At 68.3% G+C, this 55,881-nt stretch carries 53 protein-coding genes and 1 CRISPR repeat array (1 of these 54 only partly in view); of the genes, 24 read left to right on the forward strand and 29 right to left on the reverse strand.

Translation table 11 applies throughout. The features are described 5' to 3' along the window. Window positions 1–19: 19 nt before the first annotated feature. Window positions 20–685: a CRISPR direct-repeat array (repeat unit 36 nt; unit sequence GTCTTAATCCCTTCTACATCAGGTCTCGATTCAAAC). Window positions 686–831: 146 nt separating this feature from the next. Genes ACYQ1H_RS00570 through ACYQ1H_RS00610 form a run of 9 tightly spaced genes read right to left on the reverse strand, consistent with a single transcriptional unit; the run spans window position 832 to window position 11,325 of the window. Beyond that, a complete protein-coding gene (locus tag ACYQ1H_RS00570; RefSeq protein ID WP_460026177.1) occupies window positions 832–2,133 on the reverse strand; it encodes a TIGR02710 family CRISPR-associated CARF protein in 1,302 nt (433 codons plus the stop codon). A gap of 51 nt (window positions 2,134–2,184) precedes the next feature. Next, a complete protein-coding gene (locus ACYQ1H_RS00575) occupies window positions 2,185–3,870 on the reverse strand; it encodes an RAMP superfamily CRISPR-associated protein (RefSeq protein WP_460026178.1) in 1,686 nt (561 codons plus the stop codon). Then, window positions 3,867–4,847 carry a type III-A CRISPR-associated RAMP protein Csm4 gene (gene csm4, locus ACYQ1H_RS00580; RefSeq protein WP_460026179.1) on the reverse strand — a complete coding sequence of 327 codons (981 nt, stop codon included), beginning with the start codon at window positions 4,845–4,847 and terminating at the stop codon, window positions 3,867–3,869. Before csm4 ends, ACYQ1H_RS00575 begins: the two co-directional genes overlap by 4 nt. Before the next feature lie 57 nt (window positions 4,848–4,904). Next, window positions 4,905–5,630: a type III-A CRISPR-associated RAMP protein Csm3 gene (gene csm3, locus ACYQ1H_RS00585; RefSeq protein WP_460026180.1), complete on the reverse strand. Its 726-nt coding sequence runs from the start codon at window positions 5,628–5,630 to the stop codon at window positions 4,905–4,907. A 15-nt stretch (window positions 5,631–5,645) separates the two neighbouring features. Continuing rightward, a complete protein-coding gene (csm2, locus tag ACYQ1H_RS00590) occupies window positions 5,646–6,101 on the reverse strand; it encodes a type III-A CRISPR-associated protein Csm2 (RefSeq protein ID WP_460026181.1) in 456 nt (151 codons plus the stop codon). 10 nt (window positions 6,102–6,111) lie between these two features. After that, a complete protein-coding gene (gene cas10, locus ACYQ1H_RS00595; RefSeq protein WP_460026182.1) occupies window positions 6,112–8,874 on the reverse strand; it encodes a type III-A CRISPR-associated protein Cas10/Csm1 in 2,763 nt (920 codons plus the stop codon). A 10-nt stretch (window positions 8,875–8,884) separates the two neighbouring features. Beyond that, window positions 8,885–10,003, reverse strand: coding sequence for a CRISPR-associated ring nuclease Csm6 (csm6, locus tag ACYQ1H_RS00600; protein ID WP_460026183.1), 1,119 nt, complete (start codon window positions 10,001–10,003; stop codon window positions 8,885–8,887). A 59-nt stretch (window positions 10,004–10,062) separates the two neighbouring features. After that, window positions 10,063–11,010: a CRISPR system precrRNA processing endoribonuclease RAMP protein Cas6 gene (cas6, locus tag ACYQ1H_RS00605; RefSeq protein ID WP_460026184.1), complete on the reverse strand. Its 948-nt coding sequence runs from the start codon at window positions 11,008–11,010 to the stop codon at window positions 10,063–10,065. 24 nt (window positions 11,011–11,034) lie between these two features. Then, a complete protein-coding gene (locus ACYQ1H_RS00610; RefSeq protein ID WP_460026185.1) occupies window positions 11,035–11,325 on the reverse strand; it encodes a cupin domain-containing protein in 291 nt (96 codons plus the stop codon). A 319-nt stretch (window positions 11,326–11,644) separates the two neighbouring features. Between ACYQ1H_RS00610 and ACYQ1H_RS00615 the strand changes: the two genes are divergently transcribed. Further along, window positions 11,645–13,243 (forward strand): B12-binding domain-containing radical SAM protein, encoded by a 1,599-nt coding sequence (locus ACYQ1H_RS00615; protein ID WP_460026186.1) that lies wholly within the window; start codon window positions 11,645–11,647, stop codon window positions 13,241–13,243. 27 nt (window positions 13,244–13,270) lie between these two features. Here ACYQ1H_RS00615 and ACYQ1H_RS00620 read toward each other — a convergent pair whose 3' ends face one another. The 6 genes from ACYQ1H_RS00620 to ACYQ1H_RS00645 all read right to left on the reverse strand — a co-directional run bounded on the left by ACYQ1H_RS00620 (window position 13,271) and on the right by ACYQ1H_RS00645 (window position 16,769). Beyond that, window positions 13,271–14,080 (reverse strand): bestrophin-like domain, encoded by an 810-nt coding sequence (locus ACYQ1H_RS00620; RefSeq protein ID WP_460026187.1) that lies wholly within the window; start codon window positions 14,078–14,080, stop codon window positions 13,271–13,273. A 24-nt stretch (window positions 14,081–14,104) separates the two neighbouring features. Further along, entirely contained in the window at window positions 14,105–14,413 is a 309-nt protein-coding gene (locus ACYQ1H_RS00625; protein ID WP_460026188.1) for a hypothetical protein, read from the reverse strand. 168 nt (window positions 14,414–14,581) lie between these two features. Beyond that, the gene (locus ACYQ1H_RS00630; RefSeq protein ID WP_460026189.1) at window positions 14,582–14,734 is read right to left on the reverse strand and encodes a hypothetical protein; all 153 of its coding nucleotides are present in this window, start codon (window positions 14,732–14,734) and stop codon (window positions 14,582–14,584) included. 100 nt (window positions 14,735–14,834) lie between these two features. Next, window positions 14,835–15,185, reverse strand: a complete 351-nt coding sequence (locus ACYQ1H_RS00635; RefSeq protein WP_460026190.1) for a hypothetical protein — start codon at window positions 15,183–15,185, stop codon at window positions 14,835–14,837. Between the two features lie 37 nt (window positions 15,186–15,222). Next, a complete protein-coding gene (locus tag ACYQ1H_RS00640; RefSeq protein WP_460026191.1) occupies window positions 15,223–16,038 on the reverse strand; it encodes an ABC transporter permease in 816 nt (271 codons plus the stop codon). Then, complete coding sequence (locus ACYQ1H_RS00645; RefSeq protein WP_460026192.1) at window positions 16,035–16,769, reverse strand: ABC transporter ATP-binding protein; 735 nt, start codon at window positions 16,767–16,769, stop codon at window positions 16,035–16,037. Before ACYQ1H_RS00645 ends, ACYQ1H_RS00640 begins: the two co-directional genes overlap by 4 nt. Before the next feature lie 135 nt (window positions 16,770–16,904). Between ACYQ1H_RS00645 and smbP the strand changes: the two genes are divergently transcribed. From smbP to ACYQ1H_RS00675, 6 genes are all read left to right on the forward strand, one after another. Next, on the forward strand, window positions 16,905–17,285 hold the full coding sequence (smbP, locus tag ACYQ1H_RS00650; RefSeq protein ID WP_460026193.1) for a small metal-binding protein SmbP: 381 nt from the start codon (window positions 16,905–16,907) through the stop codon (window positions 17,283–17,285). Window positions 17,286–17,419: 134 nt separating this feature from the next. Next, entirely contained in the window at window positions 17,420–18,280 is an 861-nt protein-coding gene (locus ACYQ1H_RS00655; RefSeq protein WP_460026194.1) for an NADP-dependent methylenetetrahydromethanopterin/methylenetetrahydrofolate dehydrogenase, read from the forward strand. A 128-nt stretch (window positions 18,281–18,408) separates the two neighbouring features. Next, entirely contained in the window at window positions 18,409–19,653 is a 1,245-nt protein-coding gene (ispG, locus tag ACYQ1H_RS00660) for a flavodoxin-dependent (E)-4-hydroxy-3-methylbut-2-enyl-diphosphate synthase (protein ID WP_460026195.1), read from the forward strand. 198 nt (window positions 19,654–19,851) lie between these two features. Then, the gene (locus ACYQ1H_RS00665) at window positions 19,852–20,712 is read left to right on the forward strand and encodes a L,D-transpeptidase family protein (RefSeq protein ID WP_460026196.1); all 861 of its coding nucleotides are present in this window, start codon (window positions 19,852–19,854) and stop codon (window positions 20,710–20,712) included. Between the two features lie 110 nt (window positions 20,713–20,822). Further along, the gene (locus ACYQ1H_RS00670) at window positions 20,823–22,295 is read left to right on the forward strand and encodes a TldD/PmbA family protein (RefSeq protein WP_460026197.1); all 1,473 of its coding nucleotides are present in this window, start codon (window positions 20,823–20,825) and stop codon (window positions 22,293–22,295) included. After that, complete coding sequence (locus tag ACYQ1H_RS00675) at window positions 22,292–23,644, forward strand: metallopeptidase TldD-related protein (RefSeq protein ID WP_460026198.1); 1,353 nt, start codon at window positions 22,292–22,294, stop codon at window positions 23,642–23,644. Before ACYQ1H_RS00670 ends, ACYQ1H_RS00675 begins: the two co-directional genes overlap by 4 nt. A 63-nt stretch (window positions 23,645–23,707) precedes the next feature. Here ACYQ1H_RS00675 and ffh read toward each other — a convergent pair whose 3' ends face one another. Then, window positions 23,708–25,078 carry a signal recognition particle protein gene (gene ffh / locus ACYQ1H_RS00680; protein ID WP_460026199.1) on the reverse strand — a complete coding sequence of 457 codons (1,371 nt, stop codon included), beginning with the start codon at window positions 25,076–25,078 and terminating at the stop codon, window positions 23,708–23,710. Between the two features lie 80 nt (window positions 25,079–25,158). On the opposite strand from ffh, the gene ACYQ1H_RS00685 reads away from it, so the two are divergent. Continuing rightward, the gene (locus ACYQ1H_RS00685; RefSeq protein WP_460026200.1) at window positions 25,159–25,995 is read left to right on the forward strand and encodes a cytochrome C assembly family protein; all 837 of its coding nucleotides are present in this window, start codon (window positions 25,159–25,161) and stop codon (window positions 25,993–25,995) included. Window positions 25,996–26,007: 12 nt separating this feature from the next. On the opposite strand, the gene ACYQ1H_RS00690 is transcribed toward ACYQ1H_RS00685, so the two are convergent. Further along, a complete protein-coding gene (locus ACYQ1H_RS00690; RefSeq protein ID WP_460026201.1) occupies window positions 26,008–26,688 on the reverse strand; it encodes a TMEM165/GDT1 family protein in 681 nt (226 codons plus the stop codon). 4 nt (window positions 26,689–26,692) lie between these two features. Further along, window positions 26,693–27,619: a ZIP family metal transporter gene (locus ACYQ1H_RS00695; RefSeq protein ID WP_460026202.1), complete on the reverse strand. Its 927-nt coding sequence runs from the start codon at window positions 27,617–27,619 to the stop codon at window positions 26,693–26,695. Between the two features lie 184 nt (window positions 27,620–27,803). Between ACYQ1H_RS00695 and ACYQ1H_RS00700 the strand changes: the two genes are divergently transcribed. Genes ACYQ1H_RS00700 through tilS form a run of 3 tightly spaced genes read left to right on the forward strand, consistent with a single transcriptional unit; the run spans window position 27,804 to window position 30,948 of the window. Continuing rightward, window positions 27,804–28,523: a dienelactone hydrolase family protein gene (locus ACYQ1H_RS00700; protein WP_460026203.1), complete on the forward strand. Its 720-nt coding sequence runs from the start codon at window positions 27,804–27,806 to the stop codon at window positions 28,521–28,523. A gap of 30 nt (window positions 28,524–28,553) precedes the next feature. Beyond that, a complete protein-coding gene (gene accA, locus ACYQ1H_RS00705; protein WP_460026204.1) occupies window positions 28,554–29,519 on the forward strand; it encodes an acetyl-CoA carboxylase carboxyl transferase subunit alpha in 966 nt (321 codons plus the stop codon). Further along, complete coding sequence (tilS, locus tag ACYQ1H_RS00710) at window positions 29,512–30,948, forward strand: tRNA lysidine(34) synthetase TilS (protein WP_460026205.1); 1,437 nt, start codon at window positions 29,512–29,514, stop codon at window positions 30,946–30,948. The genes accA and tilS overlap by 8 nt, the downstream gene beginning before the upstream one ends. Here tilS and ACYQ1H_RS00715 read toward each other — a convergent pair. Then, window positions 30,923–31,249, reverse strand: a complete 327-nt coding sequence (locus tag ACYQ1H_RS00715) for a DUF4156 domain-containing protein (protein WP_460026206.1) — start codon at window positions 31,247–31,249, stop codon at window positions 30,923–30,925. The two genes, tilS and ACYQ1H_RS00715, sit on opposite strands and share 26 nt — an antisense overlap. Before the next feature lie 183 nt (window positions 31,250–31,432). Here ACYQ1H_RS00715 and pyrG point away from each other — a divergent pair, with 183 nt between their 5' ends. The 12 genes from pyrG to ACYQ1H_RS00775 all read left to right on the forward strand — a co-directional run bounded on the left by pyrG (window position 31,433) and on the right by ACYQ1H_RS00775 (window position 41,091). Continuing rightward, entirely contained in the window at window positions 31,433–33,073 is a 1,641-nt protein-coding gene (pyrG, locus tag ACYQ1H_RS00720) for a CTP synthase (RefSeq protein ID WP_460026207.1), read from the forward strand. Then, window positions 33,070–33,891, forward strand: a complete 822-nt coding sequence (gene kdsA / locus ACYQ1H_RS00725) for a 3-deoxy-8-phosphooctulonate synthase (RefSeq protein WP_460026208.1) — start codon at window positions 33,070–33,072, stop codon at window positions 33,889–33,891. The genes pyrG and kdsA overlap by 4 nt, the downstream gene beginning before the upstream one ends. Before the next feature lie 52 nt (window positions 33,892–33,943). Then, window positions 33,944–35,227 (forward strand): phosphopyruvate hydratase, encoded by a 1,284-nt coding sequence (gene eno / locus ACYQ1H_RS00730; RefSeq protein ID WP_460026209.1) that lies wholly within the window; start codon window positions 33,944–33,946, stop codon window positions 35,225–35,227. Between the two features lie 25 nt (window positions 35,228–35,252). Continuing rightward, window positions 35,253–35,645, forward strand: coding sequence for a cell division protein FtsB (gene ftsB / locus ACYQ1H_RS00735; RefSeq protein WP_460026210.1), 393 nt, complete (start codon window positions 35,253–35,255; stop codon window positions 35,643–35,645). Window positions 35,646–35,721: 76 nt separating this feature from the next. Next, a complete protein-coding gene (ispD, locus tag ACYQ1H_RS00740; RefSeq protein ID WP_460026211.1) occupies window positions 35,722–36,423 on the forward strand; it encodes a 2-C-methyl-D-erythritol 4-phosphate cytidylyltransferase in 702 nt (233 codons plus the stop codon). After that, a complete protein-coding gene (ispF, locus tag ACYQ1H_RS00745; protein WP_460026212.1) occupies window positions 36,411–36,890 on the forward strand; it encodes a 2-C-methyl-D-erythritol 2,4-cyclodiphosphate synthase in 480 nt (159 codons plus the stop codon). The genes ispD and ispF overlap by 13 nt, the downstream gene beginning before the upstream one ends. Before the next feature lie 6 nt (window positions 36,891–36,896). Then, complete coding sequence (gene truD, locus ACYQ1H_RS00750) at window positions 36,897–37,937, forward strand: tRNA pseudouridine(13) synthase TruD (protein ID WP_460026213.1); 1,041 nt, start codon at window positions 36,897–36,899, stop codon at window positions 37,935–37,937. A 50-nt stretch (window positions 37,938–37,987) separates the two neighbouring features. Next, window positions 37,988–38,440, forward strand: coding sequence for a CBS domain-containing protein (locus tag ACYQ1H_RS00755; RefSeq protein ID WP_460026214.1), 453 nt, complete (start codon window positions 37,988–37,990; stop codon window positions 38,438–38,440). Between the two features lie 3 nt (window positions 38,441–38,443). Then, the gene (gene arsC, locus ACYQ1H_RS00760) at window positions 38,444–38,791 is read left to right on the forward strand and encodes an arsenate reductase (glutaredoxin) (protein WP_460026215.1); all 348 of its coding nucleotides are present in this window, start codon (window positions 38,444–38,446) and stop codon (window positions 38,789–38,791) included. 53 nt (window positions 38,792–38,844) lie between these two features. Further along, complete coding sequence (gene wrbA / locus ACYQ1H_RS00765; protein ID WP_460026216.1) at window positions 38,845–39,444, forward strand: NAD(P)H:quinone oxidoreductase; 600 nt, start codon at window positions 38,845–38,847, stop codon at window positions 39,442–39,444. A 22-nt stretch (window positions 39,445–39,466) separates the two neighbouring features. Then, window positions 39,467–40,177: a DnaA regulatory inactivator Hda gene (gene hda, locus ACYQ1H_RS00770; RefSeq protein WP_460026217.1), complete on the forward strand. Its 711-nt coding sequence runs from the start codon at window positions 39,467–39,469 to the stop codon at window positions 40,175–40,177. Beyond that, entirely contained in the window at window positions 40,162–41,091 is a 930-nt protein-coding gene (locus ACYQ1H_RS00775; protein WP_460026218.1) for a ketopantoate reductase family protein, read from the forward strand. Before hda ends, ACYQ1H_RS00775 begins: the two co-directional genes overlap by 16 nt. A gap of 27 nt (window positions 41,092–41,118) precedes the next feature. Here ACYQ1H_RS00775 and ACYQ1H_RS00780 read toward each other — a convergent pair whose 3' ends face one another. From ACYQ1H_RS00780 to nhaR, 10 genes are all read right to left on the reverse strand, one after another. Next, window positions 41,119–41,511 (reverse strand): rhodanese-like domain-containing protein, encoded by a 393-nt coding sequence (locus tag ACYQ1H_RS00780; RefSeq protein WP_460026219.1) that lies wholly within the window; start codon window positions 41,509–41,511, stop codon window positions 41,119–41,121. 64 nt (window positions 41,512–41,575) lie between these two features. Then, window positions 41,576–42,943 carry a Trk system potassium transporter TrkA gene (gene trkA, locus ACYQ1H_RS00785; protein ID WP_460026220.1) on the reverse strand — a complete coding sequence of 456 codons (1,368 nt, stop codon included), beginning with the start codon at window positions 42,941–42,943 and terminating at the stop codon, window positions 41,576–41,578. A gap of 49 nt (window positions 42,944–42,992) precedes the next feature. Beyond that, a complete protein-coding gene (cysQ, locus tag ACYQ1H_RS00790; protein WP_460026221.1) occupies window positions 42,993–43,811 on the reverse strand; it encodes a 3'(2'),5'-bisphosphate nucleotidase CysQ in 819 nt (272 codons plus the stop codon). A 129-nt stretch (window positions 43,812–43,940) separates the two neighbouring features. Further along, window positions 43,941–45,473, reverse strand: coding sequence for a SulP family inorganic anion transporter (locus ACYQ1H_RS00795; protein ID WP_460026222.1), 1,533 nt, complete (start codon window positions 45,471–45,473; stop codon window positions 43,941–43,943). 121 nt (window positions 45,474–45,594) lie between these two features. Beyond that, entirely contained in the window at window positions 45,595–46,818 is a 1,224-nt protein-coding gene (locus ACYQ1H_RS00800) for a VOC family protein (RefSeq protein WP_460026223.1), read from the reverse strand. Window positions 46,819–46,834: 16 nt separating this feature from the next. Next, window positions 46,835–50,128 carry a transglutaminase family protein gene (locus ACYQ1H_RS00805; RefSeq protein ID WP_460026224.1) on the reverse strand — a complete coding sequence of 1,098 codons (3,294 nt, stop codon included), beginning with the start codon at window positions 50,126–50,128 and terminating at the stop codon, window positions 46,835–46,837. A gap of 30 nt (window positions 50,129–50,158) precedes the next feature. After that, window positions 50,159–50,917, reverse strand: coding sequence for a proteasome-type protease (locus ACYQ1H_RS00810; protein ID WP_460026225.1), 759 nt, complete (start codon window positions 50,915–50,917; stop codon window positions 50,159–50,161). Window positions 50,918–50,946: 29 nt separating this feature from the next. Further along, the gene (locus ACYQ1H_RS00815; protein ID WP_460026226.1) at window positions 50,947–51,924 is read right to left on the reverse strand and encodes an alpha-E domain-containing protein; all 978 of its coding nucleotides are present in this window, start codon (window positions 51,922–51,924) and stop codon (window positions 50,947–50,949) included. Window positions 51,925–51,927: 3 nt separating this feature from the next. Next, the gene (locus tag ACYQ1H_RS00820) at window positions 51,928–53,352 is read right to left on the reverse strand and encodes a circularly permuted type 2 ATP-grasp protein (RefSeq protein WP_460026227.1); all 1,425 of its coding nucleotides are present in this window, start codon (window positions 53,350–53,352) and stop codon (window positions 51,928–51,930) included. A gap of 173 nt (window positions 53,353–53,525) precedes the next feature. Continuing rightward, entirely contained in the window at window positions 53,526–54,416 is an 891-nt protein-coding gene (gene nhaR / locus ACYQ1H_RS00825) for a transcriptional activator NhaR (RefSeq protein ID WP_460026228.1), read from the reverse strand. A 513-nt stretch (window positions 54,417–54,929) separates the two neighbouring features. On the opposite strand from nhaR, the gene ppc reads away from it, so the two are divergent. After that, window positions 54,930–55,881, forward strand: the start of a protein-coding gene (gene ppc, locus ACYQ1H_RS00830) for a phosphoenolpyruvate carboxylase (RefSeq protein WP_460026229.1). It continues 1,847 nt past the right edge of the window; only the first 952 of its 2,799 coding nucleotides appear in the window; the start codon lies at window positions 54,930–54,932; its stop codon lies off the right edge, out of view.

Below are 55,881 nucleotides of genomic sequence, written 5' to 3' on the forward strand. Positions count from 1 at the left end.
TCATCGCGACGGAAACGCGGTCTTAATCCCTTCTACATCAGGTCTCGATTCAAACTTCAAGGAGAACGGTGAATACCGCGTGCGCTCGGGGTCTTAATCCCTTCTACATCAGGTCTCGATTCAAACCAAGGAGAACGGTGAATACCGCGTGCGCTCGGCGTCTTAATCCCTTCTACATCAGGTCTCGATTCAAACGTCTTTAATCTTGTTGGCGAGTCGTGGGAGGTCTGTCTTAATCCCTTCTACATCAGGTCTCGATTCAAACCAATCGCGGCTTTGAAAAAAGAAATCAAATCTGCGTCTTAATCCCTTCTACATCAGGTCTCGATTCAAACAAATTGAAAATTATGAAATTCCTATCGGCAATAGGTCTTAATCCCTTCTACATCAGGTCTCGATTCAAACTATTAATCGTGCTAACAGTCTTTATGGTATAGAAGTCTTAATCCCTTCTACATCAGGTCTCGATTCAAACCCATGCCATGGCGCATGGCGACATTAGCGCAGCTGTCTTAATCCCTTCTACATCAGGTCTCGATTCAAACAGACTCAAGGCCGAAAATAAGGCATTGAGACTTCGTCTTAATCCCTTCTACATCAGGTCTCGATTCAAACCAGACCCCTATTCAATGCTGCCGATGCAGGCAGCGTCTTAATCCCTTCTACATCAGGTCTCGATTCAAACGGCTGGGGGTGTTTTTCTCCTTCATTTTCAGTGGGTTACAGGGAGGGTTGACAGAAATCGCGTGCACGCAAAAGTGACACTGCCTCAATCCGGTGACACCTGCGGCGCCGGCATGCCGGGCAGGATGCGCCACCACCCGCGGATGGTTATCGCAGCAGGGCATCGTTCGCGTCGGCGGGCAGTTGCGGCGGCAGCCGGCGCAGGCCAAGCGGGGCGGTTTCCTGCAACAGGGCATCGAGGAACTCGCCGGCCAGCCAGTCGTGAAAGGCGCGGCCGGCGGCGGCGCCGACCGGGGCGAAACCGTGCGCCAGGATGGAGGCGTTGCGGGCGCGCAGGTAGTCGAGCATGGGCTCGCGGCGGTCGCGGTGCCAGGCCGCCAGCGGTCCCCGGGTGTGTTCGGCCACCAGCCGCCAGGCTTCGTAGAGCCCGGCCTGGCGCTTGCCGTCGCGGTTGGGCGGCAGCTGCGGCACCCAGTCGGGCGGCAGATCGCCGGTGCTGACCTGGCAGTCGCGCTGCAACAGCCATTGGGCGGTCCATTCCAGCAGCCGGTACAGGCGCGCGACGCCGTCGTCATGGCGACCCTGGGCGAAGCGCCGTTCGGCGTTGCGGTACAGGTCCAGGAGTTGCGCGGCCTCGCGTTGCAGCGGCTCGCCCTCGGTCAGGACGCGCAGCACGCCCAGCAGCGGGCGGGTGTCATTGGCCAGGGCGGCGGCATAGCCGTGCAGGCGCTGGAAGGCGCCGGCGTGGTCGAAGGCGTCCCAGGCGGCGAAGGCGGCGCTGAGGTCGCGGGCGCGGTTGAGCCGCCCGCGCAGGGTGGCGTTGGCGGGTGTGGGCAGGCGGCGCAGGCCGGCCTCGGCCTCGGCGTAGGCATGCCGGGTCCAGGCGTTGAGGTAGGGCTGCATGCGCCGCTGCAGGCGGATCGCCTCGATGGTGGCGGGCGCGGCGGTCTCGGCGCCGTCGCGCACCCGCACCAGGTCGACGCGGTTGCCGGTGACCAGTTGCAGTTCGACGTCCTCGCTGTCCAGGGCGGCGAGCACCAGCGCGGCGCTCATGCTCTTGGTGCCGCCGGTATAGTCGGCGAGGAGGCGTGCCTGGGGGTAGCGCCGGCGCAGGTCGGCCAGCGCTTCCCGGCACAGGCCGTGGATGGCGTCCAGGTCGTCGCTGGGCACCCGGCGCAGTTCGTAGCGACCGGCGGCCAGTCCGCACTGGCTGGGAATGTTGGGCAAGGTGGGCTTGTCATCGGTCGGCCTTTCCCTGATGCAGAACCCCTGCCCTTCGATCTGCGCGTCCGAGCCGGCCTTGCCGGTGTTGGGGTCGGGACCGGTGCAGAGGAAGCAGACGTAATCGGCGCCGCTTTCCTGGATGGCGCGGACGATGGGGACATGGGAGCCGCCGACGGTGCACAGCAGCAGGGTGCGGAGGTCGGGCGCGGGTGCGGGGTCGTTCATGCGCGATGGCGTGGGTTGGGGGGTTGGAGTCAGGGTTCGGGGACCGGCGCCTCAGGCGTCGCCGCGCAGGGCGGCCAGCCTGAGCTTCTTCAGGGCTTCCTTGTCGATGCGATCGACCACCCGGGGCAGCCACTCGGTGATGGCGTCGGCCACGGCGCGCTTTTCCGCGGCCGTCCAGTCGGCGCTTTCCCGGGCGTCCCTGGCCAGTTGCTGGGCCAGCTGGTGATACTGGGTGTTCTGGCGGTCCTTGCCGCCGCGCAGCTCCTCGGCGCGCTGGGCCATGGCCTGGCGGAAGTCCTCGACCCGGCGCAGGTTGGGCGTCAGGGTCGCCCGCCGTTCGGCTTCGGCCACCGCCCGGGCGGCCGCCTGCTCGGCCTGCTGCCGGGCCGTGGCCGCCTCGGCCTGGCGCCGCGCCAGGATGGCGGCACGCTCGGCGCGTTGGCTGGCTTCCCGTTCGGCAAAGGCCCGCGCCTCGGCCCGCCAGGGCTCGCAAAGGGCCTCCAGCGCCGGCCAGGCCGGGGCGTCCGCCGCGCCCGGCGTCGCCTCGACCAGCACCCAGCCGAACGGCAGCAGGTCGGCGCGCTGGTCCCGTTCGCCGGCCGCCAGCCAGAGGGTCCTGGCGGCATCGGCTTCGTCCGCCGGCTGCCCCTTGCCCTTCATGATGCGGATGCGGCGTGCGCCGTTGAGCGTGACCGATTCCGCCCCCGAGTGCCGCCCCACCCGCAGCAGGAAGACGTCGCCCGCCTCGATCCTCGGCTTGACCAGCGCGATCAGCTGGTCGATGGCGTCCACCCAGGCGGCCGCGACGTAGCCGCGCGTCTGCATGAGCTGGATTTCGGCGGTCAGCCGGGGCCGGTAGAAGGCATTGCAGGCATCGGCCAGCTGGCGCAGGGAATAGCGCAGCTCGCGCGCCGGCAGGTTGCCGCTGGCGCCGGCGGCCTCGACGCGCTGGAGGTTGAGCGTGGCGCGGAAGGCGCGCGTCTGGAAGGCCGACACGCATTCGAGGAACTGCGCCAGGTTTTCGGCCATGGCCGGGATTTCCCGGCCATGCCTGTCCCTGACCGGCGCCTTCTTGCGATTCACGGCCAGGCGCACGTCGGCGGCCGGCCAGTCGGCTGGCCCCTGCCACAGGGCGTCGCCCAGCTGCACCAGGCGCATGGAGTCACGTTCCAGTTGCTGCCGGCCGCACTCGGGGTCGCGGTAGCGGAACAGCCGCCCCTGCAGCTCATGCAGTCCCTTTTTCTCGAACGGCCTCCGGCCGTTGTTTTCCCGGTCGAGCAGCGCGGTGCGCAGCGCGCCCTTGAGCGAGGAGCCGTACAGCACCGGCTTGCGGGTCGCGGCATGGTAGGCGCAGCGCTGGATTTCCAGCTGGTTGAGCACCTGGCGACCGCCGCTCTCGACATTGGCGGCCTGCCCGATGCGACTGGCGTGCAGCGCGGCGAAACCGGGCAAGGTGGGGATGCGATTGATGCCGACGGGGATCAGGCGCTCGCGCCGCTCGTGGAAGAAGCGCTGCAGGGACTTGATCATCTCCGGACCGGGCCGGCCCTGGGCGATGGCGAGCAGATGGCGGCGGTCGCGCTCGTCCAGGGCGGCCATGACCGCGCCGGTGTCGAACTCGTGCAGCACGCCGGCCTCGTCGATGACGTACTGGGTCGGCTCGTAGGTTTCCCCAGTGCCGATATGCACCGGCGCCAGCGGGGTGATGTGCAGGGTATGGCTGTCGTGGGTGCTCATGCGATAGCCCTCCCGGGCAGGCGGATGCCGACCACCGGCGCGTAGCCTTGCTGCACGGTCCCGGCCAGGGCGGCGTTGCGGGTCATGCGGCCGTTGCCGCCCAGGCCCTGGCCCAGCCAGGGCCGTGCCGGCGTGGGCAGCGCGGCCTCCGGCCCGGTGGCGAGCACGGCGCCGGTCTGCGCCAGCAGCACCGGGGTCTTGAACGGGCTGCCAAGGTGCACGCCGAGGTCACCGTGGCGGCCGAAACGGGTGAAGGTCTGGTAGAAGCTGCGCGCCGGGTCAAGGCCCAGCCCCTGCGGCGCGCAGGGCGCCAGCGTGAGCCAGGCATCGGCGCCCGGCTGGCTGGGCAGTTCGGCGGCCTCGGCGGCCACCACGGCGAACTTGCCGAGCCCGACGCTGGCATCGCGGCCGACGCCGTAGGCGCCCATGTCCGCCAGCGCCTGCCGCAGTTCGGCCAGGCTGAGGCGGCGCTCGTCGAGCACGGCATGGACGGCCAGCCGGACCGGTTCGTTGCCGCCGGCGCCGTACCAGTGGCGGGTCTGCGTGTAGGGCGCGAAGGCCTCGCCATCGGTGGTGCCGGTCAGGCGGTGCAGGCTGTTGTGCGGCTGCGGATGGGCCTCGGGCCGGGCACCGGCGACCTCCCCGCCTGGCAGGCAGTGCCTCAGCCAGGCTTCGACCGGCGCGTCGTGCCGCTCCCACGGCAGCCAGGCCCGCCGCTTGGCGGCCTTGCGGTCCAGGTCCGGCACCGGGTCGAAGCAGAAGCCGGGCAGCGCGGGGCGCGGCAGGTAGCCCAGCGGCAGGGCATCGGACAGCACCGCGAAGGGACGGCTCTCGGTGTAGCCGTCGAGCAGCTCGACCAGCCGGTCCTGGCCGTGGCGATGGCGCAGGCTCCAGCACAGCTGGCCGAACAGGCTGTCGCCCAGCGGGGGGCCGCCGAAGGCGGATAGGGGTTGCAGGGTCAATCGGTAAACGGTCATGTCGGGTGTCCTGGCTGTGTTCGACGGAGCCGCGCCGGCGGTCCGCCCGGGGCGAACTCAGGCCGCCGCGCCGAAGCGGACCGCGTCGACGTGCCCGAGCACATCCGCGCCGTCCAGCGCCAGCTGGCTGAAGCGCAGCTTGCCGTAGCCGCGCGAGCCGGAGCCGCCGAGGCCGGTCAGCTCCAGCAGCTTGAGCCCGCGCCAGACCATGGGCAGCAGAGCGCTGTCGCCGGCGTGGACGCGCAGGGTCAGGTTGAAGCTGAAGCGGGCGCCGGCGGGCACGCGCTCGGTATTGCGCGGATGCTCGGCGACGCCCCGGATGCGGTCGATCATGTTCTCGGACTTGGTTTCGGTCAGCAGCAGGTTGCGGTCGTTCATTTCCCGGATCCAGGCCGGTTCCAGCGCGCAATCCCAGAAGGCCAGCCGGGTGGGACCGATCTCCGTGACCAGCTCAAGGTTCTGGCCGGCGCCTTCCGGCGCGCCGCCGAACAGGCGCAGCAGGTTCTTGGCGGCGGGCCGCGTGGCTTCCGGCAGGTCGCGCAGGTGCCGGAAGCCCAGGGGATTGCCCTGGGTCGCGCCGACCACGCCGAGATCCCATTCCAGCAGGCTGCGCATCTTGCCCTTGACGCTGGAGCCGGGAATGTAGGGCTCCTGGGTCAGGGGGTGCTTGATGACCGGATTGTCGGTGCCGCCGATGTGCATCTCCGTGTTGCCGGAGCCGATGTGCAGGCCGGAAAGCAGCTCCAGCGTGCCGGTGAGTTTCTGGATATCGATGAGTTGCATGGGGTTCTCTCCGTCTCAGTTGTCGCCGCGTTCCTGTTTGTAGAAACCCATGAAGGCTTCCCAGAACAGCTTGCAGGTGGTCAGGGTCCCGGCGTCCGTCACTTCCGACAGGGTGTGATGCAGCAGGTTGACGAAGGTCCGGTCGACCAGCTTGCGCCCTTCGGCATAGGCCGCCTTGGCATTGATCATCAGGATGAAGGGCAGGTATTCGGCGAATTTCCCGGGCTGCTGGCTGGCGCGGGTTTCCCACAGCACCAGTTCGTCGTAGAAGCGCCGCAGCTGGGTGGATTTGTTGCGGGACTTGTCCGCGCCCGCGACCGCCCTGGCCGCCTCCTGGGCGATGCCGTTGAAAAGTTGGGCGCCGATCGGTTTCGCCAGCCGGATGCCGCCGGGGTCGTAGACCGGTCCCCGGTCCTCATGGCCATGGTTGCGACCGCCGCCCTGGTTTCGATAGTTCTGCTGTTCCGCCATCTCGGCCTCCTCAATCCCGTTGCTGATACAAGTAAGTGAACAGGGCGATCTTGTAGGCCGCCCCGAACCGTTCGATGCCCTCGCGGGCGATTTCCGTCGCCAGTTCGGCGGCCAGCGCCCGGCGCCGGCGCTCCACCGCCTCGCGATCCTCCCCGCCGCGGATGCGGCTCTCCACCAGGCGCCGGGTGCGGTAGGCGAACCAGGCATGCCAGAGCGCGTTGTGCGGTTTATCGCCGATCCCGGCCGCCATGTCGGTCAGCTGCAACAGCCCGTAGAGATAGCCGGTGGACAGCCCGACGTCCCGGGCCATGCGCGCCAGCCGCGCCTCGCTGCGGCGCAGGGCGTCGAAGCGGTCCCAGCTCACCGTCTGGCCAAACACGGCGACGGCGTTCTTGGCCGCGCCGGCTTCCCCGTCCGGGCCGGGTTCCTGATGGACCTTGGCCGCCTCCAGCGCCGTCTCGGCCAGCCGCGCCAGGTGGCGGATCGGCAGGCCGGGTTTGGTCATGGACAGCCCGGCCGAGAAGTGGATGTCGGGATTGCCGGCGACGAAGCGGGCGAACTCGCTTCGCATCCGCCCCGCCAGCGCCAGCGTGGAATGCCAGGGTCCGATGAGGAAGAAGTCGTCGCCGCCGGCGAACACGGTGTAGGTGTTGCGGTAGCGCCGGATGCCGTCCTCCTCGCCATGGGCGCAGAGCCAGGGCAGGTAGACCGCGAAGAAGGCGTTCACCTGCCGCGACAGCGCCGCCCATTTGGCGAAGGTCGGCCGCTCCAGCCCCCGCTCGAAGAGGGTCCCGAGGTTGTCGACATCGCCCTTGAGCGTCATCAGCGCTTCCTGGCCGACCCAGGTCTTGCCGTCCTCGTGCAGGCGCCGGTCGTCGCGGGCCAGATGGTTGAGGGTCTTCGGTTCGTCCGGATGGGGGACGGACGCGCCCGGGTGCTCCAGCCCCCGGTAGAGCTCCGCGTCCCAGGCGTTGGCATCGTCGAAGCGTGGCACGTAGGCGTTGATGCAGCGGCGGGCGTAGCCGTTCCAGAGCGGGTCCGTGAAGCCTTCCGGCAGCGAGAAGTCCCAGCAGCGGCGCAGGTTGCCGCTGCGGGCCTCGCGGCCGAAGCGGCCGGTTTCCGCCTCGCCGCGGGTGAAGCGGATCCGGTAGCCGAAGATGTCCAGCCGCAGGGTCTGATGGTCGAGCGGCTCGCGGGTGATCAGCACCCGGTCCTGGGTGGCCAGGCAATGTCCGATGTCGATCTGGTCGGCGGCCAGCGCACTGGCCCAGACGCCGGGCGACAGCTCCACCGTGGCCGGCGAACGCCCGTCGACGCGGCACTCGCCGCGCCCGGGATGGAAGGCGTCGAGAAAGTCCTCGAACAGCGCCGGCGGCGGCGCTTCGGCGCACAGCCCGAAGCGCCGCAGCTTGACCGCCTCCAGCTGCTCGAACAGGCGCCGGACGAGCGTCTGGAACGGACTCGCCGCGCCCGCCGTCCCGGAACGGAAATCGTCGGCCCGGGCCGGCAGCCGGGCGAGGCCGATGCCGACGCGGCCGTGGGTATGGCGCAGGAACCAGGCGTCGAACTCGGCCTGCACGGCCGCCAGCGCGTGCGCCGATGCCGGCGTGTTGGGGGCGACGATGAGGAACTTGCCGGCGGCATTGACCACCTGGCTGGTGGGCGGCAGATCCAGCGCTTCCAGTACCCGCAGCGCGGCCAGTTCCGCCAGCAGCGAGACCTGGAAGGAACGCCCGCGCAGCAGCTTGGCGGCGCGTTTCTGGGTCTCGCCGCCGGTGGCGAAGATGAAGTCCTGGATGCCGTGGAAATCGCCCTGGATCAGCAGGAATTTCTCGCTCTCCCAGGCATCGTGGGCCAGTTCGCCGGCGGCGCGCTGGTGATCCCACTGGGCGCGCAGCGATTCCCGGGTCGTGGCCGGATCGTCGTTGCGGTCGGCGTGATAGCGCCACAGCGCGACGGCCAGGGCGGCGGCGGTGCGCGAATGATCGTACAGCGACACCTCCGGCCTGATGCCGCCGGTGGTGGCCGAGGGAATGGCGTGGGTATAGGTCTGCCAGAGGCTGTCGAAATGGTCCAGCCACAGGGGCAGGTTGCCCCGATGGCTGGCGGGGATTTGCGGGATGGCGGCGGTGAAGCCTTGCCAAAGCGCGCGGTACTCGGCCTGCGCCCCGGCGTTGCCGGCGGTTTCGCAGTCGGCCGCCGGCACCGGGAACAGGGCGCTGGGCGAGAGCGGCGCGAGCGGGTAGCGGTAGTCCGGCACGGCGGGTTCCGCCCGGCCGTCCAGGCGGATCTGCTCCAGCAGGGTCCACTGCCGCTGGGTGTAATGGTTGAGTTTCCGGCCATCGTCGTCGGCCGCTGCGTTGTAGCTGGCGAACGCCTCGCGCTCGAAACCGGAGGCCAGCCGGTCGGCGCTGGCGACGATCCATTGCAGGAAGGTATCCGGCCGGTGATGCCGGGCGGCGGCGTTGATGATGGAATCGTCGGCGTTGCGCTCGCCCCAGGGCGCGAAGGGGGTCATGACATCGCCCACCAGCTCGGGCAGGTGCGCCTCCAGCAGGTCGAAGCCGATGGCGGTATAGGCGGCGTGGACATGGGTGGACCGGCCCTTGAAACTGGGGCAGTTGAGCTGCTTTTCCCGCTCGGCCCGGCTGACGCCGGCCGCGTCCTTCTCCTCGGCCTCGGCGATCCGCGCCCGTTCGGCGAACTTGCCCAGGTCGTGCAGGTAGGCCGCCAGGGCCACGCGGGTAGCGGCATTCAGTCGTTCCGGATTCATCCCAAAGTCCTCAGGTGCTCTTGATGAGAATTTGCCGCGGCGCCAGCCCGAGCCCATAGGCGGTGCGCGGCCGCGAGCCGAAGCCCTGGATCAGGTAGGCGGTCGCCGCCAGCGACAGCTGCTCGCGCAGCAGCCGGTTGACGCGGCTCTTGCGGCGCTCGAAGTAGTTCTTGTCCATGCCGGCCTGCAGGCCGGCGGCGACGCGTTCGAGGTCGCCGAGAGGGCCGACGATGTCGCGATAGGTGGCCATGAAGGCCCGCGCGTAGGCTTGGCTGGGCACGCCCTCGGGCGGACAGGTCAGGTGCGGCGCGGTGTCGTGGGCACGGCGCGCGAGCCAGGCGTAGAAGGCCCATTCGGCGGGCGGCAGCTCGACTGGCCGCCCGCCCGCCAGGATCAGGCGCCGGCGGATGTCGAGTTCCAGCGCGGGCGCTGCCAGGCTGCGCTGGGCGGCCTGCACTGTGGCGGAGAAGCTGGCGCGGCCGCTGAGCAGGGATTCCGGCAGCCCCAGCCGCAGGCGCACGAAGGGGATGTCGGCCAGCGTCACATGGGCATCGCGGCTGTCCAGCGGGCGTGGGTCGGGCGGCTGGCCGTAGATGATGTCCGGGTAGGGCGTCGGGTAGAAGAAGCCCGGATGCGATTCGAACGGTGGACTGACCAGCACATGGGTCAGGCGGTCCTGCGGCCGTCCGAACAGCGACAGGGCGTAGCCGGCGAAGAAGCCCAGGGTCTTGCGTCCGCCGGCCAGCGAGACATGCAGCTGGGCGTCGTCGTCGGCGGTGAGCCGGCGCACCCACTCGGTCACGGTGTCGGCCGCGGCGACATTGTCCGCGCCATCGCGGATGTCGGCGAGCGGCTGGCCGCCGGCGTCCCGCAGGACATGCAGGCTGTCGCGGTCGAACTGGATGGCCGGCAGCCGGTAATCGGCGCACAGGCGCCGGAACCAGCCGGGCTGGGCGCTGAGCAGTGTCAGCCGGGCGCGGGCGATGCCCTCCTCGGTGGAGAGCACGTGGACATGGGTCGGCAGCTCGGCCGGCCGTTCCCGGGCCAGCGCGTAGAGCGTTTCGGTCACGACCTGGGGCGTGAGACCGGCGATGCAGAGCAGGTGGCGGCGGGGGTAGGCGTTGCCCATCGCGGCGTGTAGGGTCCGTCCGTGGCGAGGAGGTCCTGAGTATCCGCGATGGCGGGAACTCAGGCGGGATCTGGCAAGCTTGCCGGGGCCAGCCGGTATTGCCCCAGCCCCAGCGTGGCGCCCTTGCCGGCATGGGTCCATTGCCCCAGCCAGAGATAGGGCCAGAACGGCCGGATGTCCGCGCCCCGCAGCAGGAATCCGCCATGCAGGCCGCCCATTTCGAGCGTCGTCTCCTGGCGGCTGGAATAGCGGGTCCAGTCGTACCAGCGCAGGGTCGGCCGGTGGTGGGGGACTTCCCGCGCCTGCCGCATGAGTTCGGCAAAGTCCGCTTCCAGCGGCCGCTCGGTATGGAAGTAGCTGAGCAGGGACAGCCGCCGCAGCAGGGCGCCGAACAGGTCGGCGAAGGCGAAGCGGGCCGGCGTGACCAGGTGATCCTCGCGCTTGATGCGCAGCGGCGTTCGCAGCTCGACCGCCACCCAGTCGGGCAGCGGCGGTACCGGCAGGGGTTCCTCCGGCGGCGTCCGCAGCGGCTCGCCGGGCGCGTAGATGGTCGCCCAGTCCTGCCGCGCCGGGCCTTGCGCCTGGCGGACCTCGACCAGCTCGAACGGCTGTCGCTGGCGGCCGAGACCGTCCTCGCCGGCCGCCGTCAGGGCATGGATGAAATACGGCAGCTGCCGCCGGGCCGCGCCGACCAGCGTGAGACCCAGCCGGTAGCGGGGGCCGCTCTGGCCGGGGATGATGCCCAGCACGAAGGGATGCGGGACGGCGCGGTATTTGCGCAGCCGGTCGGCGTCGGGTGGCGGCGGGGTCTCGAAGACGTAGGGAAACACGCAGCTGCGGTACAGCAGGCAATCCTGGCAGCGGGTGTCGCGGATGACGCAGACGCTGCGCTTGAGCGCCCAGCCGAGCGCGCCGCGCCAGGCCGAGCCGGGAAAGGACGGCAGGCGGACGGGCTCGCGGGTCTCGAAGCCGACCTCAAGGATGGTCAGCGGCAGGCTGAGTGGCATCGGAGCGTCGTCGGGCCAGGGGACTCAGACGCCCTCGGGATAGGCGTAGCTGTAGTGCTTGCGCAGCGGCTTGACCACTTCCCACTGGCTCTCCAGTCCGGCATGGAACGAGACCAGATCACCCGGGCCGATGCGGACCGGTTCGCCACCCGCCGGGGTGACGATGATTTCGCCCTCCAGCACGTAGGCCACCTCGGTTTCGTCGAAATCGATGCCGAAGGTGGAGGGCTCCTTTTCCCATATCTCCCAGCCGGCCACGCCGAGCTGTTGCAGACGGGCCGGGTCGGGACGGTGTTCGAGGGTGATCTTGCTCATGCTTGTCAGGGTTTTCCAGGGGGAGAGTGGCGTCGGATGCGACGGATGGCGACGTTCGGACAACTATTGAAACACTTATTACATGATGCATTTTATGGCCAAGCGAAGTCCAGCCAGCGAATCGATGCACACGCGGGGACGTCGTGTCGGCGGGGAATGTCCGGGATGACGGATGACGGCGAATGGCCCGGAACCACGTCGCCGGCGGAGTGTCTGCGCTGGGTGGCCTGCCGGCGGGCACGCGCGCCGGCCAGGCTGGGGCTTTGCGGCGGGCGTCGCAGGCCGCAGAATCGTCCTCTGTCACCCGGACCCATCCGCCATGGCCAGCATCGTCCTGATCAACCCGCGCTTCGAGACGTCCTTCTGGAGCTTCAGCCACGCCCTGCCGATACTCGGCCGGCAGGCGGTGACGCCAACCTCGGCCTTGCCGTTGCTGGCGGCCCTGACCCCGGCGGAACACGAGGTCCGGCTGATCGACGAGGCGGTGGAAGCCATCGACTACGACAGTCTGGCCGGCGCCGGCCTGGTCGGGCTGACCGGTATGATCGTCCAGCGCCAGCGCATGCGCGAGATCGCCGCCGAAATCAAGCGCCGGGGACTGTTCCTGGTGGTGGGGGGACCCTGGATCACGGTCCAGGAGGACGATCTGGCGGGGCTCGCCGATGTCGTTTTCGTCGGCGAGGCCGACCACACCTGGCCGCTGTTCCTCGCGGAATGGTCGGCCGGCCGCCACCGGCAGCGTTACGAGCAGGCGCAACGCACCGACATGACCGCCCTGCCCCCGCCGCGCAACGACCTGCTGCGGCTGGAGCGCTATCTCCAGGGCAGCGTGCAGATGTCACGCGGCTGCCCCTTTCTCTGCGAGTTCTGCGACATCATCGTCACCTTCGGCCGGCAGCCGCGCGTCAAGACGCCGGCGCAGGTGATCGCCGAGCTGGAGGCCTGGCGCCGGGCCGGCATGGGTGCGGTCTTCCTGGTGGACGACAACATCATCGGCAATCGCAAGGCCCTGCTGCCGATCCTCACGGCGATCGCGGCCTGGCAGCGCGAACACCGCTACTGGGTCTCGCTGCACACGGAGGCCTCGCTGAATCTCGCCGACGACGAGGAACTGCTGGACCGCTTCGTCGAGGCCAACATCCGCACGGTGTTCATCGGCATCGAGACGCCCAATCCGGCCTCGCTGCTGGAGACGCGGAAATTCCAGAACGTCGACAAGCGCCGCCGGCAGGCATCGTTGAGCCAGGCCGACGCGGAGGATTTCCTGATCGAGCGCATCCACCGCATCCAGCGCAAGGGCATCAAGGTCACCTGCGGCCTGATTGTCGGCTTCGATGCCGATACGCCCGCCATCTTCGACGTCCAGCGGCGCTTCCTGGCGCGCTCGGGCATCCTGCAGGCGATGGTCGGCCTGCTGTCGGCCATCCCGAAAACGCCGCTGCACGCGCGGCTGCTGGGCGAGGGCCGGCTGGACACCGACGATCCGCCCGCCTTCGGCACCAATGTGATTCCCGCCGGCATGAGCCGGGAGCAGCTGGCCCGGGGGTTTCTCGACCTGATCGGCGACATCTTCGAGCCCGACGCCTATTTCGACCGGCTGGACGACCTCTACATCCGTCGCCGCTTCTACGATCACGCCGAAAGCGTCCGGGTGCCCAACATCCCCCGCTGGCTACGGCTCAAGTACCTGCTGATATCGCTGTCGGTCACCGGCCTGCTGCTGGCGAAGCTGCTGCTGCACGCCCGCGACTGGCGGCTGCGCCGCCATTACCTGCGGCGGCTGGCCGACTTCGCCCGCAGTCGACCCTACCCCATGCGGTTCTTCGACTACGTCATGGAAAGCGTGTGCCACTACCACTTCTACCGGTTTTCCCAGGACATGGCCAAGGGACGCACCGGCATCGTCAATACGATGTAGCTGCCGCCGCCGGCGGACGGTGGCGGTTCAGTCCCGTCGCAGCAGGGCGTCGCCGATGCCGTCGAACAGCATCAGATTGCGCACCAGGGGTTCGGCGTCGACATGCAGGTCGCCCGAGAACGGGCGGCTGAAGAGGACCACCAGATACAGGTTGAGCCCGATCAGCAGGGCAACCATGCCGACCATCATCAGCTGCAGGCGGTAGCTCTCGACATGGAAGACGTAGCTGAAGACCACCGTGATCACCGCGCCCACGCACAGCACGAACCACTCGACGGCCGGCAGATCGTGCAGCGCGATGCCGGTCCGGGCGCGGCGCTCGTCGCGCAGTTCCAGGGTTTCCTGGACCAGGGAGGGATACAGCGCCTTCTGGTTCTCGGTCACCGGTTCGAGCTGCGTCGCCTCGTTGACCAGCTGCAGACTGATGTTGCGTACCGCCTCGTGCACCTGGCCGGCATCCATCATCGGCCATTCGCGCTCGATGACTTCGTGGGCATAGCTGCGGCACAGGGACTGGAGCCGCGCGGCAGGCTGCGGCGGCAGACGCTGGGCCAGCAGGTAGACATTGGCCAGGGCGTTGGCTTCCTTCTCGACGGTCTGGCGCGCCAGCTGGAAGGTCTGCATCGCGTCCACCACGATCAGCCCCAGCAGCACGGCATAGAGCGTGCCGCCGACGCTGAACATGTTGCCGGAGACATCGTGCACATGCCGCAGCCGGTCGAGCTCGAACCAGCGGCGGACCAGCCCCACGCCCGCCACCGAGCAGAAGACGAAGACCAGGACGAAGATCGAGCCGGTAAAGTAGCTTTCCACATCCAGCCAGGTGGGCATCGCCATTGTCATCTCCTGGTCGGCGGCAGTTCAATCATCCACGGATGGCGGCGCGTCGGCGAAGGCGCAGGGCCTGCCGGAACGGCACACGACCTGATACTGGATGCGCCGCTGGCAACCCTCGGCCCAGGCCTTGTATTCGCTGTAGAGTTCGTCGCTCCAGTCCTCCATGCGGTCGCCGCGGATCGGCCGGTCGGCGGTAGCATCGGCGCAGTGCAGGTCGCGCATGGCGCGCTGGCGGGCCATGAGCTGCACCTGGTCGGATTGGTCGGTGAGGGGCGGCAGGGCCGGGGAACAGCCGGCCAGCAGCGACAGCATCAGCAGCGGCACAGGTTTCATGGCGATCTTCCTGGGAAAAACATGAGGCATCCTGGGGCGAGTCGCCGGCATGGGGTACGCGCGGACGGACCTCGCCGCCGGCTGCAAGACAGGCGATGGATCGTACCCGGGGCAGGCCCCGGTTTTTTCGTCGGATGGACGGTCGCCGGAAGCGTGCCCCCGGGCGCTTCAGGCCGGCTGCGCAAGACCCGGGGCCGGCGGGTTGCCCGGCACGGCCAGCGCGTAGACCGGATAGCCGCTGTAGAGAATGTCCCCGGCCGGCGCCGCGCCCACGCAGCCGCCCAGCAGGGCAAAGGCCATCGCCATCATCAGCCGTCGCATGATCATGCCCTCCACGATCGCTCCAGGTGGGCATACTTCAACCGATTTTGGGACCGAGGGGAACCCCCTTGCCGGCCCTGCCCTGTCCTGCCCGCCGGGATCAGGGCCCGGGCGGGGCGTAGATCGCCTCCACCAGTTCCAGGAACCAGGGCGGGCGCAGCAGGACCACGGACAGGCCGATCGCGCCGGTGACCGGAACCGGCGCGATGTCCAGCAGCAGCAGCGCCAGCAGGGCGGCCACCACCTTCAGCCGCAGCCAGCCGTTCGGCGCCGGCTCCGTCAGACCGGTAGCGGCCGTTGGCCGCCCGTACAGAGCCCGCGTCGTGCGCAGCAGCCAGTCGGGCCGGGCCAGCACGGCATGCAGGCCGATCAGGCAGGTGATCGACAGCGGACCGAAACCGATCAGGCTGAGCCCCAGCATGGCCAGCAGGCACTGGAGCCGGGTGCTCATGGCCGGCAGCCAGCGGAGCAGGCGGGCCGGGGCGCGTTCATTCCCCCATCTGCAACAGCAGACCGCGCTGGCGGGCGATGCGGAACGACAGCCCGAACAGCGCCAGGCCCAGCGCGAGGTAGAGCAGGTTCAGCTCCACGGCCAGCAGGAAGTGTCCGGTGGAAAACACCCGGTCGCGCAGCACCGTGCGCATGCCCTCGAACACATGGCTGGACGGCAGGGCCCAGGCGACCGGCTGCAACCAGCCCGGCAGCACGGCGACCGGGTAATACACCCCGCTCAACGGCGCGAAGGCGAACAGGATGGCCCAGGCGAAGCCTTCCATGCCGAGGCCGAAGCGCAGCACCAGCGCCACCACGATCAGCCCGATGGCCCAGCCCATGACCATCAGGTTGGCAAAGAACGCCACCAGCGGCAGCCCCATGTCGTAGAGGGAATAGTGGTACAGCAGGATGGCGAGGCTCGACGCGATGCCGATGCCGAACGCCGTGCGCAGGAAGCTGACCGCGAGCAGCGACAGGGCCAGCTCGTGCGGGCGCAGCGGGCTGACGAACAGGTTGCCGAGGTTGCGCGAGTACAGCTCCTCGAAGAACACCAGGGACACGCCCAGCTGCGAACGGTACAGCACGTCCCACAGCAGGGTCGCGGCGATGAGCAGGCCCGAGGTCTGCGCGATCCACTCGCTCTGTCCGGCCAGGTAGCGGTTGATCAGGCCCCACAGCACCATCTGCACGGTCGGCCAGTAGGCCAGCTCGATCAGCCGCGGCCAGGACGCCAGCATCAGATAGCGGTAGCGCACCACCATGGCGTTGAGGCGGCCCAGGCTGCCGCGCAGGTCGGCAAGCCGACTCATGGATCGGATTCCCGGGCGATGTCGATGAAGACCTGCTCCAGCGTGTCGCGCCCGTAGCGGGCCAGCAGGTCCGCCGGCGCGCCCCGGTCGACGATGCGGCCCTGGCGCATCATCAGCACCGATTGGCACAGGCGTTCCACCTCCTGCATGTTGTGGGAGGCCAGCAGGATGGTGGCGCCGCTCTGGCGCTGGTAGTCGCGCAGGTAGGCGCGTACCTGGTCGGCGGTATAGGGGTCCAGCGCGGCGGTGGGCTCGTCCATGAGCAGCACATCGGGCCGGTTCAGCAGCGACTTGGCCAGCGACACCCGGGTGCGCTGGCCGGCCGAGAGCGACCCGTAGCCGCGTTCCAGCAGATGCCCCAGCCGGAGCGGCTCGGCCAGTTCCCGGATGCGCCGTGCCCGCGCGCGGATGCCGTACAGGCGCGCGTAGACATCGAGGTTCTGCCACACCGTCAGCCGGTGCGGGAGATCGACATAGGGCGAGGTGAAATTCATCCGCGGCAATGCCCGGAACCGGTCGCGGATCATGTCGATGCCATGGATGCGAATGTTCCCGGAACTTGGCAGCAACAGGCCGAGCAGCATGGACAGGGTGGTGGTCTTGCCGGCGCCATTGCCGCCCAGGAGGGCGTGGGTGGCGCCGACCGGCACCTCGAAGTCGAGCCTGTCGACCGCCAGGATGTCGCCGTAGCGCTTGCTGAGATGCCGAACCTGGATCGCGGGATTGCTCATGACGCGGCACAGGATAGCGGGTGCCGGGGGCGAGGCAAGTTTCCGGGCCTGCCGGCCGTATCCCGCCACCCGGGCATTGCACCGCGTGGCGGGACGGATACAATCCCGCAGCAGCCGGACCAGGAGAATAAAAGCATGAAAATTCAGTCGATTGGCAAACTCATGGCGATCCCCGCCCTGCTGCTGGCAAGCGCCCGGATCCCGGCCGAGGAACATACCGAGGAGGCCATCCGGCACGCCGGGCAGGCCGCGCGCGCCAGCGGCGATTCGGCCAGCGTCAAGGAACACGCCACGGAAGCCCTCAGGCATCTGGACGCCGCCAAGGCCGCCAACCGGGGCAATCCCGAGGCGTTGCAGCACCTGCGCCAGGGCGAGGCCAACCTCAACGAGGCCATCTCGCATGCCCGCCGCTACAACTCGCAGTCCGCTGGCGAGGAGGCCGGCGACGCCCGGCACCACCTCGAACAGGCGGGGGGCGGACAGCATCCGGCCCCGCCACCCGCGCCCCGGCCCTGAGGACAGGCGCGGGCCGGATCGATGAGGCGGCCGATCAGCGCTCGATCGCGTAAACCGATTGTGCATGGAATCGCTGTTCTGCTTTTGCTGCCGCCCGCTTACCATAGCCGCCCACGCCTACCCGCAGGAACCCCATGAAAAAACTGCTGTTCCAGTTCGACACCGACGCCCATCCTTCCGTATTCGATTGCGTCGTCGCCTACGACGGTGGCGCCGACCGGGTCATCGGTCACGGTCTCGTGACGCCCGACAACGTGGCGCCCCTGGTCGATGGCGCGATCTTCACCCGTCCGCCCAAGGACAAGCGGAACACCGCCATCTTCGTCGGCGGCAGCGACATGCAGGCCGGCCAGGCCCTGTTCGAGGCGGTGCGGCAGCGCTTCTTCGGCGATTTCCGCGTGTCCGTGATGCTGGACAGCAATGGCAGCAACACCACGGCGGCGGCGGCAGTGGCCAGGCTGATGGGCAGCGGCGAACTTGCCGGCAAGCGCGCGGTGGTGCTGGCCGGAACCGGTCCCGTCGGCCAGCGCGCCGCCGTCATGCTGGCGCGCGCCGGCACCGGGGAGATTCGCCTCACCAGCCGCCAGCAGAGCCGCGCCCGGCACGCCGCGGACGAGCTGCGCGCGCGCTTCGGCATCGAGGTGGTTCCGGTGGAGGCCTATGACAGCGACGATCGCGGCCGTGCCATCGAGGACGCCCAGGTCGTGATCGCCGCCGGCGCCAGCGGGGTCGAGCTGCTGCGGCCGGAACACTGGCAGGACCTGCCTGCCCTGGAAATGCTGGCCGATGCCAACGCCACCCCGCCGCTGGGCATCGGCGGGGTGGCGGCGATGGACCGGGGCGCCGAGCGCGCCGGCAAGATCGTCTGGGGCGCCATCGGTTTCGGCACGCTCAAGCTGGCCCTGCACCGCGCCTGCATCGCCCGGCTGTTCGAGACCAGCGACCTGGTGCTCGACGCCGAGGAGATCTTCGCCATTGCCCAGAGCCTGGCCTGAGAGCCCGGCGGCCGCGTTGACAAGCCGGGGCGAAAACCCACAATAGCCCGGGACGCGCCCGGCCGGCGGCTTTCACGGTAAACTTCGGGCAATTCCCTTACCCTCATCGCAATCCAGACATTGTCCCCATGATCGTTCGCAAAACTACCGTCGGGGTGCAGGTCGGCTCGGTACAGATTGGTGGTGGCGCACCCATCGTGGTGCAGTCCATGACCAACACGGACACGGCCGACATCGACAGCACCGTCCAGCAAATCCACGAACTGGCCCGGGCGGGCTCGGAACTGGTCCGCGTTACCGTCAACAACGAGGCCTCGGCCGAGGCGGTGCCCCATATCCGCGACCGGCTGGCCGCCAGGGGCTGCAACGTGCCCCTCATCGGCGACTTCCACTTCAACGGCCACAAGCTGCTGGAGAAATACCCGGCCTGCGCCGAGGCCCTGGCCAAGTACCGCATCAATCCCGGCAACGTCGGTCGCGGCTCCAGGCGCGATCCGCAGTTCGCGCAGATGATCGAGTTCGCCTGCCGCTACGACAAGCCGGTCCGCATCGGCGTCAACTGGGGCAGCCTGGATCAGGCGGTGCTGGCCAGGCTGCTGGACGAGAACGCCCAGCTGGCCGAACCCGAACCTCTGGAAGCGGTGATGCGGGAAGCCGTCATCGCCTCCGCCCTGGAAAGCGCCCACAAGGCCATGGAGCTGGGGCTGCCACAGAACCGCATCGTCATCTCCTGCAAGCTCAGCCGGGTGCAGGAACTCATCGCCGTCTACCAGACGCTGTCCCAGCGCTGCAATTTCGCCCTGCACCTGGGCCTCACCGAGGCCGGCATGGGCTCCAAGGGCATCGTTGCCTCCAGCGCCGCCCTGGGCGTGCTGCTGCAACAGGGCATCGGCGACACCATCCGCGTCTCGCTGACGCCGGAACCGCAGGAAAACGACCGTACCCAAGAGGTCATCGTCGCCCAGGAGATCCTGCAGACCATGGGGCTGCGCTCGTTCCTGCCCCTGGTCACCGCCTGTCCCGGCTGCGGACGCACCACCAGCACCTACTTCCAGCAGCTGGCCCAGGACATCCAGACGCACATCCGCCACAAGATGCCGGAGTGGAAGAAGCGCTACCACGGCGTCGAGGACATGCAGGTCGCCGTCATGGGCTGTGTCGTCAACGGCCCCGGCGAGAGCAAGCATTCCAATATCGGCATCAGCCTGCCGGGCACCGGCGAGGACCCGGTCGCGCCCGTCTACGAGGACGGCGTGAAAACGGTGACGCTGAAGGGCGACCGCATCGCCGAGGAATTCCAGGCCCTGGTGGAGCAGTACATCGACAGCCACTACGGGCGCAAGACCCCGGCCCCGCCCGGGGCGACCGGCTGAGCGAACCGACCGGCGCGGGCGCGGGCCAGGCCCCGCGCCCTTCAGCCGCGCGCCAGACGGCCGGCGCAAGCAGAACCGTCCACCGTCGCTGCCGCTTGCCGCGACGACGGGCCGCATGATCCGGCCCTTGCACCGACGCTGTCGGTGATATCACCCATCCTTAGTTTGTTGCCAACCGAATCGGAGGACTCTCTGCCGATGCATACCGTTTGCCGAACCCTGGCCGGCCTGGTGACCGCGCTCGCGCTGGTCGGCTGCGCCAGCCAGCCAGAAACCGTCACCCAACTTGGCCATCCGTCGTCCCTTTCCCGCAAGAAACAGCCGAAACGCTACCTGAACATCCCCATGGAGACGGCCTACTCGCCGCCGTTCAGCTTTCCCCAGGGCGCCCGGTCGATCGACGATGCGCTGTATGCCTTTGCGCCGGCCGCGCTGGAGCAGCTGAAACCCTATTTCCGCAAGGCCGGTGTTGCCTACCCGCCACGCGAAATCGCCCTGATCGCCATCAAGGACGAGCGCAAGATGGAGCTCTGGGCGCGCGACGGCGACAAGTTCCGGCTGATCCGTTCCTACACCATCAAGGCCGCCAGCGGCATGCGCGGACCCAAGCTGCGCCAGGGCGACCGCCAGGTGCCGGAGGGCGTCTACCGCATCAGCCGGCTGAATCCCAACAGCAACTATCACCTGTCCATGAAGGTCGACTACCCCAACGACTTCGACCTGCTGCATGCCGAGTACGATGGCCGCAGCGACCTGGGCGGCGATATCTTCATCCACGGCAAGAGCGTGTCGGCGGGCTGCCTGGCCATGGGCGACGCCGCCATCGAGGAACTGTTCGTGCTGGCTGCCCATGTCGGTCCGGAGAACATCAGGGTCATCATTTCCCCCAGCGATCCGCGCCAGCGGCCGCTGGATGCCAGCCTGCCCAACCTGCCGTCCTGGACACCGGAGCTGTACGAGCGCATCACGCGCGAGATCTTCGCCGTGACCCAGGCCAAGCCGCCGATCAAGCTGGCGCACAGCAGCAACGCCTATCCGCTCTACCGCCCGGCCAACTGAGGCCGGCCTCGCCCCGGGCGGCGGGGCGGAAAAACCGCGACCCGGGACCGAACCGCCAGCCGTCGCGGCGGTCCCACTCGCCGTCCCCGTTTCCCCCGCGAGCCTGCCTCATGACTGTCCCGCTGCACCTCACGCCCGCATTCGCCGCCTTCGATCCCCTGGCGTCCTTGCAACCGCTGGCCGGCCTCGCGGACTGGCTGGGGTTGCGCTATGTGGAGGAAATCACCCATCGGCGCAAGGTTCGCAACGGCCGGCCCGAGGACAACCGCGTCAGCTGCGAGCGCGGCGTCATGGTCGAGGCGCTGGTGGACGGACAGATCGCCTACGCCGCCACCAGCGACCTGTCGCCGGCGGGACTGCGCCGCGCCGGCGAACGCGCCGCCGGTCTGGCGCGGCGGCTGGCCTCGGCGAAGGTCTTCGCCTTCAGTCCGGCGCAGCGGCCGCCGACCACCGGGCGCTACCAGGGGCCCGGCGAGCGCTGGCTGGACTCGACCAGCCTGGCCGAATTCAGCGACCGGCTGGTGCAGGCCTGCCAGCGGCTGCGGGCTTCCGGACGGATTGTCACCACCCTGGCCGAAGCCACCCTGGTGGAACATGCCACGCGCTATGTCTCGACCAGCGGCGCCGACATCGACCAGCGGCTGCACCTGAGCGGCCAGCATTTCGCCGCCATCGCCCATCACCGCGGCGAAACCCAGCAGCGTTCGCTGAACGGCCCGACGGCCCGCTGCTGGCAGGGCGGCATCGAGCATTTCGACTGGGACACACTGCTGGAGGACTGCGAGCGGGTCGGGCAGCAGGCGCTGGAGCTGCTGGATGCCGAGGATTGTCCCGACGCCACGCTGGACCTGGTCCTGGCGCCGGACCAGATGCTGCTGCAGATCCATGAGTCCATCGGCCATCCGCTGGAACTGGACCGCATCCTCGGCGACGAGCGCAACTATGCCGGCTGGAGCTTCGTCAAGCCGGAGGACTTCGGCCGCCTGCAATATGGCAGCCCGCTCATGAACGTCAGCTTCGATCCGACCCTGGCGAGCGAATTCGCCGCCTACGGCTACGACGATGCCGGCACGCCGGCCACCCGCGAATACCTTATCCGCGAAGGCCGGTTGCTGCGCGGGCTCGGTGGCCTGGAGAGCCAGGCAAGGCTGGGATTGCCGGGCGTGGCCAATTTCCGCGCCGCCGGCTGGAACCGGGCGCCCCTGGACCGCATGGCCAACATCAACCTGGAATCGGGCACGGCGACGCTGGAGGAGCTGATCGGACAGGTCGAACACGGGGTCTGGATGGAGGCCAACCGCTCCTGGTCGATCGACGATTACCGCAACAAGTTCCAGTTCGGCTGCGAGTACGCGCGGCTGATCGAGGACGGCCGGCTGACCCGGGTACTCAGGAACCCGAACTACCGGGGCATCACCATTCCCTTCTGGCACGCACTGGCGGCGGTCGGTGATGCCGCCAGCTTCCGCGCCTACGGCACGCCGTTCTGCGGCAAGGGCGAGCCGCACCAGGTCATCCGCGTCGGCCACGCCTCTCCGCCCTGCCTGTTCCGTGGCGTGCAGGTCTTCGGAGGTGCCGCATGAATTTCGTCGACCGGACCCTGGCGCTTTTCGACGAGCTCGGCGATACCTGCTGCGCGGCGTTGCGGGAGGGGGAGGAACTGGCGCTCGGTCTGGCCGCCGAGGACCAGACCTACCTGCGCCTGAACGGGGCGCGCGTGCGGCAAGCGACGGCGGTCGAACAGCGGCGCCTGAACATGCAGTTCCAGTCACGCGGTCGCCGCGTGGCCTATGCCTTCGACCTCGGCGGAACAGCGGCATCCGATGCCGGCATCGCGCTGTCGCTGCTGGCGCGCGCCCGGCGGGAGGTCGAGGCGCTGCCGGCCGACCCCTTCCTGACGCCGATCCAGGCACTGGGCGTCAGCGACGAGCGGCATGCCGGCGAGATGCCAGAACCCGGCGAGGTGCTGGCCACGATCCGTGAAGCCGGCGCGGCGGGCGATCTCACCGGACTCTACGCCGCCGGCCCGCAGCTGCGCGCCACCCGCAATTCCGCCGGCACCCGCCACGCCTACGCCAGCGAGCGTTTCTTCCTCGACTATTCCCTGTATACCGTCGATACGCGGGGCGAGAACAAGGCCGTCAAGGACCTGCATGCCGGCCGCCAGTGGCAGGCCGAGGCCCTGGCGAGCCGGATCGAGGCCTCGCAGCGGCAGCTGGGCGCCCTGGCCGGCGCCAGTCGCGAGCTGGCCCCGGGCGATTACCGCGCCTACCTGGCGCCGGCCGCGGTCGATGCCCTCGTGGCCATGTTCTCCTGGGGGGCGGTCAGTTATGGCGCCAGCCGGCGCGGCGATTCGGCCCTGAGCCGGCTGATCGAGGGGACGGCGGCGCTCTCGCCACTGTTCACGCTGCGGGAAAATTTCGCCCTGGGACTGTGCCCGCGCTTCAACGGGCTCGGCGAGATGGCGCCGCTGACGGTGCCGGTCATCGAGCAGGGCCGGCTCGGGCAGTTGCTGACCAGCACCCGCTCGGCGCGCGAATATGGCGTCGCGGGCAATGCCGCCGATCCCGGCGAGGGCCTGCGCTCCCCGGAACTGGCGCCGGGCACGCTGGCCGATGAGGATGTCCTGTCAGCCCTGGATACCGGGCTTTACATCGGCAATCTGCACTATCTCAACTGGAGCGGCCTGCAGCATGCCCGCCTCACCGGCATGACCCGCTATGCCTGTTTCTGGGTGGAGGGCGGCAGGATCGTCGCGCCCATCCGCGACCTGCGCTTCGATGAAAGCCTGTATCGCCTGTTCGGAGCGGAACTGGAAGCCGTCACCGCCAGCAGCGAGACCTTGCTGAATACCGACACCTATGGCCAGCGGGCCCTCGGCGGCAGCCAGGTGCCCGGCATCCTGGCCCGGCGATTCCGTTTCACCCTGTAACCGCCGCGCCGGGGAAACCGGCCGCCGACGGAGCGACAGCCGGAATCGGCCCCGCCGGTGGCGCTACATCCCGCTGCGGAACGGCAGGCCGCGCATCATGTTGCCCTTCATGCCGCGCATCATGCCCAGCAGGTTGCCCTTCTTGAACTTCTTCATCATCTTCTGCATCTGCTCGAACTGCTTGAGCATCTTGTTGATGTCCTGCAGGTCCGTACCCGAGCCGCGGGCGATGCGCTGCTTGCGCGAGTTGTTGATGATGTCGGGGTCGGCCCGCTCCTGCCGGGTCATCGAGTCGATGATGACGATCTGCTGCATCCACTCGTTGTCGGTGATCTTTTCCTTGACGTGCTGCGGGACATTACCGGCGCCGGGCAGCTTGTCCATCATCGCGGTGAGACCGCCCATGCTCTTCAGCTGCTGGAGCTGGTCGTAGTAGTCGTTGAGGTTGAAGGCCTTGCCCTTCTGGATCTTCTTGACCAGCTTCTCGGCCTTGGTCTTGTCGATCTTCCTCTCGGCTTCCTCGATCAGGCTGAGCATGTCACCCATGCCGAGAATGCGCGAGGCAATGCGGTCCGGATGGAAGCGCTCCAGGGCGCCGGTCTTCTCGCCGATGCCGAGGAACTTGATCGGCTTGCCGGTGATGTGCCGCACCGACAGTGCCGCGCCGCCGCGGGCGTCGCCGTCGGTCTTGGTGAGGACGACGCCGGTCAGCGGCAGCGCGTCGCCGAAGGCCTTGGCGGTGTTGGCGGCGTCCTGGCCGGTCATGGCATCGACCACGAACAGCGTCTCGATCGGCTTCAGCTCGGCATGCAGGGCCTGGATTTCCGCCATCATCGCCTCGTCGATGCCCAGACGGCCGGCGGTATCGATGATGACCACGTCCTTGTAGCGCTTGCGGGCATGCTCCAGGGCACCTTTGGCGATGTCCAGCGGGGACTGCGAGGGATCGCTGGGGAAGAAGTCGGCGCCCACCTCGCCGGCCAGGGTCTTGAGCTGCTCGATGGCCGCCGGGCGGTAGACGTCGGCACTGGCCACGACCACCGAGCGGCGCTCGTTTTCCTTCAGCCACTTCGCCAGCTTGGCAACCGTGGTGGTCTTGCCCGCGCCCTGGAGTCCGGCCATCAGGATCACCGCGGGCGGCTGGGTGGCGAGGTTGATCTTCTCGTTGCCGCCGCCCATGACGCTGACGAGTTCATCGTTGACGATCTTGATGAACGCCTGACCCGGCGACAGGCTGGTCTTGACATCCTGGCCCAGGGCCCGCGTCTTGACATGCTCGATGAAATCCTTGACCACCGGCAGCGCCACATCGGCCTCCAGCAGGGCCATGCGCACCTCGCGCAGGGTTTCCTGGATGTTGTCCTCGGTCAGGCGCGCCTGGCCACGGATCTTCTTGAGCGACTGGGTAAGGCGTTCGGTGAGGTTGTCAAACATCGGCTTGCGTCCTTGGGGCTGTTGGCTTGCGCCTTGCTTCATCTAGGCGCGGCATTATGCCAGACTAGCCGGCGGAGGGCATGAATACGATGGATTCACGGACAGCGGCCGTTCTGGCGATTCTGGGGTACCTGTTGGCGGTGGCTGGCATGCTGTGGCTGCTGCGCCGGGCCCTCGACGAGGGCGGCGAACAGCCGCCGCCGGTGCGCGCGGCGGGCCTGTCGCTGGGCGTGCTGGCGATGACCTGCCACGCGATCGCCCTGCTGGGCACCTACGACGCCGGGCACGGACCGAACTTCAGCTTCCTCGGCGCCCTGTCGCTGGTCACGCTGTCGATCAACGCCATGCTGATGCTGACCGCCCTATTCCGGCCGGTCGACAAGCTCGCCCTCATCACCTTTCCGCTGGCCAGCGCGGTGCTGCTGGCCAAGCTCGCGCTGCCCGAGGAAACCCGCGGGATCAGCAATCATTCCTGGCCGATGGCAACCCACATCTTCGCCTCCCTGCTGGCCTACAGCCTGCTCAACATCGCCGCCCTGCAGGCCTTGTTGCTGGCCGTGCAGGACCACTGCCTGCGCAGCCACCATCCGGACGGCTACCTGCTGCGCTCCCTGCCCTCGCTGCAGAGCATGGAAAACCTCATGTTCCAGCTCATCGGCGCGGGTCTGCTGCTGCTGACCCTGTCGCTGGCGACCGGCTTCATCTTCCTGGAAAACCTGTTCGCCCAGCACCTGGCGCACAAGACCGTGCTCTCTATCCTGGCCTGGCTGGTGTTCGCCGTCCTGCTGGTCGGCCGCCAGCGCTATGGCTGGCGCGGGCAGACCGCGGTGCGCTGGACCCTGGGCGGGTTCGTCGCCCTGATGCTGGCCTACTTCGGCAGCAAGATGGTGCTGGAACTCATCCTTGGCCGGACCTGACCGCGCCTGCGGCTAGCGCGGCAACAACTGCGCCAGCAGCGATGCCCGCAGGGGCGCCGGGACGGCCTGCCAGGCGGCGAAGGCGGCAAACGCCAGGAACAGCAGCCCGCCGGTCACGCTCAGCGCCCGCGGCGGCAGCCGTCGCACCAGGGTCTTGCCGGCCCAGACGCCGAGCGCCGAGGTCAGCGCCAGGGCGGCCGTGGCGCCGAGCCAGACCGGGATGGCCGGATCGGCGGCGCCCAGCCCGGCGACCGCGATCTGCGTCTTGTCGCCGAATTCCGCCAGGAAGATCATCAGGAAGGTGGTCGCGAAAATGCCGTGACCGGATTTTTCGCTGACCTCCTCGTCCTCTTCGGTGTGCCGCGACAGCAGGCTGCGCAGACCGAAGACCGCGAAGATCAGCGCCATGGCCAGGGCGACCGCCTGCTCCGGCAGCCAGCGACCGGCAACGGCGCCGAAGGCCACCGCCAGGGCATTGAGCACGGCGAAGGCCAGAACCGCCCCGCCGAATACCGGCCAGTGCCGGTGCCGCGCCGCGAGGGCCATGCAGACCCACTGGCTCTTGTCGCCCATTTCGGCGACCGTCACCAGAGCGAAGGCCGCCGCGGAGGCCCCCGAGACACGACTCCAGTCCACGACCGGCAGGCTGTGCTCCAGCCACGCGCCGGCCTCGGCGATCAGGTTGCAGGGCATGGGCTCAGGGCGTGGTCACCAGGTTGTCGAGGATCATCATGACGATGAAGCCGATCATGACGGCGAAGGTGGCGTAGCGCGCCTTGCCCTGCGCCTGGATGGCGGGAATGATGTCATCGCTGATCACGAACAGCATGGCGCCGCCGGCGAAGGCCATGCCGATGGGCATCAGGGGCAGGAAGGCCGAGGCCATGGCCACGCCCAGGACGCCGCCGACCGGCTCGATCAAGCCCGTCAGGGTGGCGATCAGTACTGCGTGCCGGCGCGGATAGCCCAGCGCCACCAGCGGCATCGCCACGGCCAGGCCCTCGGGAACGTTCTGCAGGGCCACCGCCAGCGCCAGCGCGACGCCGTTGTGCCAGTCGCCATTGCCGAAGCTGACACCGACGGCGCCGCCCTCCGGCAGGTTGTGCAGGGTCACGGCGGCGATGAACAGCCAGACCTTGCGCAGGGAATCGAACTGCTCGCCGCGCTCGAGGAATTTCTCGTAGGGCAGCCAGCGATCCGCCAGCACCAGGAAACCGGCACCGGCCAGAAGGCCGACGGCGACCACGTAGACACCGTAACCCGGCCAGATCTGATTGCCGACCTGGATGCCCGGCATGATCAGGGAAAACGCCGTGGCCGCCAGCATCACGCCGGCTGCGCCGCCGAGCATGGTGTTCAGGGTTCGGTGGGTGATGCGCCGGTAGAACAGCACCGGCAGCGCGCCGGCGCCGGTGGCCAGACCGGCCAGCAGGCTCGACAGGGCGCCGATGGCGATGATGCGGTCGACGAAGACGTAGACCAGGCTCAGCAGCACCGTGACCAGCAGGGCGGGTGCGCCGACCAGCGCCAGCTTCTGCTCCAGCGGCGTCAGTTCCAGAAAGCGGCGGTAGGACGGGCTGGCTTCCAGGCGTTCCTGCCAGGCGGGGGGAATCCGGATGGTCATGATGGGTTCTCGAGCGGGGACGGGGCGTCAATGCCGGACCGGCGCCGGCATTGGATTAGAATTGCGCGGCAATGGTCCGCAATCGCAGCGGGAGCGTCAAGCTGAACACCCGGACGGCTGGCCGGGCCCGATCCCCGCGCGACAGGCGGCCAGCCTCCCATCCACAGCCACCCGGAGAATGCCCATGAGCCTCGTTACCCGCCTGGTCGACTATCCGCATGCCGATACCCGCTGCGAGGGCTTTCTGGCCTTCGACGACGCCTGCCCCGGCCCGCGGCCGGGCATACTGATTGCCCACACCTGGGCCGGCCGCGACGATTTCGCCATGGACAAGGCGCGCGCGCTGGCCGCCGAAGGCTATGTCGCCCTGGCGCTGGACATGTATGGCGAGGGCCGCGTCGGCGACAGTCCGGAGGCGTGCGCACAGCTGATGGGCGGCCTGATCAAGGATCGGCTGATGTTGCAGGACCGCATCCGCGCCGCGCTGGAAACCCTGCGCCGGCAGCCGGAGGCCGATCCGCAGCGGCTGGCGGCGATGGGCTTCTGCTTCGGCGGCCTGTGCGTGCTGGATCTCGCCCGCAGCGGTGCGGATCTGCGCGGGGTGGTCAGCTTCCACGGCCTGTTCACGCCGCCCGAGCCCTCGTCCACGGCGCCGATCAAGTCCCGCCTGCTGGTCCTGCATGGCTTCGAGGATCCCATGGCCACGCCCGAGCAGGCGGTGGAACTGGGTCGCGAACTGACCGCGCGCGGCGCCGACTGGCAGCTGCACCTGTTCGGCAACAGCATGCACGCCTTCACCAATCCACGCGCCAACGATCCCGCTTTCGGCACCGTTTACGACCCGCTGGCGGACCGCCGTGCGTGGCGGCTGCTCATGGATTTCCTGGCCGAAGTGCTAGAATGAAGCCCTTTTTTCGGGCACCGAGACGCCAGCATGGACCTCAACTTTCTTGATTTCGAGCAACCGATCGCCGACCTGCAGGCCAAGATCGATGAACTGCGCCGGGTCGGGTTCGACAACGAAATCAACATCAGCGAGGAAATCGCCAAGCTGGAGGAAAAAAGCCGCAAGCTGACCGAATCGGTGTTTTCCAACCTCAGCGCCTGGCAGATTTCCCAGCTGTCGCGCCATCCGCAGCGCATCTACACGCTCGACTACATCGAGCTGATGTTCACCGATTTCCAGGAACTGCATGGTGACCGCGCCTTTGCCGACGATCCCGCCATCGTCGGCGGGATGGCCAGGCTGGACGGCGTGCCGGTCATGGTCATCGGCCACCAGAAGGGCCGCGACACCAAGGAGAAGATCCACCGCAACTTCGGCATGCCGCGCCCCGAGGGCTACCGCAAGGCGCTGCGGCTGATGAAGCTGGCCGAGCGCTTCCGGCTGCCGCTCATCACCCTGATCGACACGCCCGGCGCCTACCCCGGCATCAATGCCGAGGAACGCGGCCAGAGCGAGGCCATCGCCCGCAACCTGTTCGAGATGGCCACCCTGCGCATCCCGGTGATCTGCACCATCATCGGCGAGGGCGGCTCCGGCGGCGCGCTGGCCATCGGCGTCGGCGACCGGCTGCTGATGCTGCAATACAGCACCTATTCGGTGATCTCGCCCGAGGGCTGCGCCTCGATCCTGTGGAAGAGCGCGGAGAAGGCCGAGCTGGCCGCCGAGGCCATGGGCATCACCTCGGACCGGCTGCGCGAGCTCGGGCTGATCGACGAGATCGTGCCGGAACCCCTGGGCGGCTGCCACCGCGACCGCGAGCAGACCGCCGCCAACCTGAAGAACACCCTCAAGCGCAACCTGGAAGAGCTCTCCCTGCTGCCGCTGGACACGCTGCTGGAGCAGCGCTACCGGCGCCTGATGAGCTACGGCGTCTACGAAGAAGCCAGTGCCTGAGGCGCCGGGGGCGGAACCGCACCGCCCCTGCCTCGACCCGGCGCAGCTCGACCGCTTCCTCGCCGCCTGCCCCGCCGCCCCGGTTCACTGGGTCGCCTGCAGCGGCGGACTCGATTCCACCGTGCTGCTGCATCTCGCGGCCGGTCTGCCGGCGCCGCGCCGGTACCATCTCCGCGCCGTGCATGTGCATCACGGCCTGCACCCGGACGCCGATCGCTGGACCCGGCACTGCGAAAGCGTTTGCCGCGACCTGGGCCTGCCGTTGACCGTCCTGCGGGTCGACGCCCACCCTGCGCCCGGCCAGAGTCCCGAGGACGCCGCCCGCCAGGCCCGTTACCGGGCGCTGGCGGATCTCCTCGGCCCCGGCGAGCTGTTGCTGCTGGCCCAGCATCAGGACGACCAGGCGGAAACCCTGCTGCTGCAACTGCTGCGCGGCGCCGGCGTCGCCGGGCTGGCGGCGATGCCGGCCCTGGCGCGGCTCGGTCCCGGCCATCTGGCGCGACCCCTGCTGCGCACCACACGCGCCGAGCTGGCCGACCATGCCCGCGCGCGCGGGCTGACCTGGGTGGAAGATCCCAGCAACGCCGAGACCGATTTCGACCGCAACTTCCTGCGGCGGGACGTGCTGCCTCTGCTGCGGCGGCGCTGGCCGGCCCTGTCGGCGACGCTGTCGCGCACCGCCCGCCACTGCGCCGAGGCCGATGCGCTGCTGGCCGGTCTCGGCGAACGGCTCCTGGCCGACGCGCGGGCGGAGGAGGCCGGCTCGCTCGCCGTCCCGGCACTGCTCGGGACCACGCCGGCCGAACAGGCGCTGATGCTGCGTCGCTGGCTGGCCAGGCACGGCTTCCGCGCACCGCCCGCCCGGATCGTGCAGGCCATGCGCGAGGACCTGCTGGGTGCCGCCGCCGACCGCAATCCCCTGGTGTGCTGGCGCGAAGGGGAAGTGCGCCGCTATCGCGGCCGGCTCTACCTAACGCCACCCCTGCCCGCGCTGGCCACGCTGCAATCGCTGCTGCCGGCGGAGGGGCTGAACTGGCCGGCCGACGCCGCCAGGCTGGCGCTGCCGGGCGGCAATGGCCATCTGCGCCTGATCCGTCCCGGCGCCGGAGCCCCCGGCATCCCCGAGCACCTGTGGCAACAGGCCACCGTGCGGGTTGGCTATCGCCGCGGGGGCGAGGCATTGCGCCTGCCGGGACGGCAGGGACGTCACGAGCTGCGCAAGCTGTTCCAGGAACGCGGCTGGCCGCCCTGGGTACGGGAGCGCGTTCCGCTGGTGTACCTGGAGGGACGGCTGGCCGCCGTGGGCGACTGGCTGGCCGCCGAGTTCGCCGCTTCCGGCGCGGCCGGGCCGGTGGTCAGGCCATGCTGGGAACCGCCGGCCGGACTATGGCCGGCCGGGCCGCTCACGGATGGCAGTGATAGACATTGAAGGACTGTTCGCCGTTGGCCGCCGGGCCAGTCGGCACGATGGCGTTGCCGCCCATGGCGCCGGCGTAGTTGCGGCTCAGGCGCCGCAGTTCCTCCTGCACGGATTCGTCGTCGCGTGGCAGGTAGGCCACCGATGCGGTGGTGGTGGAGGTGACATGGCCAATGCGCTTGCAGGTCCTGACGTCGCGCTCGGTCAGGATGCGCACGCCCTGTCCCTGGGGCTTGAGATCGACCCAGGCGGTGCAGCCGGCGACGGCGAGGCAGACCAGGGCCAGCGCACTCGACTTCGGGATCATCGGCATTCCGGATTTCTCCTTTGGGCAACTATCAGAGCCATACTAAACCGATTGCGGCTGGCCATGAAACAGTCGGCGATGACGAGTGCCCGGCGATTGCAGTAAAATGGCGGCCGTTCTGCCGGGCCATGCCACGCCCGACCCCTCGCCGGCCTGCCAGAGGTCCGGCGCTTCATACCCAGAGTCTGAATGACCCAATACATCTTCATTACCGGCGGTGTGGTTTCCTCGCTGGGCAAAGGCATTGCCGCGTCCTCGCTGGCCGCCATCCTGGAAGCACGCGGGCTGAAGGTCACGCTGACCAAGCTCGATCCCTACATCAATGTCGATCCCGGGACCATGAGCCCGTTCCAGCACGGCGAGGTGTTCGTCACCGAGGACGGCGCCGAGACCGATCTCGACCTGGGCCACTACGAGCGCTTCGTGCGCAGTACCATGGGCAAGGTCAACAACTGGACCACCGGACAGATCTACGAGAGCGTCATCCGCAAGGAGCGCCTGGGCGAATATCTCGGCGCCACCGTGCAGGTCATCCCGCACATCACCGACGAGATCAAGCGCGTCATCCGCCTCAGCGGCGAGGGTCATGATGTGGCCCTGATCGAGATCGGCGGCACCGTCGGCGACATCGAGTCGCAGCCCTTCCTCGAGGCCATCCGCCAGATGCGGGTGGAGGAAGGCGAGAACAACACGCTGTTCATCCACCTGACCCTGGTGCCCTTCATCGGCTCGGCGGGCGAACTCAAGACCAAGCCGACCCAGCATTCGGTCAAGGAACTGCGCACCATCGGCATCCAGCCGGACATCCTCATCTGCCGCTCCGAGGAGATGGTGCCGGAGCCGGAACGGCGCAAGATCGCGCTGTTCACCAATGTCAGCGAGAAGGCGGTCATCAGCTCCCCGGATGCCGATACCATCTACCGCATCCCGCTGCTGCTGCACGAACAGGGACTGGACGACATCGTCGTCCGCAAGCTGGGCATTGATGCGGAGCCGGCCGATCTGTCGGAATGGCAGGCCGTCATCGATGGGCTCACCCACTACGATCGCGAGGTGACGGTGGCGCTGGTCGGCAAGTACGTCGACCATAGCGACGCCTACAAATCACTGACCGAGGCGCTGGTCCATGCCGGCATCCACACCCGGACGCGGGTGCGGATCCTCTGCCTGGATTCCGAGGAGATCGGCGACAACGCCGGCGAGATTCTGGGGGATGTCGACGCCATCCTCGTCCCCGGCGGCTTCGGCGAACGCGGCGTGGAAGGCAAGATCGCCACCGTCCGCTACGCCCGCGAGCAGGGCATACCCTATCTGGGCATCTGTCTCGGCATGCAGGTCGCCGTGATCGAATTCGCGCGCAATGTCGCGGGCTTCGCCGGCGCCCACAGCACCGAATTCCAGCCGCGCACGCCCTATCCGGTGATCGCCCTGATTACCGAATGGCAGGATGCCTCCGGCGCGATCGAGCAGCGCTCGGTTGAGTCGCAACTGGGCGGCACCATGCGCCTGGGCGGCCAGTCCTGCCGTCTGGTGCCGGACAGCCTGGCCCGCCGTGTCTACGGCCAGGAAATCATCGCCGAGCGCCATCGGCACCGTTACGAATTCAACAACCGCTATCTGGAACCACTCCGGAAGGCCGGTCTCCGCATCGGCGGCACGTCCATCGACGGCAAGCTGGTCGAGACCATCGAGATACCCGGCCATCCCTGGTTCCTGGCCTGCCAGTTCCACCCGGAATTCACCTCCACCCCGCGCGGCGGGCACCCGCTGTTCACCGGCTTCATCGGGGCGGCGCGCGAACACGCCGGACAGCGGCAGGTATCGGCATGAAGCTCTGCGGTTTCGAGGCCGGCCTGGACCGGCCCTTCTTCCTGATCGCCGGCCCCTGCGTCATCGAGAGCGAGCAGCTCGCCCTCGACACCGCCGGCCGCCTGCGCGAGCTGACCGCCGCCCTGGGGGTGCCGTTCATCTACAAGTCCTCGTTCGACAAGGCCAACCGCTCCTCGCAGACCAGCTTCCGCGGCCTGGGCATCGACGAGGGCCTGCGCATCCTGGCCGAGGTCAAGGCGCAGATCGGCGTGCCGGTACTCACCGACGTGCACGAGGACACCCCGCTGAACGAGGTCGCGGCGGTGGTCGATGTCATGCAGACCCCCGCCTTCCTCTGCCGCCAGACCAATTTCATCCGCGCCGTGGCGGCGCAGGGCCTGCCGGTCAACATCAAGAAGGGTCAGTTCCTGGCGCCCTGGGACATGAAGAACGTGGTCGACAAGGCACGCGCCGCTGGCAACGAGCAGATCATGGTCTGCGAGCGGGGCGTCTCGTTCGGCTACAACAACCTGGTATCGGACATGCGCGCGCTGGCCATCATGCGCGAGACCGGCTGCCCGGTGGTGTTCGACGCCACCCATTCGGTGCAGCTGCCGGGCGGCCAGGGCACCCATTCCGGCGGCCAGCGCGAGTTCGTCCCGGCGCTGGCCCGTGCCGCGCTGGCGGTCGGCATCGCCGGCCTGTTCATGGAAACCCACCCGAATCCCGACCAGGCGCTCAGCGACGGCCCCAATTCCTGGCCGCTGGACCGCATGGGAGAACTGCTGCAAACGCTGGCGGCCATCGACCGCAGCGTCAAGTCCCGGCCCCTGCTCTGAATTCCGCCGTTTTTCCGTTTATTCTCATCACGAACCCACAGGAGATGTCCTCATGAGCAAAATCGTCGACGTGAAAGCGCTCGAAGTACTGGATTCCCGCGGCAATCCCACGGTCGCCGTCGAGGTGATCCTGGAATCCGGCGCCATCGGCAGCGCCATGGTGCCCTCCGGGGCGTCTACCGGCTCGCGCGAGGCCATCGAGCTGCGTGACGGCGACAAGTCCCGCTACCTCGGCAAGGGCGTCACCAAGGCGGTGGCCAACGTCAACGGCGAGATCCGCGACGCCGTCATCGGCCTGGATGCCGCCGACCAGAAGGCCCTGGATGCTAGGATGATCGCCCTGGACGGTACCGACAACAAGGGCCGCCTGGGCGCCAACGCCATCCTCGGCGTGTCCCTGGCCGCTGCCCGCGCCTCCGCGACCGAGGCCGGCAAGCCGCTCTACGCCTACCTCAACGACAGCGGCGAATACCTGCTGCCGGTGCCGATGATGAACATCATCAACGGCGGCGCGCACGCCGACAACAGCGTCGACATGCAGGAATTCATGATCCTGCCGGTGGGCGCCCCGACCTTCCGCGAGGCCCTGCGCTATGGCGCCGAGGTGTTCCACGCCCTGAAGAAGGTACTGCACGACCGTGGCCTGGCCACCGGCGTCGGCGACGAGGGCGGCTTCGCGCCCAACCTGCCCTCCAACGAGGCAGCCATCGAGGTCATCCTGGAAGCCATCAAGAACGCAGGCTACGAAGCCGGCAAGGACATCTTCCTGGGCCTCGACGTCGCCAGCTCCGAGTTCTACCGGGACGGCAAGTACCACCTGGAATCCGAGGGCAAGGAGTTCACCTCCGAGGAATTCGTCGACTATCTGGCCGCCTGGGTCGATAAGTACCCGATCATCTCCATCGAGGATGGCCTGGCCGAAGGCGACTGGCACGGCTGGGGCATCATGACCGACAAGCTGGGTCACAAGATCCAGATCGTCGGCGATGACCTGTTCGTCACCAACCCGGCCATCCTCAGGAAGGGCATCGAGGCCAAGGTGGCCAACTCCATCCTCATCAAGGTCAACCAGATCGGCTCCCTGACCGAGACCCTGGAAGCCATTGACATGGCTCATGCCGCCGGCTACACCTGCGTCATGTCGCACCGTTCCGGCGAAACCGAAGATTCGACCATCGCCGACCTGGCGGTCGCCACCCGCGCCGGCCAGATCAAGACCGGTTCGCTGAGCCGCTCCGACCGCATCGCCAAGTACAACCGCCTGCTGAAGATCGAGGCGGAACTGGGCGACAAAGCCACATACGCCGGCAAGAGCGCCTTCAAGCGCGCCTTCTGAGGCCCCGGCGCTCTAGGCCCCGCTCTTGTACAAGCTGACCGTCTTCCTGCTGATCCTCATCGCCGCCCTGCAATACCGGCTCTGGCTGGGCGACGGCAGCATCCGCGAGTACCGGGAAATCCAGCAGCGGATCGAGGTGCTCAGGCAGGAAGGCGAACGGCGCCGGATACGCAATGCCGCCCTGGAGGCGGACATTCGCGACCTGAGGGATGGTACCGATGCCATCGAGGAACGTGCCCGGCACGAGCTGGGCATGATCAAGGAAGGTGAAACCTTCATCCAGATTTTCGACGAGGCGCCGCCACCGGCCGAGGCGACGCCCGATCTCGACACGCCCACCAGCCAGGCCCCGGCCCGCCACAGGAAAGCGGCGGCCAGGGCCAGGACCGGTACCGCGAAGCCGGCCCCGTCACGATGAATCCCATGCCTGCCCTGCATCGACTCCCATCCACCATCACCCGGCAGCCGTCACGGCGGACGCGGAGACCGTCGCCATGACGCCGCGCCACTGGGCCGTGGTGCCGGCTGCCGGCGTCGGCAAGCGCATGGGCGCGGAGCTGCCCAAGCAATATCTGCCGGTACACGGCAAGCCGGTCTTGCAGCACACCCTGGAACGGCTGCTGTCGGTGCCGGGCCTTGCAGGCATCTGCGTCGCGCTGGGAACCGAGGATGGCTATTGGCACGACCTGCCGTTGGTCACCGAGGCCCGCATCCGGGTGGCAGCGGGTGGCCGGGAGCGCGCTGACTCCGTGCTCTCGGCCCTGGACCATCTGGCGGCTGCGGCGCGGCCGGACGACTGGGTGCTGGTGCATGACGCGGCGCGACCCTGTATCACCCGTGGGGATGTGGAAAAGCTCATGGCCGCGCTGGACGACGATCCCGTCGGTGGCATACTCGCCCTGCCGGTGAGCGATACCCTGAAGACGGTGGCGGACGATGGCCACATCACCGGCACCCCGGACCGCAGCCATACCTGGCGGGCGCTGACGCCGCAGATGTTCCGCTTCGGCCTGCTCAGGGCGGCACTCGTGGAAGCCGCCACGGCAGGCCGCGTGGTGACCGACGAGGCCAGCGCCATGGAGCTGGCCGGCCACCGTCCGCGCATCGTCGAGGGGCGTCCCGACAACCTCAAGATCACCCGGCCGGAAGATCTGCCGCTGGCCGCTTTTTACCTGGAGCAGCAATGTTACGAATAGGTCAGGGTTACGATGCGCACCGCTTCACTGAAGGCGGCCAGCTGGTGCTGGGCGGCGTGGCCGTCGAGTTCGAGAAAAGCCTCGCCGCCCATTCGGACGGCGACGTCGCCCTCCACGCGCTGTGCGACGCCCTGCTGGGCGCGGCGGCCATGGGCGACATCGGCCGGCACTTTCCCGACACCGACCAGAGCTTCAAGGGCATCGACAGCCGCATCCTGCTGCGCAACGTCTGCGCCAAGCTGAAGGCCCAGGGCTACGCGGTCGGCAACGTCGATGTCACCATCGTTGCCCAGCGTCCCAAGCTGGCGCCCTACATCGACCGCATGCGCGCCACCATCGCCACCGACCTGCAGATCGAGATCGATGCCGTCAACGTCAAGGCGACAACCACCGAGGGCATGGGCTTCGAGGGGCGCGGCGAGGGCATTTCCGCCTGCGCCGTCGCCCTGCTGCAGAAGGCCGGCTGACGGCGCATGCACGACCCGACCGCCGACCTGCCCCACGCCCATGGCGGACCCGTCGGCAGCGCCAGCCTCAAGCTGAGCCCCGAGGATTTCGTGGTCGAGGAAATCCTCGGCTTCGAACCCAGCGGCGAGGGCGAGCACGTGTTCCTCCTGATCGAGAAACGCGGCGAGAACACCGATTACCTGGCCAAGCAGCTGGCCCGGCACGCGCAGGTGCCGGTGCGCGATGTCAGCTATGCCGGCCTCAAGGACCGGCACGGCCTGACCCGCCAGTGGTTCAGCGTGCAGTTGCCCGGCAAGGCCGAACCCGACTGGTCGGGCCTGGCATCCGCCAGCGTGCGGGTGCTGGATGTGCGACGCAATGCGCGCAAGCTGCGCCGGGGTGCCGCCAGTGGCAACCGTTTCGCGCTGACGCTGCGCGGACTGGAGGCCGACGCCGAAAGGCTGGCACTCCGGCTGCGGCAACTGGCCGCCGAGGGCGTGCCCAACTACTTCGGCGCGCAGCGCTTCGGCCACGACGGGCAGAATCTGGCACGGGCGCGGGAACTGTTTGCCGAACCCGCGCGACCCTGCGACCGGCATCGGCGCGGGCTGTACCTGTCCGCCGCCCGCTCGGCCCTGTTCAACCGCATCCTCGCGGAGCGGGTCCGGCGCGGCGACTGGAACCGGGCCATCGATGGCGACGTCTTCATGTTTTCCGGCTCGCAGAGCTTTTTCGGTCCCGAGCCGCTGGACGAGGCGCTGCGGCGGCGCGTCGAGGCGCGCGCGATTCATCCCAGCGCCGTGCTCTGGGGCGAGACACCGTCCACGGCCATGGGCGAAGCGCTGGTAGTCGAAACCGCCGCCGTGGCGCCGCTTGAAGACCTGGCCCGGGGACTGGAGCAGGCCGGGCTGGAAACCGCCCGCCGTCCGCTGCGGCTGTGTCCGGAAACCCTGACCTGGTCCTGGCCGGCGCCGGATGTGCTACATCTGGCCTTCACCCTGCCGGCCGGCGCCTATGCCACCACTGTCGTGCGCGAGCTGGTGGCCACCGACCGTTTCGATGCCTGAGGCTGTCGCCTCGCCTTCGTGCTCACGCCAACCCTACCCAGGAGCAGCCCATGACCATCGGCCTCATCTGCAACCGCGACACCGTCATCGTCCGCCGTGACGATACCATCACCATCGCCGCGCGCCTGATGCGCGAACACCATGTCGGCAGCGTCGTGGTGGTCGAGGATCTGGCCGACGGCGTCAAGCCGGTCGGCGTGCTCACCGATCGTGACCTGGTGGTCGAAATCCTGGCCCTGGAAGTCGATCCGCAGACAGTCAGCGTCGGCGACATCATGAGCTTCGAGCTGATCAGCGCGCACGAGAACGACGGCATCTGGGTCACGCTCAAGCGCATGCGCAGCCAGGGCATCCGCCGCATGCCGGTGGTCGACGACCGACAGCGGCTGATCGGCATCGTCAGCGTGGACGACCTGCTGGAACTGCTGGCCGGCGAGCTGGGCGACCTGGTCAAGCTGACCGGCCGCGAGAAGGAACGCGAAATCCTCAAGCGCAACGGCTGAGCCATGAACGTCGTCATCTACCATAATCCGCGTTGCAGCAAGTCGCGCCAGACGCTGGAACTGCTGCGGGAGCGCGGCCTCCAACCGGAGGTCGTCGAGTACCTGAAGAACCCGCCCGACGCCGCCACGCTCGACGACATTCTCGCCCGCCTGGGGCTGGAGCCGCGGGCGCTCATGCGCAAGGGCGAGGCCGTGTACCGCGAACTGGGCCTGGACGATCCGGGCCTGGACCGCGCGGCCCTGATTGCCGCGATGGTGGCGAACCCAACGCTCATCGAGCGGCCCATCGTGCTGGCGAACGGCAAGGCGGCCGTGGGACGCCCGCCGGAGCAGGTGCTCGCCATCCTGTAACCGGACCGGCCGGCCCCGATCGTCCCCCTCCGTGCAAGCGACGTCACCGTAACATGACCGACATCCTGATTCTCTACTACAGCCGCTTCGGCCATACGGCAGCCATGGCCAATCTGATCGCCCGCGGCGTCGAGGAAGTGCCCGGCGCGGTCGCCAAGCTCCGCACCGTGCCCGACGTCTCGCCGGTCTGTGCCGCCACCGCAGACAGCATTCCCGGCTCGGGCCCGCCCTACGCCACCCTCGAGGACCTGCAGAACTGCGACGGCCTGGCGCTGGGCAGCCCGACCCACTTCGGCAACATGGCGGCACCGCTCAAGCATTTTCTCGACAGCACCAGCGGGCTGTGGTTCTCGGGCGCCCTCTCCGGCAAACCCGGCGGCGTGTTCACCGCTACCTCGTCCATGCATGGCGGTCAGGAACTCACCCTGATGACCATGATGGTGCCCCTGCTCCATCATGGCATGCTGCTGGTCGGCATCCCCAGCCGTGAGGCCGCGCTGGGCCAGACCCAGACCGGCGGCACGCCCTACGGACCGAGCCGGCTGACTGGTGGCCACCCCACCATCAGCGACGAGGAACACCAGATCTGCCGCGTGTTCGGCAAGCGGCTGGCACTGGCCGCTGCCGCCCTCAAGGGCAGCGGCATCGACTGAGCGCGGGGTCCTTCCGGCTCGCATGGTCCAGCAACTCGCGCTGCCGCTGCGCTTCGATACCGGTCAGGGTTTCGCGCAGTTCTGGCCGGGCCCCAACACGGAGGTCGTCGACCACCTCCGTCGCGCGGCGCAAGGGCTGGGCGAATCGCCGCTGATCCTGTGGGGCGAGCCCGGCGGCGGCAAGTCGCACCTGCTGAACGCCTGCTGCGCGCTGGCCTCCGAACACCGGCGCACCGCCGCCTATGTGCCGCTGGCCGCCTTCGCCGGACAGGGACCGGCGGTCGCCGAGGGACTGGACAGCTACGCACTGGTCTGCCTCGACGATCTTGAAGCCGTGGCCGGCGACCGCGACTGGGAAACCGCGCTGTTCGATCTCTTCAACCGGCTGCGCGAACGGCAGGCGACGCTGATCGGCAGCGCCAGCCGCCCCCCCCCGCAGCTGCCCTTCGCCCTGCCCGACCTCGCCAGCCGCCTGGCCTGGGGCCTGACCCTGCGCCTGCACGCGCTGGAAGAGGACGACCTCCTCGTGGTCCTGCGCCTCAAGGCCCAGGGCCTGGGGCTGGAGTTGCCGCCGCCGGTGGGCCGCTATCTGCTGACCCATGCCCCGCGCGACCTGCCGGCACTGGTCGGTCTCCTGGAACAGCTCGACCGTGCCTCGCTGGCCGCCCAGCGCCGGCTCACGGTTCCCTTCGTCAAACACCAACTCGGAGTCTCCCCATGCATGTCCTCGTGATCGGCACCGGTGCCATCGGCAGTTTCTACGGCTCCCTGCTGGCCAGGGCCGGAGCCAGGGTCTCGGTGCTGGCGCGTTCCGACTACGAGACGGTCCACGCCCGGGGCATCGAGCTGGTCAGCGATACCAGACTGGGCCAGTGGCACTTCACGCCGGATGCCGTCGTCCGCGAAGCCGCCGAGCTCGAGCGGAAGCCCGATGTCGTGCTGCTGTGCATCAAGGTGGTCGAGGGGGCCGACCGCGTCCGGCTGCTGCGCGACACCCTAGGGCCCGCGACAGCCATCGTGCTGCTGTCCAACGGTGTCGAGATCGAGGACGAGGTCGCCACCGCCTTTCCCGGCCATGAGCTGATCAGCGGTCTCGCCTTCATCTGCGTGACCCGCACCGCGCCCGGCAGAATCTGGCATCAGGCCTACGGCAGGCTGGCGCTGGGCAACTATCCCTCGGGCCTGTCGGATACCGCCCGGGCGCTGGCAGCGGCCTTCGAAAGCGCCGGCATCGGCTGCAACGCCACCGCCGACATCGTCACCGCGCGCTGGCAGAAGTGCCTGTGGAATGCCGCCTTCAATCCGCTGTCGGTACTTTCCGGCGGCCTCAGCACCGCCGATATCCTGGGCACGCAGGAGCCCCTGATCCGGGCCATCATGGGCGAGGTCTGCGCCATCGCCGCGGCGCTGGGACACCCGCTGCCAGCCGGCATCATCGACCAACAGATCGAGGGCACCCACCGGATGCCGCCCTACAAGACCAGCATGCTGCTCGATTTCGAGGCCGGACGGCCAATGGAGACCGAAGTCATCCTCGGCAATGCCGTCCGCGCCGGCCAGCGGGCCGGCGTCGCCATCCCGACGCTGGCAACGCTCTACGCGCTGATGAAGCTGCGCGAACGCAGCCTGGCATCGCCGGCCGGCTGACCGCGGCGGGCGCAGCGCACCCCGGCCTCAGCCCTGCTCCCACGGCAGGCCGTGGCGGCGCCAGCCGCCCAGGGTGTTGCGGTGGCGCTGCTCGTCGAGCGGGCCCTCGAAGCCCTCCTCGACGTTCGCCACGCGGGTATAGCCGGCCGCCGCCAGGGCCTCGGCGGCGGCCAGCGAGCGCTGACCACTACGGCAGAGCAGCAGCAGGGGTGTGGCCGGATCGGGTGCCTGCTGGCGAACGCTGTCGAGGAAGGCGGGATTGGGGCGCATGCCCGGGGCGAAGGCCCAGGGAATGTTGACGGAGCCCACGGGATGGCCGACGAACGCCCTTTCGACGGGATCGCGGACATCGATCAGCATGGTCCCGGGGACGGATTGCAGGCGCGCCAGGGCTTCGGTCGGTTGCAGTCGCTCGATCATGGCAGGGTATCTCTCTTGGCTGGAACGGGAAAGCAGCCGGGCTGCGCGACCCGGGCAGGGCCCCTCAGGCGCCGGCGGCGTTGAACAGTCGCTCGACGGCGGGAATCAGCTTCTTGTCGAGCAGGAACATGATGACGTGGTCGCCATCCTCGATGATCGTGTCGTGGTGAACCTGCAGGACCTCGTCGCCGCGCACCAGGGCCCCCATGACCACCCCCTCGGGAATGTCGATCTCGCTGAGCGGCACGCCGATGACCCGGGAAACGCCCGGCTCGCCGTGGGCGACCATTTCCAGCGCCTCGCAGGCGCCATGCCGCAGCGAGTAGACCTGGGCGATGTCGCCGCGGCGGATGTAGCGCAGCAGGGCGCTGATGGTGGCCTGCTGAGGCGAAATGACCAGGTCGACATGGGACGTATCGACGATGTCGGCATAGGCATCGTTGTTGACCAGGCTGATGACCCGCCGGCAGCCCAGCCGCTTGGCCAGCATGGCGGAGAGGATATTGGCCTCGTCGTTGTTGGTGATGGCGCAGAAGACATCGGTGCTCTCGATGTTCTCGCTCAGCATCAGTTCCTTGTCCGAGGCATCGCCGACCAGCACCGTGGTCCGGCCCAGCTGGCCGGCGATCTTGCGGGCGCGGCCCGGGTCGCGCTCGATCACCTTGACCTGGTAATCGTTCTCCAGCGCCTGGGCGACCCGCTTGCCGACATGGCCACCGCCGGCGAAGATCAGCCGCTTGTAGGGTTTCTCGGTGTGGCGCAGCTCCGGCATGACGTCCTTGATCTCCTCGGCCGAGGCCAGGAAGAACACGTCGTCGCCGTGGTTGATGACGGTGCTGCCGTTGGGGACGATGGGCTGGCCGCCGCGGAAGATGGCGGCGATGCGGGTGTGGAAGTTGGGCATGTGCTGGTGCAGCTCGCGGATTTCCCGGCCGACCATGGGCCCGCCGCGTATGGCCCTGACCGAGGCCATGCGCACCCGCCCCTCGGCGAAGTCCAGCACCTGGGTGGCGCCCGGGTATTCCAGCAGCCGCTGGATGAACTGCGTGATGATCCGCTCCGGGCTGATGACGTAGTCGATGGGAATGGTTTCCGGCGAGAACAGGCCGGGAAAGCTGAAGTACTCGATGGCGCGGACCCGGGCAATCTTGCGCGGCACCTTGAAGATGATGTCGGCCATGCTGCAGGCCAGCATGTTCGTCTCGTCGTCGCTGGTGGCGGCGACCAGCATTTCGGCCTCGGCCGCCCCGGCCTGCTGCAGGACGCTCGGATGCGCGGCATTGCCCTGGACGGTGCGAATGTCGAAACGGTCCTGCAATTTCTGCAGCAGGTCGTGACGGATGTCGACCATGACGATGTCGTTCTTTTCGCTGGCCAGGCTGGCAAGCAGGCTGCTGCCGACCTGGCCGGCACCCAGGATGATGATTTTCATGGACGGGACCCAGTATCGAGGCGGCGCGATTGTAGCAGCCGGGGAGCATTCAGCCGGGGATGCCGGCCGCCGCGGCGACCCACGGCCGGGACTTGTCGCCGTAGGCGAGAAAATGGGGGTTCAGGATCGAGGGCTTGGTGTTGTAGCGCAACGGCTGGCCGTCGAGATCGACCACCGCGCCGCCGGCCTGCTCGACCACGCACTGGGCGGCGGCGGTATCCCACTCGGAGGTCGGACCGATGCGCGGGTAGAGATCGGCCTTGCCCTCGGCCACCAGACAGAATTTCAGCGAACTGCCCATCGGCACCATGAGGTGTTCGCCCAGGCGGCAAAGGTAGAGGTCCATCTCGGGGGTGCCGTGGGAGCGGCTGCCGACCACCCGCAACGGGCTGGCCGCGCGATCGAGAACCCGGATCCGCACCGGCTCGCCCTCCCCGTCCTGCCGGTAGGCGCCGCAGCCCTCGCTGGCGAAATAGGTGACGCCCAGGGCCGGCGCGAAGACCACGCCGAGCACCGGCACATGGCGATGGATCAAGGCAACGTTGACGGTGAACTCGCCGTTGCGCTTGATGAATTCCCGGGTGCCGTCGAGCGGATCGATGAGCCAGTAGGTTTCCCAGCGGGCGCGCGTTTCGAAGGGCGTGAGGGCGGACTCCTCGGACAGGATCGGGCAGCCGGGCCGCAGCCGCGCCAGGGCGGCGGTCAGGGCGGCGTGGGAAGCCAGGTCGGCCGCCGTCAGCGGCGAGCGGTCATCCTTCTCGCGCACGCCGACATCCGACCGGTAGATGTCCAGTATCGCGTGGCCAGCCTCATGGGCCAGCCTGACCACGGCCGCCAGGGATTGGGTGGGATCGGTGCGCATGGGCATGGCTTGGAATCCGCTGTCGGAGCTCACGGGCTGGGATGGGAGTGGAAGCAGGGGCAGGAATGTTGCCGGCGGGCACATTATCGCATTGCCCGGCCGATCCTTCAGGGTCTTGCGGCAAACGACGGCCGGTTAGCCGCTGCCGCACCGCTCCCGCCGGTGCAGCCACCACAGCAACAGGGCGGCCGTGGCATAGGCGAACGCGAACGGTGGCGCCGCATTGACGCCGAAATGGTTCTGCACGCCGGCGTCGGTCAGGCGATAGGCATGGATCAGGCCGAGCCAGGACAGGGCTGCCCCGGCCAGCGCCCAGGCGGCCGCCCGCTCGAAGCGGCGATCGATGACATGCGCCAGCAGGGCCGCGAGGAGGCTGGCGGTCAGCACGAAGCCCTGGCTGAGGGCGATCATCCCGTGCACCTGCAGATCGTCGCCGAACCGTTCGGCAGCCGCGCGCAGGGTGGTACCGGCGGCACGCAGGGCGGCTTCCACCAGCAGCAGGCCCCAGGCTGCCAGCGACGGCAGCAGGCCGATGCTGACCGCCAGCGCATGGCGCGCCGGGGTATCCCGATAAGCCTGGGCGGTGATGATGAGGCCGATCCAGACCAGGATGCCCAGGGTCGCCTCCAGCGGAATCCAGCGCACCACCAGGCCATGGGCGCCGGTGAGGCAGAGCAGCGCGATCACCGCGGCATTCAGGACCGAGTAGCCATAGCCCGCGCCCATGCCCTTCCAGGCAGGATGGCCGATGTAGATCGTGGTCGGGAAGGCGCTGCCGAAGGCCGCGGCGACCAGCGACCCCAGGCCGTTGGCGATCAGCGACGGGCGCGTCTCGTAGCGGTCGCCGGCGGCCTCCGCGCTTTCCAGGTTCTGCAGCGAGCCGATGATGTTCAGCAGTCCCATCGGCAGGATGACGGCCAGGTAGCGCCAGCCCAGCGGCGAGTCGATCAGCTCCAGCATCGGTCCCAGGGCCAGGTGGGGCGCGTGCCAGCCCGGCCCGACAGCGGCCGGCAGCGGGGGCGCATCGGCCCAGCCCAGGAGGCGGGCCAGCCAGGCCAGGGCCACGCCGAGCAGCACCGCCACCAGCCCGCCGGGCAGTCCCAGCGGCAGCCGGATGCGCCCGGCATAGACCGAGACCAGCAACAGCAGGGGCAGCAGCGCGATCAGGGGTGCCGCGAAAATCCGGAAGGCGAAGCCCATGGCGATGAAGCTGAGTGCGATGCCGGCCAGGGCCGACAGCAGGGCCGCCCGCGGCGTGTTGCGCCGCAGCCAGTCGGCGCCGAAGGCGCCGACCAGTTCCATCACCGCATTGAGGGCACAGGCGAACAAGCCCACCCGCCAGGCCAGCTCGGCATCGCCGGTCTCGCGGAAGACCGGCGCCATCACCAGGAAGATGAAGGCCATCAGGCTGACGGTATTGATGCCATAGGGCAGCGCCGTGACATCGCCGCGGCCGCTGCGCTGCGCCAGCCGGCGTGCCTGCCAGGCGTAGAAAAGGTTGCCGAACACCACCGACAGCGCCACGCCCGGCAGGATGCGCTCCGCGATCATGGCCGGCGCAAAGCCGCACAGGGCGGGTCCCAGCACGGCGATCAGCATGACCTGCAACAGGTTGTCGACGAACAGGCCGAAAAAGCCGTCGAGATCGCCGCGCTGGAAAGCCTTCATGGAATCGTCTGTCTCATCGGTCGTTGGCGGGACGGAACGACGCCGGCGCCTGGCCGGCGCGCTGGCCGAGGCACGATGATCCTATGCCGCGCGGCCCGGCGTCCAGCGCCCGTCCCGCCGCTCAGGACAGCCCGGACCTGACGCCCGCCTCCTGCCCGGCCGCATAGGTCAGCTTGGCGACATTGTCCCGGGTGAAGAATCCCTGGAAATCGCCGAAGCGCTGCACGTATTCGATGATCAGCGAGGAAAAGTCGGAGGCTTCGGAGAAGATCTGCTTGAGCCCCTCGCTGCGGGAGCCGACGGTTTCCAGCAGGAAGCCCTTGCCCTGGCCGGCGATGGCGTCGACGACGATATCGATGTACTCCTTGCCATCGCGCTGGCCATCCTTCACCTCGACGGCGATATGGTGCAGCCGCGGCCCGTAGTTGCGGACGAAGGTTTCCGTGGGACTGGGCAGCCGGTCCAGATGGTTCACGCAGTAGGGATGATTGTTGGCGGTGAAGACCTTGGCGGGACTCGCCGACTCCGGCACCTGGCGCACGCTCTTGGTGACGTTGGTGGAGGAATTCTGATCCCGGATGTCGTAGCTGCCCCAGTAGTAGTAGCTGGACAGGCCCAGATACTCGAGGATCGCCGCCTCGCGATTCTGGCTGTAGACGCGGGTGGCCAGGTGGTCGATGGGACATAGCAGTTCCCCGATGCCGAGCCTGTCCTGCATTTCCTTGCCGCGATCGTTGGCGGACTGGGCGGACGGCAGGATGACGCATTCACCATGCTGGTAGACGCGGATGCCATCCAGCGGCCGCTCCATGTAGCCGACCACGTTCTGGGTATAGGGCGAGGGCTTGGACAGGCTGACGTTCAGCGGTAGATCGAGTTCCGCCAGCTGGCCGACCTGGAAGAAGCGGAACTCCCGCTCCTGCTGCAGGGCGACCACCTGATGGCGATCCCGGCACAGCAGGATTTCACCCAGATAGCGGCTGTGCGGGCGCCGGGCGCCGACCGGATAGAGGTCGTTGAGGCTGCGGAAGATATCGCTGTAGTCGGGATTCTTGGGCTCGCGCAGCAGGATGTCCGGCGAGTTCATGTCGATGCGCAGCACATGGGTCAGGTGCTTTTCGCTGTCCAGGGTGACCAGGTACTGGTAGGGCGTCATCAGCGCCAGCTCGGCGATGTATTCCACCGAATTGCCGGGCTCGACGCTGATGATCATGGCCTCGATGCCGCCGATCATCTCGGTCAGCCCGGCGCGGTCGCGCGCCTCCAGCAGGCGTCCGAGATAGCTCTCGAAAAAGTCGGAATTCTTCTTGTCGCCGAATCGCGGCAGGGCGGTCGAGCAAAGCATGGTGGACTCCTGAAGCCTAGGGCTTCCAGCGAAGGTCGAGGGTCATGGGGAAACGCGGATTGACGGGTTCTTCCCGGACCAGCAGGGGCCCCGGCGTGTGGCCATGGTCCCAGAAGCGTGCCCGGCGGCGGGCCTCGGCCTCGTTGGCATTGACGGGAAAGGTGTCGTAATTGCGGCCACCGGGATGGCTGACATGATAGGTGCAGCCGCCCATGGCGCGGCCGTTCCAGCGGTCCACCAGATCGAACACCAGGGGCGCGTGAACGCCGATGGTGGGGTGCAGGGCCGAGGGCGGCGCCCAGGCCTTGAAGCGCACCGCGGCGACATATTCGCCCGGGACACCGGTCGGATGCAGCGGCAGGGCGCGGCCGTTGCAGGCCACCTGGTGGCGGTTCCCGGTCATGCCGCTGACCTTGACCTGCAGGCGTTCCACCGACGAATCCACGTAGCGCGCCATGCCGCCGAGGGTGGCCTCCTCGCCCAGCACATGCCAGGGTTCGATGGCCTGGCGCAGCTCCATCTGCACGCCCTCGTGGACCACCGTGCCGTAGCGCGGAAAGCGGAACTCCAGGAAGGGCGCGAACCAGGCATCGTCGAAGGCATAGCCCGAGGCACGCAGGTCGCGCACGATGTCGCGCAGGTCGGCCTCGATGAAATGCGGCAGCAGGAAGCGGTCGTGCAGGCTGGTGTCCCAGTACACCAGCTGGCCGGTGAAGGGGGTTTTCCAGAACCGGGCCACCAGCGCCCGCAACAGCAGCGCCTGCACCAGGCTCATGCGGTAGTGCGGCGGCATCTCGAAGGCCCGCAGTTCCACCAGCCCCAGCCGGCCGGTGGCCGTGTCGGGGGAGTAGAGCTTGTCGATGCAGAATTCCGCCCGGTGCGTGTTGCCGGTCATGTCGATGAGCAGGTTGCGCAGCAAGCGGTCGACCAGCCAGGGCTGGGCGCTCTCCTGGCCCGGGACGAGCCTCTCGCTCATCTGCTGGAAGGCGATGTCGAGCTCGTAGAGGTTGTCGTCACGCGCCTCGTCCACCCGGGGCGCCTGGCTGGTCGGGCCGATGAACTGACCCGAGAACAGGTACGACAGCGCCGGGTGCCGCTGCCAGTAGGCGATCAGGCTGCGCAGCAGATCCGGGCGACGCAGGAACGGGCTGTCCGCCGGCGTCGGCCCGCCGAGGGTGATGTGGTTGCCGCCGCCGGTGCCGGTATGGCGGCCGTCCAGCATGAACTTCTCGGTCGCCAGGCGCGCCAGGCGCGCCTGCTGGTAAAGCGTGCGGGTGCGGTTTTCCAGTGTCTCCCAGTCGCCCGACGGATGGATGTTGACCTCGATGACCCCCGGGTCCGGCGTGATCGACAGCGACTTCAGCCGAGCATCGCGCGGTGGGGGGTAGCCCTCCAGGCGCACCGGCTGCTTCAGTTCCGCCGCGCAGGCCTCGATGGCGGCGATCAGCTGCAGCCAGGCCTCCAGCCGGGTCAGCGGCGGCAGGAACACATGCAGCATCCGCTCCCTAATTTCCAGCACCAGCGCCGTGTGGATCACCTCGCGTGCCGCCGGGGTCTCCTCGATGGCTGCCGGCGGCTGGTCGGCGGGCGGTTCCGGCACCGCCGGCGGCTCCGGCAGCTCGCCCTGCGCGGCGAAGGGATCGGGCGGAAATTGCAGCTCGAAATCCTCGGGCGCCACCCAGGGCAGGCTGGACAGCGGCAGGCGCAAGCCCATCGGCGAATCCCCCGGCAGCAGGTACAGGTGCTCGTGCTTGAGCGGCCAGCGGCTGGATTTCCAGCGCATCCGGCCGGCGCTGTCCTCGCATTTCAGCGGCAACACATGGCCCACCACGCTGGCGAGGCCGGCGCGCAGCTGCCGGGCCAGGGTCCGGCGCACGTCGGCGTCGTCGAGATCGGCCGCCAGCGGATCGACGTTGGCCGGCAATCGGCTTTCCTCGTCTAGGGCCCGCCAGGGGTCCTCGTAGCCCGCCAGCAGGTAGCCGGGATGCAGGCCCAGCCGGCGCGCCAGCGCCTGGCCGAAGCGCCCGGCGCTGGCGCCGTCCGGCTGTCCGGCGGGTTCCCGCGCCAGCCAGGCGGGCTCACGCCAGAGCAGTACGCCATCCTCGCGCCAGAAGACGTTCAGGGCCCAGCGCGGCAGCGGCTCGCCCGGATACCACTTGCCCTGGCCGAAATGCGGCAGGCCGCCCGGCGCGAACTGCGTCCACAGCCGCTCCAGCAGGCGGTTGGCCAGGGTCCATTTTTCCTCCCCCAGCGCGGCGGTGTTCCACTCCGCGCCATCCATGTCGTCGACCGACACGAAGGTCGGCTCGCCGCCCTGGGTCAGGCGCACGTCGCCGGTGCGCAGTTCCTCGTCGACCTGCCAGCCGAGGGCGCGGATTTCCTCCCACTGCGCCTCGCTGTAGGGGCGGGTGACGCGCGGATCCTCGTGGATACGGACGACGCTCATGGCGACCTCCAGCCGCGCGTCGCAGATGCTGGTCATGCCGATGACGGGCGCCGCCGAGGTCGGCGAGGCGGAAACGGCCAGCGGGATGTGCCCTTCCCCGGCCAGGAGACCCGAGGTCGCGTCCATGCCGACCCAGCCGGCGCCGGGGACATAGGCCTCGCACCAGGCGTGCAGGTCGGTGAAATCGTCGCTGGGACCGGCCGGCCCGTCCAGCGGCTTTTCATCCGCCACCAGCTGGATCAGATAGCCGGAGACGAAGCGGGCGGCGATGCCCAGCCGGCGCAGCAGCTGCACCAGCAGCCAGGCGCTGTCGCGGCAGGAGCCGGAGCGCAGCATCAGGGTTTCCTCGCAGTTCTGCACCCCGGGCTCCAGCCGGATGAGGTATTCCACATCCTGCTGCACCCGCCGGTTGAGCATGACCAGCAGGTTGGTGGTGGTGATCCCGGCGGGAATGTCGCGGCGGAACGCGGACAGCCAGCGCGAGAACGCGGGGCTGGCCGGCTCGGTCTCGAGGAAGGGCGCCAGCTCGGCCGCCAGCGATTCCGGATAGGCGAACGGGTAATGCTCGGCCCATTCCTCGACGAAGAAGTCGAAAGGATTGATGACCGTCATGTCGGCCAGGAGATCGACGGTGATGTCGATTTCGCGAGTCGGCTCGGGAAAGGTGATGCGGGCGACGAAATTGCCGTAGGCATCCTGCTGCCAGTGGATGAAATGCTGCTCCGGCCGAATCTTCAGCGAGTAACCGGTCACCGGCGTGCGCGCATGCGGGGCGGGACGCAGCCGGATCTCGTGCGGCGCGGCCACGACCGGACGGTCGAAAACATAGTGGGACTTGTGGTGCAGCGCGACGCGTATGGTCATGGTCTTCGGCGGTCCGGGAGGGGGGCGGGGTCAGCCGGCCGGGGGCCGGCCGGGCGGCATCTTGATCCAGTCGGGACTGGGGAGGGAGGCGAACACGCCGCGCAGCCCCTCGCTCCAGCGCCGGCTGATCTGCGAGAAATAGGGGTCGTCCTGGGTGATGTGCTGCTCCAGGTCGAGCGCGAAGCGCGACTCACCGCAGCAGGCCAGATCGATCGGCAGCCCGACCGAGAGATTGCTGCGCATGGTCGAGTCGAACGACACCAGGACGCATTTGATGGCCTCGTCGATGGGCGTATCCGGCCGGATGACCCGGTCGAGGATGGGCTTGCCGTACTTGGTCTCGCCGATCTGGAAGTACGGTGTCTCGTCGCCCGCCTCGATGAAGTTGCCCTCGCTGTACACCAGGCACAGGCGCATGCGCTCGCCGCGGATCTGCCCGCCGACGATGAAGTTGGCGCTGGCGTCGACGTTGCTCTGCGCCAGGAACAGGCCATCGTGCTCGCGCACGGCACGGAGGCTCTCACCCAGCAGCTGGGCCACGTCGAACATGGAGTCGACATTCCAGATGTTGCGCTGCTCGTGATGACGACCCTGGAGTTCCAGCTGGTTGATGGCGCTCTGGGTGATCGACAGGTTGCCGGAACTGAGGATGATGATGCTGCGGTCGCCCGGGTGGACGAAGGTCCGCATCTTCCTGTAGCTGGCAATCTGGTCAACCCCGGCGTTGGTGCGCGAGTCCGAGGCGAACACCATCCCCTCGTTCAGCTTCAGCGCGACGCAATAGGTCATGATCTTGATGAATGACGGTGGGAACGGAATCAGGCGACCTGGCGCATGTCCAGCCGGGGCACGCGGTCCCAGCGCGACAGGTAGGCGTCGCGGATCTCCCGGCCGAGCAGGTCGATGTGGTCGAGGAAATCGGTCAGGAACTCGTGCAGGCCACGGCCGAAGACGTCCTCGATACGGCCGAAATGCAGCTGCGCATGGAGTTCGCCGGCCAGGCGCCGGGCCTCCCGGGCCGAGTTGCCGTTGATGTAGCTCAGCGCGGTCTCGACCTCGTTCATGCAGGCATGCAGGGAGCGCGGCATGTCATCGCGCAGGATGAACAGCTCCGCCACCCGCAGCGGCGAGATGACGTCGCGGTAGATCTTCCGGTAGGCCTCGAAGGCGCTGACCGATTTCAGCAGCGATCCCCACTGGTAGTAATCGGCCGCGCCGCCCACGTCGGCAACGCTGGGCAGCAGGATGTGGTACTTGACATCGAGGATGCGCGCGGTGTTGTCGCCCCGCTCGAGATGGGTACCGAGGCGGATGAAATTGAAGGCGATGTCCTTGAGGATGGTGCCGTGGGTAACGCCGCGGAACAGGTGCGAGCGCTCCTTCACCCATTCGAAGAAATCGCCGTAGCGCGCCTCGCTCATCTGTCGCGATTGGCGGTTGACCTCCAGCCAGGTCGCGTTGATGACCTCCCACATCTCCGAGGTGATGGCGCCGCGCACGGAGCGGGCGTTCTCTCGCGCCAGCCGCAGGCAGCTGTAGATGCTGGAGGGATTGTCCGCGTCCAGTGCCATGAAATGCGTCACCGCGTCGCTGCGCGCCAGCCCGTATTTCTTCTCGTAGCCACCGGCGCAGCCGGTGATGTTCAGCGGCGCGTACCACAGGTAGGCCTCGGTGCCCTCCATGTCCAGCGGCAGCAGCGAGGACCGGTGGGCCACGTCGAGGATGCGGGCGGTGTTTTCGGCCCGCTCGATGTGGCGGGCCATCCAGAACAGGTTTTCGGCGGTGCGCGAGAGCATGGTCTAGTCCTCCAGTACCCAGGTATCCTTGGTGCCGCCGCCCTGCGACGAATTGACGACCAGCGATCCCTCCCTGAGCGCGACCCGGGTGAGTCCACCCGGCACCAGCCGGATGTCCTTGCCCGAAAGCACGAAGGGGCGCAGGTCCACATGCCGGGGCGCGACACCCGCCTCCACCAGCGTCGGGCAGGCGGACAGGGCCAGCGTCGGCTGGGCGATGAAATTTTCCGGTCCCGACAGGATCCGCTGCCGGTAGGCCTCGATTTCCGCCTTGGTGCTGGTGGGGCCGACCAGCATGCCGTAGCCGCCGGAACCCTGGACCTCCTTCACCACCAGCTCGGACAGATGTTCGAGCACGTAGCCGAGCTCGTCGGCCTGGCTGAGCCGCCAGGTCGGCACGTTCGAGAGGATCGGCGTCTCGCCGAGGTAGAAGCGGATCATGTCCGGGACGAACAGGTAGGTCGACTTATCGTCCGCGACCCCGGTGCCGACGCCGTTGGCCAGGGCGACATGGCCGGCACGATAGGCATCGAACAATCCCGGCACGCCCAGCATGGAATCTGGCCGGAAAGCGAGCGGATCGAGGAAATCGTCGTCGACCCGCCGATAGATCACGTGCACCTGCTGCGGCCCCTCGGTGGTGTGCATGTAGACCCGGCTCTGGTCGACGAACAGGTCCTGCCCCTCCACCAGCTCCACCCCCATCTGGCTGGCGAGGAAGGCATGCTCGAAATAGGCGCTGTTGTAGGCGCCCGGGGTCAGCACCACGATGACCGGATCGGTGGCATAGGACGGCGCCGACTCGCGCAGGGTGTCCAGCAGCATCTGCGGATAATGTTCGACCGGCTCGACCGCGTGCATGGCGAACAGCTCCGGAAACAGCCGCATCATGGTCTTGCGGTTTTCCAGCATGTAGGACACGCCGGAGGGTGTGCGCAGGTTGTCCTCCAGCACATAGAAATCGTTCTGCGCCACCCGCACCAGATCGATGCCGGCGATCTGGGCATAGACCTGGTTGGGCAGGTCGACACCCTGCATCTCCGGCCGGTACATGGCGTTGTCCAGCACCTGATGGGTGCTGACGATGCCGGCCTTGACGATCTCCCGGTCGTGGTAGATGTCGTGCAGGAAGGCGTTGAGCGCCCTGACCCGCTGCTTGATGCCCTGCTCCAGGCGCCGCCATTCCTCGGCGCCGAAGATGCGCGGGACCATGTCGAAGGGAATCAGCCGCTCGCCGCCGTCGGCCTCGCCGTAGACGGCGAAGGTGATGCCGAGTCGCCGGAACAGGAGCTCCGCCTCGGCGCTCTTGCGCTCCAGGGATGCCTCCGGCAAGCCCTGGAGCCACCGGGCGTAGCGCTGATAGATGGTGCGCACGGCGCCTTCGGCGTCGTGCATCTCGTTGTAGTAGGGGCTGGGCGAGGTGGGCATGTTCATGTCCACGATGAAGCAAGGAGCGGGCCAGCCTGGAAAACCCCCGCCGGCCGGCCGGAATCGCGCGCCACCCCGGGGATTTGCACCATCGCGGACGCCGCCGGCACCCGGGCCCGCCTCGTTTTGGGGAGGCGGCCGCTGCCACCGCACAAGGGCCGGCCGGGCGGCGCTCAGCCCAGCAGGGGCTGGTCGAGGATCGCGACGATGGCGGGATGCTTGATCCGGCGCTGGGCGGTGATGACGTAGAAGCGCTCATGGATGGCGTCGAGCGGGCCCAGCCGGACCACGCCGTACTGCCGGCAGATGGCCTCGGCGACCATCGTCGGCGCCAGGAACAGGCCCATGCCGGCGCTGCCGAAGGTTTTCATGAGGGCACTGTCCTCGATCTCGGCCCGCACATCGGGCCAGATGCCCTCGGCATCGAACCACTGGTCCAGCAACCGGCGCAGGGCCAGATTCTGCGTCGGCAGCAGGAACGGCGCCCCGCTCAGCGAGCGGGGAAAATCCGGCCCGTAACGACTGGCCAGATCGGCGGTCCCAAACACGCTGGCTTCGCACTCGCCCAGCAGGTGATTGAAGACACCTGCACCGGAATGGGGCGTGGCCGGCACATCGGAGAGCACCAGGTCGAGCGCATGCACCGACAGATCGGCCAGCAAACGCTCCGACTTGTCCTCGAAACAATGCAGCTGGACCGGCTCCGGCAGCCGCAGGGCCGGCTCCAGGAGGCGCGTGACCGCCAGTTTCGGCAGCGCCTGGGCGATGCCCACCGCCAGGCGGCTGCCACGACCGACCGCCCGCCCCTTCAGGAACTGGGTCAGTTCGCGGCCCAGGGCGAAAATCTCCTCGGCGTACTCGAAAACGCCGCGCCCGGTATCGGTGAGCACGAGTCCCCGCCCGACCCGCTCGAACAGCTTCTCGCCGATGGCCGCCTCGAACTGCGCCAGCTGGGCACTGATGGTGGGCTGGGTCAGGTGCAGGCTCTCGGAAGCGCGGGCGATGCTGCCTTCCCTGGCCACGGTCCAGAAGTAGTGCAGATGATGGTAGTTGAGCCGGCTCATGTCCCTGGAAAATTAGATTTTATCTAATGTTTGATGAACTACTTCCAAATAGACTAACCAAAACACTACCAGCTATTCTGATATGGACTCGAAACGACAGCCCGGGCAGCAGCCATGACCGCAACCCCGCGCCAGAACCATGAGGAAGATCGATGAGGATTCCCCGCACAAGTTGCCAGCACGGCCGCCCATCGCTGGCCTCCGGGACCGCCACCGGCGAGCCGCATGGCGCATGGCCGAACCGGATCGGGCCATGGCCCGACGCAAGGAACGCCACGGAAGCGGCCGGCGGGCACGGCAGCCGGCCGGCGCCGGCCTCCAGTCCCGGCGCCAGCCAAGCGGCATCCTGGCACGGGATATGAAACGCACTCTGCCGTCCCGGTGGCGGGACCCTTTCGGGCCGGGAGCCCCTGCCGACCGGCTCCGCCACGCGGCCTGCAGACCCGGGACGATCACCCGGGTGCCGCCCCTGGCAGCCAAAACCCTCTCTCTCCGAAACCAGCAAGGATCACCATGACATCCCTCAACGATGATGCCGAATTGCGCCGCTCGCTGCGGCTACTGAACTCGGTTCTGACGCGCGTACTGAATACCCAGGGGCGAGGTGAGATCGCCACTCAGGTCGAGCGCCTGCAGAAACGCTTCGCGAGCCTGGCGCGCGACGGCAACCCGGTACGGCGCCAGCAGCTGCTGGACTCCCTCCACGATCTGGATGCCGAAACCACCAGCGAGGTGGTCCGGGTCTTCAACCATTACTTCAGCCTGCTCAACATCGCCGAGGAGTCCCACTACCTGCGCCAGCGGCGGCGGCAGGCGGAACGCGGCGGCCATTACTGGCCGGGTTCCTTCCACGACACCCTGCTGTGGTTGCGGCAGGAGGGCGTGGACGCGGAAAACCTGCAAGTGCTACTCGACCAGCTGCGCTACCTGCCGGTCATGACCGCCCACCCCACCGAGGCCAAGCGCCGCACCGTGAAGGGCGCGCTGCGCAACGTGTTCGTCTCGCTGGAAACGCTGGCGCATGGCCGGCTCAAGGGCTATTTCCGCAAGGAAGCCATCGAGCGCCTGCAATCGCAGGTCCAGCTGCTCTGGAAAACCGACGAGGTGCGGCTGCGCGGCATGGGGGTTGCCGACGAGATCGACACCGGCCTGTTCTATTTCCCGCTGTCGCTGTTCCGTGCCACCACCCGCGTTTACCGCAACTTCGAGCGTTCGCTGCAGGACGTGTACGGCGAGGATGCCGCCCACCAGATCCGCATCCCCAGCTTTCTCCGCTATGGCTCCTGGATCGGCGGCGATCGCGACGGCAACCCCAACGTGACGCCCGACACCACGGCGCTGGCGGTGCGGCTGCAATCGCGCACCATCCTGCAGGAATATCTCCGGCGGCTGGACGAGCTGCATGGCCAGCTGTCGCACTCCTGGGGCTTCTGCGAACTGTCGCAGGAATTCGTCGCCAGCCTGG

The sequence above is a fragment of the Methyloparacoccus murrellii genome, assembly GCF_054657115.1.

Coding starts and splice junctions, on each gene's coding strand:
- ACYQ1H_RS00570 (WP_460026177.1), bottom strand. CDS start 2,133: ATGAACGACCCCGCACCCGCGCCCGACCTCCGCACCCTGCTGCTGTGC.
- ACYQ1H_RS00575 (WP_460026178.1), bottom strand. CDS start 3,870: ATGAGCACCCACGACAGCCATACCCTGCACATCACCCCGCTGGCGCCG.
- csm4 (WP_460026179.1), bottom strand. CDS start 4,847: ATGACCGTTTACCGATTGACCCTGCAACCCCTATCCGCCTTCGGCGGC.
- csm3 (WP_460026180.1), bottom strand. CDS start 5,630: ATGCAACTCATCGATATCCAGAAACTCACCGGCACGCTGGAGCTGCTT.
- csm2 (WP_460026181.1), bottom strand. CDS start 6,101: ATGGCGGAACAGCAGAACTATCGAAACCAGGGCGGCGGTCGCAACCAT.
- cas10 (WP_460026182.1), bottom strand. CDS start 8,874: ATGAATCCGGAACGACTGAATGCCGCTACCCGCGTGGCCCTGGCGGCC.
- csm6 (WP_460026183.1), bottom strand. CDS start 10,003: ATGGGCAACGCCTACCCCCGCCGCCACCTGCTCTGCATCGCCGGTCTC.
- cas6 (WP_460026184.1), bottom strand. CDS start 11,010: ATGCCACTCAGCCTGCCGCTGACCATCCTTGAGGTCGGCTTCGAGACC.
- ACYQ1H_RS00610 (WP_460026185.1), bottom strand. CDS start 11,325: ATGAGCAAGATCACCCTCGAACACCGTCCCGACCCGGCCCGTCTGCAA.
- ACYQ1H_RS00615 (WP_460026186.1), top strand. CDS start 11,645: ATGGCCAGCATCGTCCTGATCAACCCGCGCTTCGAGACGTCCTTCTGG.
- ACYQ1H_RS00620 (WP_460026187.1), bottom strand. CDS start 14,080: ATGGCGATGCCCACCTGGCTGGATGTGGAAAGCTACTTTACCGGCTCG.
- ACYQ1H_RS00625 (WP_460026188.1), bottom strand. CDS start 14,413: ATGAAACCTGTGCCGCTGCTGATGCTGTCGCTGCTGGCCGGCTGTTCC.
- ACYQ1H_RS00630 (WP_460026189.1), bottom strand. CDS start 14,734: ATGCGACGGCTGATGATGGCGATGGCCTTTGCCCTGCTGGGCGGCTGC.
- ACYQ1H_RS00635 (WP_460026190.1), bottom strand. CDS start 15,185: ATGAGCACCCGGCTCCAGTGCCTGCTGGCCATGCTGGGGCTCAGCCTG.
- ACYQ1H_RS00640 (WP_460026191.1), bottom strand. CDS start 16,038: ATGAGTCGGCTTGCCGACCTGCGCGGCAGCCTGGGCCGCCTCAACGCC.
- ACYQ1H_RS00645 (WP_460026192.1), bottom strand. CDS start 16,769: ATGAGCAATCCCGCGATCCAGGTTCGGCATCTCAGCAAGCGCTACGGC.
- smbP (WP_460026193.1), top strand. CDS start 16,905: ATGAAAATTCAGTCGATTGGCAAACTCATGGCGATCCCCGCCCTGCTG.
- ACYQ1H_RS00655 (WP_460026194.1), top strand. CDS start 17,420: ATGAAAAAACTGCTGTTCCAGTTCGACACCGACGCCCATCCTTCCGTA.
- ispG (WP_460026195.1), top strand. CDS start 18,409: ATGATCGTTCGCAAAACTACCGTCGGGGTGCAGGTCGGCTCGGTACAG.
- ACYQ1H_RS00665 (WP_460026196.1), top strand. CDS start 19,852: ATGCATACCGTTTGCCGAACCCTGGCCGGCCTGGTGACCGCGCTCGCG.
- ACYQ1H_RS00670 (WP_460026197.1), top strand. CDS start 20,823: ATGACTGTCCCGCTGCACCTCACGCCCGCATTCGCCGCCTTCGATCCC.
- ACYQ1H_RS00675 (WP_460026198.1), top strand. CDS start 22,292: ATGAATTTCGTCGACCGGACCCTGGCGCTTTTCGACGAGCTCGGCGAT.
- ffh (WP_460026199.1), bottom strand. CDS start 25,078: ATGTTTGACAACCTCACCGAACGCCTTACCCAGTCGCTCAAGAAGATC.
- ACYQ1H_RS00685 (WP_460026200.1), top strand. CDS start 25,159: ATGAATACGATGGATTCACGGACAGCGGCCGTTCTGGCGATTCTGGGG.
- ACYQ1H_RS00690 (WP_460026201.1), bottom strand. CDS start 26,688: ATGCCCTGCAACCTGATCGCCGAGGCCGGCGCGTGGCTGGAGCACAGC.
- ACYQ1H_RS00695 (WP_460026202.1), bottom strand. CDS start 27,619: ATGACCATCCGGATTCCCCCCGCCTGGCAGGAACGCCTGGAAGCCAGC.
- ACYQ1H_RS00700 (WP_460026203.1), top strand. CDS start 27,804: ATGAGCCTCGTTACCCGCCTGGTCGACTATCCGCATGCCGATACCCGC.
- accA (WP_460026204.1), top strand. CDS start 28,554: ATGGACCTCAACTTTCTTGATTTCGAGCAACCGATCGCCGACCTGCAG.
- ACYQ1H_RS00715 (WP_460026206.1), bottom strand. CDS start 31,249: ATGCCGATGATCCCGAAGTCGAGTGCGCTGGCCCTGGTCTGCCTCGCC.
- pyrG (WP_460026207.1), top strand. CDS start 31,433: ATGACCCAATACATCTTCATTACCGGCGGTGTGGTTTCCTCGCTGGGC.
- kdsA (WP_460026208.1), top strand. CDS start 33,070: ATGAAGCTCTGCGGTTTCGAGGCCGGCCTGGACCGGCCCTTCTTCCTG.
- eno (WP_460026209.1), top strand. CDS start 33,944: ATGAGCAAAATCGTCGACGTGAAAGCGCTCGAAGTACTGGATTCCCGC.
- ispD (WP_460026211.1), top strand. CDS start 35,722: ATGACGCCGCGCCACTGGGCCGTGGTGCCGGCTGCCGGCGTCGGCAAG.
- ispF (WP_460026212.1), top strand. CDS start 36,411: ATGTTACGAATAGGTCAGGGTTACGATGCGCACCGCTTCACTGAAGGC.
- truD (WP_460026213.1), top strand. CDS start 36,897: ATGCACGACCCGACCGCCGACCTGCCCCACGCCCATGGCGGACCCGTC.
- ACYQ1H_RS00755 (WP_460026214.1), top strand. CDS start 37,988: ATGACCATCGGCCTCATCTGCAACCGCGACACCGTCATCGTCCGCCGT.
- arsC (WP_460026215.1), top strand. CDS start 38,444: ATGAACGTCGTCATCTACCATAATCCGCGTTGCAGCAAGTCGCGCCAG.
- wrbA (WP_460026216.1), top strand. CDS start 38,845: ATGACCGACATCCTGATTCTCTACTACAGCCGCTTCGGCCATACGGCA.
- hda (WP_460026217.1), top strand. CDS start 39,467: ATGGTCCAGCAACTCGCGCTGCCGCTGCGCTTCGATACCGGTCAGGGT.
- ACYQ1H_RS00775 (WP_460026218.1), top strand. CDS start 40,162: ATGCATGTCCTCGTGATCGGCACCGGTGCCATCGGCAGTTTCTACGGC.
- ACYQ1H_RS00780 (WP_460026219.1), bottom strand. CDS start 41,511: ATGATCGAGCGACTGCAACCGACCGAAGCCCTGGCGCGCCTGCAATCC.
- trkA (WP_460026220.1), bottom strand. CDS start 42,943: ATGAAAATCATCATCCTGGGTGCCGGCCAGGTCGGCAGCAGCCTGCTT.
- cysQ (WP_460026221.1), bottom strand. CDS start 43,811: ATGCCCATGCGCACCGATCCCACCCAATCCCTGGCGGCCGTGGTCAGG.
- ACYQ1H_RS00795 (WP_460026222.1), bottom strand. CDS start 45,473: ATGAAGGCTTTCCAGCGCGGCGATCTCGACGGCTTTTTCGGCCTGTTC.
- ACYQ1H_RS00800 (WP_460026223.1), bottom strand. CDS start 46,818: ATGCTTTGCTCGACCGCCCTGCCGCGATTCGGCGACAAGAAGAATTCC.
- ACYQ1H_RS00805 (WP_460026224.1), bottom strand. CDS start 50,128: ATGACCATACGCGTCGCGCTGCACCACAAGTCCCACTATGTTTTCGAC.
- ACYQ1H_RS00810 (WP_460026225.1), bottom strand. CDS start 50,917: ATGACCTATTGCGTCGCGCTGAAGCTGAACGAGGGGATGGTGTTCGCC.
- ACYQ1H_RS00815 (WP_460026226.1), bottom strand. CDS start 51,924: ATGCTCTCGCGCACCGCCGAAAACCTGTTCTGGATGGCCCGCCACATC.
- ACYQ1H_RS00820 (WP_460026227.1), bottom strand. CDS start 53,352: ATGCCCACCTCGCCCAGCCCCTACTACAACGAGATGCACGACGCCGAA.
- nhaR (WP_460026228.1), bottom strand. CDS start 54,416: ATGAGCCGGCTCAACTACCATCATCTGCACTACTTCTGGACCGTGGCC.